Consider the following 56,015-nt stretch of genomic DNA (forward strand, 5'->3'; position numbering starts at 1 on the left):
ACGGGCGTGCCCGTGCTCGCCCGGATGTGCGCGAGGAACAGGCCGGACGACGTGGACCGGGCGAGCTCGCGCAGGTTCTGGTCGCCCCAGGCCGGCCCCACGCCGCGGAACAGGACGGGCGCGTCCGGCCGTCGGGCCTCGGGCAGGACGGTGGGGCCGCCCTCGGCCGGGTACCAGCCCACGCCGAAGCCGTCGCCGTTCGTCGTCTCGACGCCCATCCGTGCGTGCATGCTCTGGTCGATGAGCGAGTGAGCGGGCTTGTAGAGCAGCTCCTCCAGCAGGATCGGGCTGCCCGAGTACGCCAGCCATCGGCACATGGTGTCCTCCTCCAGGTCGCGGGCCCTCCTGCGGAGCGTGCCGCGTGCGCGGCGGTGCCCACCTCCCCCCGCGGGGATGAGGTGGACCGCGCGCCGGCCTGTCCACGCTGGGCGGCAGGGCCGCGCCTCCTCGCCGTGCGGCCGGTCGAGGAGGGCCATGCTGACCATCGGGGTGGAGGAGGAGCTCCTGGTGCTCGACCCGCAGGGTCGCGTCCTGCCGGTGGCGCCGCAGGTCGTGCGTCTGGCCGACGACCCCCGGGTCAAGACCGAGCTGATGACGTACCAGGTCGAGACCGTCTCCAGCGTGTGCACCGACCTGGACCAGCTCGGCCGCGAGCTCGCCGGCCTGCGTCGGACGGTCGCGGACGCCGCCGCCCGGGCCGACGCGATGGTGGTGGCGTCGGGCACCCCGCCGGTCGGCGAGCCCGGGCTGGAGATGGTCACGGACTCGCGCCGCTACCGGGGGCTCGCCGGGATGTTCCCCGACGCCGTGGCCACGGGCGGGACGTGCGCGTGCCAGGTGCACGTCGGCGTCGAGGACCGTGACCTGGCGGTCGACGTGCTGGCGCGGCTGCGCCCGTGGCTGCCCGCCCTGCTCGCGCTCGGCACGAACTCGCCGCTGGGCGCCGGGCGCGACACCGGCTGGAGCAGCTCGCGCTACGCGCGCCAGCTGCGCTGGCCGTCGTTCGTCCCGCCGAGCACGTGGCCGTCCGCCGCCGCCTACGACGCGGCCTTGGACGACATGATCCGGCGCGGGACGGCCTTCGACCTGCGCAGCGTCTACCTGCTCGCCCGGCTGTCGCCGCGGTACCCGACCATCGAGATCCGGGTGGCGGACACCGCGCTCGAGGTGGCGGACGCCGTCCTGCTGGCGGGGGTGTGCCGGGCCCTCGTCGCGACGCTGGTCGCCGACGCGCGTCAGGGTGTGCCCGTCGTCCCGGTCGGCGACCAGGCCCTCCGCGCCGACCTGCTGGACGTCGCGGTGCACGGGGACGCCCCGACGCTCGACGCCGGCTCGGACACGCTCCACGTCGGACGCCTGCGGCACCGGATCGGCACGGAGCTGACGCTCAGCGGCGACGCCGGCGTCGTCCTGGCCGGGCTCGACCGTCTCGCGGCCGAGGGCACCGGTGCCCAGCGCCAGCGACGCCTGCTGGACGCCACCGTCGGGTCCGAGGGCCTCGTGGCGGCGTTGGCAGCCGTGACCAGTCCCGAGGCGACCGGGCCGGGCACCGTCGCCGGCGCCACGGCCTGACCGGGACGTGCGCGACCCGGGCGTGCTCGACGGCACGCCCGGCCCGGGGCGGGGGAGCGGCGACGGCTACGCCTCGCGCAGCTCGTCCCCGTGCACGACGACGGCCCAGATCACCAGGATGTCGACGATGATCATCGTCAGGCTCCAGAACGGGTAGGCCGCGAGGAAGGCGAAGTTGACCACGGCGCTCAGCAGCGCCACGAGGACGGCGATCACCCGGGCGACCATGCGCCCGGTGAGCAGGCCGACGCCGGCGGCGGCGACGACGATGCCACCGATCAGGTGGATCCAGCCCCAGGCGGTGTAGTCCACGGTCACGACCAGGCCGTCGCTGTTGACCAGGAAGTAGTCGTCGCGGAACAGGGCGACCAGCCCGGAGATGGCGTGCCAGGTGCCGACGAGCACCATCATGAAGGTCGCGAAGGCGATCCACCCGGCCCAGCCGGAGACGGTGGTCGGCGTCGTGCTCCCGTAGTGCCCGCGGGCGGTGGTGTCGTCGGGACGTGCGTCGGTACGAGACATGATGGGCCCTTTCTGGTGAGTCCGCGGCCAGTCTCGGCCGGGCCGGCGCGGAGCCGCCTCACCCTGGCGGGACGATTGCCGACCCGCCGTGGCCGCCTCTCGTCCGCGCTGCGTGATCCGCTCGCGGTGCCGTGACGCTTGCATGGGGCGTGGGGGAGCCCGGCCGGGCTCCCCGGCCCGCGAGCGAGCGCCGGACGGGCGCGCGCAGTGCCCAGGAGCCGACCATGAGCCAGGACGGGACGTCGAGCACGACGGACTGGATCGCCTACGGGTTCATCAAGTTCGCCGCGACGATGATGGTGATGCTCGGGGTGTTCCACGGGTTCATGGGCACGGTCGCGCTGGTGCGCGGCACCCTGTACGTCGAGACGCCCGAGTACGTCCTCGACCTCGACACCACGGCGTGGGGCTGGATCCACCTGATCGCCGGGGTCGTCGTCCTGGCCGGCGCGTTCGCGGTGCTCTCCGGACGGATGTGGGGCCGCGTCGTCGGCGTGGTCGTCGCCTTCGCCAGCGCCCTGCTCAACTTCGCCTTCATCCCGTACTACCCGGTGTGGGCGGTGCTCGTCATCGTGCTGGACGTGGGCGTGATCTGGGCGCTGACCATGCACGGAGACCTGTTCCCGACCCGCGACCCGCGCGAGCCGTGAGCGGGCGGCGGGTCGAGCCCGGGTCGTCCGATGAGCCGGCCCGGTGACCCGAGTCCCGGTGACCCTCGTCCCGGGCGGGCCGCCGCGAGCCGGATCACGCCGCAGGACCTGCCCGGATGGCTGCGCGGCCCGGTCGAGTGGGTGCTCGCCCGGTGGGTCGGACGCATCGTGCTCCGGACCGTCGCAGGGTGCGTGCGGGTGGAGGTCTTCGACCGCGCGATGACCGTGGCCGCGCAGTTCTTCACCTCGATGCTGCCTCTGCTCATCGTCACCGCGACCGTCGTCGAGCGGGACGACGACGGGACGGTCTCCGACCTCGTCGGCGCGACGGGGCCGGCGAGCGACCTCATCGACCAGGCGGTCCACCCCTCGAACGAGGCCGCGTTCAGCGTGGTCGGCGTGCTGCTCGTCCTGGTCTCGGCCACGAGCCTGTCCCGGGCGCTGACCCGCGGGTTCGCCGTCGTGTGGGAGGTCAGCCGGCCCCAGGTCGGCCTGCGCTCCGCCTGGCGCTGGCTCGCCGTGGTCGTGGCGTTCGTCCTGGCGGTCGTCGTCGTGCAGAACCTCAGCCAGCACGCCCGGGTCCTGCCGCCCGCGAACGTCTGGCCGGCGGCGCTGTCGTTCGGCACCGACCTGGTCGTCGCCACGTTCGTGCCGTGGATCCTGCTGCTCGACCGGGTCGCCGTGCGTCTGCTCCTGCCCGGGGCGACGGTCTTCGCCCTGGTCATGGCGGTGCTCCGGCCGGCCGCCGACGTCTGGCTGCCGATGGCGCTCGAGCTCAGCTCGGACCGGTACGGACCCATCGGCGTGGCGTTCACGTACCTGGCCTGGCTGTACGTGGTCGCCTTCGTCTTCATCGCCGCGTCGGTGCTCGGCCAGGTCGTCGCGACCGACGAGGGGCGGGTCGGCGCGTGGGTGCGGGGCAGGGCGTCGATGCCCGGCTGAGCCGGCAGCGGCGACGGCGAGACTCACCCGGAAGGCATGATGCTCCGCCCGCCGGCCGTCAGCAGGATGGTGCTCTCCCGACAGGACGGAGCTCGACATGTCCGACGCGCCGCTCGACCACCCGACCCCCACGACGTCCGCACCTGCCACCGGGGGAGGTTCGACCGGCCGCTCGGTGGCGGTGGTGCTCTGCCTGGTGCTCGCCGCCGTCCTCACCACGCCCGCCGGGATCGCGTACTGGGGCAACCGGACGCTCGACGACGGTCAGCGGTACATCGAGACCGTCGGCCCGTTGTCGGACTCGCCCGAGGTGCAGGCGGCTCTCACGACCGCGGTCACCGACGCCATCACCCGGCAGGTCGACGTGGAGCAGGTCCTGCAGGACGCCTTCGCTCCGGTGACCGCCGAGCGTCCGCGGCTCGAGCTGCTGGTGGGACCGATCGCCGGCGCGATCAACGCCGCCATCGAGCGGCAGGTCCGGGTCTTCTTCGCCTCCGACGTCTTCGCCGACGTCTGGGTGCGGGTCAACACCCGGGCCCAGCAGACGCTGCACCGCGTCCTCGAGGGCGAGGGAGGCGGTGCGGTCTCGCTCGAGGGCGACGACGTGGTGCTCGACCTGTCCGAGGTGGTCGACGAGATCGTCCAGCGCCTGTCCGACCGGGGGATGACCTTCCTGGAGGACCTGCCCGTGCCGGAGGTCGACCGCCAGGTGGTGCTGATGGAGGCGCCGCGCGTGAAGCAGGCACGGACGATCTACGCGTTCGCCAGCCCGGTCGCGCGCTGGATGCTGCCGATCGTCGCGCTGCTGTACCTGGGGGCCTTCGTGCTCGCCCGCCGCAGGGGCCGGACGACCGTAGCCATCGGTGCGCTGGTCGTCGCGAACGCCCTCCTCCTGGCGCTGACCCTCGCAGTGGGCCGGCAGCTGTTCCAGGACGAGCTCGCCGGCACGACCTTCGGCCCGGCCAGCAAGGCGTTCTACGGGACGATGACCGCCTACCTCGACCGCGCGCAGGGCGTGATGCTGTGGCTGGGGCTGACGTTGGTCGTCGCCGGATGGTTCGCCGGCGCGAACCGGTACGGGTCGGCCACGCGGCGCGCCGCCGCGTCGGGGCTCGAGCGAGCCGGTGCGGCTCTGTCCCAGGGGCAGCTGACCGGGCCCGGGCGGTGGGTCGCCGCGAACGTCGGCTGGCTCCGCGTGGTCGCCGTCGGCCTGGCCGTGGTGGTCCTGCTGTGGGGCAACGACGTGTCGCCCGGCCGCTGGTGGTGGTCGCTCGCCCTGGCGGTCGTCCTGCTGGCCCTGCTCCAGGCGCTGGTCGGTGCCGGTCGCGCGACCGGACCCCACCCGCCGCGCGGGGACGGCCGGACGGCGCCCGTGGCGGCGTCGCCGGCGGGCTGACCGGCCTCATCCGGCGTGGACGAGACCGCCGTGCCGCCGAGCGGGCCGGGCCCGAAGTCATCTCTCGGTGACGACGAGGAGGCGCCACGGACGGGGCAGACTGCCTTGACCGCGGTCGCCGAGCAGGGAGGGGTACGGGCCGATGGACGAGAGCCCAGCAGGACCCTCCGGGCGCCCCGGCCCGGGAGACCGAGGGGCCGACCAGCTCTTCGAGGTACGCATCACCGGACTGGTCGCGGACGACGTCCTCGGCCGTCTCGACGACGTGGAGGTCACGACACGCGAGCTGCGCACGACGTTGCGGGCCCGGTTGCGCGACCAGGCCGAGCTGCACGGCCTGCTCGCCCGGCTGCGCACCTACGGGCTCGAGGTCGTCGAGGTCCGGCGACTGGCGTCCGGCCGCGACGACGGCCCCCGGGTGGAGGAGCCCTCATGACCGCGGACGGCGCCGCTGCCGACTACGAGCTCACCGTCCGCGGCCCCCTGGGGCCCGTGCTGCGACGGGCACTGAGTCCCGGCCGCGTCGTGGAGTCCCGCACGTGCACGACCCTGCTGGCGGTGTCCGCCCGGGGGCTGGAGTCGGTGGTCGCCATGGCGGACGCGTCCGGCCTGCGCATCGAGGAGGTGTGCGTCGCTGCGTCCGGTCCCGTGCTCGACCCGGGCCACGACGACACGGGGTAGCACCGCGGCGCCCTGGCCGCTCACACGAATCGGGTGAGGTCGCCTCCGAGCGCCCGCCGCTACGTTCGCGTCCAGGGAGGTGGGCCATGGCACCGCAGTCCGAAGGATCAGGGCCCAGCAGCCGGGAGCACCCGCAGCGCATCGCGTCCGACGTCGGCTGGCCCGGGGTGCCGGACCGGCCCGCGCACTTCCTGCCCCGGCCCCGGCTCCTCGCGCTGCTGGACGCCGGGCCGACGTGCCCGCTGGTGCTGCTCAGCGCCCCGGCCGGCACGGGGAAGACCACGCTGGCCGCCGACTGGGCCAGGTCGCGCGCACCCGGTCGTCTGGAGTGGATCACGCTCGACCCGGGCGACGCGTTCTGGCCGGCGTTCGGGTCCGCCCTGCGACGGCTCGGCGTCGACGTGGCGCCCGGTGCTCTCGTGGCCGCGGACCGTCCGCTCGACCCGGCCGCCCGTCGCGGCGTCGCCTGCGCGGTCGCCGCCGAGAGCGAGCGGCTGACGGTCGTCGTGGACGGGTACGACATGACCTCCCCGGAGGTGGCCGCCGACCTCGACTTCCTGCTGCGGCACACCGGCCACCGGCTGCGGGTCGTCCTGCTGACGCGCGCCGACCCCGTGCTTCCGCTGTACCGGTACCGGCTCGAGGAGACGATGGTGGAGGTGCGGATGGCCGACCTCGCCTTCACCGACGGCGAGGCCGACGCGCTGATGCGGCTGCTCGGCGTGCCGCTGCACCAGGAGTCGGTCCATGCGCTCGACGAGTACGTGGGGGGCTGGGTCACGGGCCTGCGGTTCGCGGCCAAGCGGCTCGCCGGCCGTCCCGACCCCGACCTCGAGGTCGAGCAGGTCGTGAGCCGCAGCGAGAACGTCGCCGAGTACCTCGTGGGGGAGGTGCTCGCCTCCCACTCGGCGGAGGTGCGCGAGCTGCTGCTGACGCTGAGCATCCCCGACACCATCCGCCCGGGCCTCGACGAGGCGCTCGCCGGCCGGTGCGCCGGCCGGCGTCTCGCCGCCCTCGCCACCGTCAACGTGCTCATCGAGCACGTCCCCGGCCAGGCCGGGTGCTACCGGCTCCATCCGTTGTTCCGCGACATGCTGCGCGCCGAGCTCGCGTACGAGTCGCCGGAACGGTTGCTTGCGCTGAGGTGCCGGGCCGCCGCGTGGTTCGCCGGGCAGGGCATGCTCGGGGCGGCGATCCACCACTACGCGGCGGCGGGGGCGTGGCAGGAGGCGGCGACGGCCGTCGTCGACCACGCCGCCCTGGCCCAGCTCGTCGCCGCGCCGGACGCAGCGGCCTGGGTGCGGACGATGCGGGAGATGCCGGCCGACCTCGACGACCCGGCGGCCTCGGTCGTCCGCGCCGCCCTGGCGCTCGTCGACCGTGACCACGCCGGGTTCGACGCCGCGCTGGCGCGAGCGGACGGCGGTGGGACCGGGACGGCGACCGCTCACGCCGTCGCGTCCGCCGTGAGCGTCCTGCGGGCCGTGCGAGCCCGCTCCGAGCGCGACCCCGAGCAGGCGCAGGCGTGCGCCGACGAGGCGGCGGAGGCGCTCGCTGCCGGCTCCGCGCCACCCCCGGACCTGGCGGCGCTGGTGCATGCGACGCGCGGCGTCGCCGCGGTGCGCCGCGGACGTCTGGACGAGGCCCGGCGCCACTTCGAGGACGGCGCGGCCGCCGGTCCCTGTGGCGGCGCGCCGGTCGCCGAGTGCGTCGGGTTCCTCGCGGTGCTCGCGTGCTGCGAAGGGGACCTGGTGCGGGCCGAGCGGCACGCCCGGCGTGCGGTCGAGCTCGCCACGGCGACGGGCCTGCCGCCGGGGGAGCGCCCCGCCCCGGCGGAGGTCGCCCTGGCCTGGGTCGCCCTCGAGCGGTTCGACTTGCGTGCGGCCGGCGACCACCTGCGGGTGGCGTCGCAGTCGCGTGCCGTGCTCGAGGAGCCCGTCACCGGCACCCTGCTGGTCCTGCTCAGGGCACGGCTGACGGTCGCGCAGGGAGACCGCACGGGTGCGCGCGCGCGTCTGACCGAGTCGTGCGTGCCGCAGGGGGGTCCGTCCGACTGGGCCACGGAACAGATCCGGGTCGAGGCGGCCCAGCTGGACGTAGCACGGAACGAGCCCGAGGCGGCACTGGCGGCGATCCAGGCGGCCGGCGGGCCGAGCGCGAGCGCGGCGGCGACGCTGGTCGCCGCCCAGGCCCGGCTCGCGATGCGGGACGACGCCGCCGCTCGGGACGTCCTCGCGGTGGCCCGCGACGACCACGCCCCGCTGCCGGTGCGCGTCACGGCCTGGCTCGTCGAGTGCGTCCGGCTGCAGCGCCGGGGCCGCGCGCAGGAGGCGCACGGCGCCCTGGTGGCCGCGCTGGAGCTCGCCCACGAGCCCCGGGTGCGGCGGCCCTTCCACGACGCGGCGTCGGTCGTCCGCCAGCTGCTGGTGCGCGACGAGCGTCTGGCGAACCGGCACGCGTGGCTCGTCGAGCGGACCCCCGGGGGGACGCCACCGGCGGCCCGACCGCACCGGACCGCGCCGGTCCCGGAGCAGCACCCCGCTCCGACCGAGCGGCTGACGGAGAAGGAGCTGGAGGTGCTCGGCCACCTCGCGGACCTGCTGAGCACCGAGGAGATCGCGGCGGCGATGTACATCTCGGTCAACACCGTGCGCACCCACGTGCGCAACATCCTGCGCAAGCTCGGGGTGACCCGCCGCAACGCCGCGGTGCGCGCGGCGCGCGAGCACCAGCTCCTGCCGACCTGAGCCGGACCGGACGCACGAGGGCCCCGGACCATGACGGTCCGGGGCCTCGGTGCGTGGTCGTCGATCAGGCGGTGTGGACGCCCTCCGCGTCGACGGTGACCGGGTCGACCGACGTCGCGTCCTGCTTGCGCGGGATGAACGCCGCGATGCCGACACCCACGAAGGCGGCCAGCGCACCGACCAGGAAGCACGCGGTGAACACGCCCTCCGTGGGGGCCTGGACCGGTCCGGCCGGGGTGTCGAACGTCTTCATCGAGCTGGTCAGGATGGTCGCCATGACCGCCGAGGCGATCGTGGTGCCGACCGAGCGCGACAGGCCGTTCAGGCCCACCGCGGCACCGGCCTCGGCGGCCGGGGCGTTGTCGAGCACCAGGGTCGGCATGGCGGCGTAGCCGATGCCGACGCCGGCCGAGGCGATGCACGAGGCGATGAGCAGCTGCCACGGGGCGTCCATGAGGAACAGCGCCACGACGTAGCCGAAGCCCAGCACGGTCGCACCGGTCATGAGCGTCTTCTTGGCGCCCAGGTTGGTGATCAGGCCGGCCGAGACCGGGGCGAACACCAGCATCATCAGGCCGCCCGGGGCCATCCAGAGGCCGGCCGCGAGGATCGACTGGCCCAGGCCGTAGCCGGTGAACTCGGGCATCTCGAGCAGCTGCGGCACGACGATGGACTGCGCCATCATGCCGAAGCCGATCGCGACCGCGGCGAGGTTGGTGAACAGGATCGGCAGGCTCGCCGTGGTGCGCAGGTCGACCAGCGGCTCGGCCTGGCGCAGCTCGAAGAGGCCGAACAGCACGAGCACGACGAGGCCGCCGACGATGCAGCCGATCGTGGCCGGGTCGCTCCAGCCCCAGGCATTGCCCTTGGAGATGCCGACCAGGAAGGTGACGAGGCCCAGGGCCAGCAGGACGACGCCGGGGACGTCGAGGCGTCCGCCGTGGGCGTCGTGGACGTGCGGGACGAAGACGAGCACGGCGACGACGATGACCGCTGCGGCACCGGTGCCGACCCAGAACAGGTTGTGCCAGTCGCTGCCGTCGGCGATCCAGGCCGAGAGCGGCAGGCCGATGGCGCCGCCGACGCCGAGCGTGGCGCTCATGGCGGCGACCGCGGTGTTGGTGACGTGCGGCGGGGTGATCTCGCGGATCAGCGAGATGCCGACCGGGATGAAGCCCATGGCCAGGCCCTGCAGGCCGCGGCCCACGAGCATCGGCACGAGCGTGTCGGAGAGTGCGGCGACGGCGGAGCCGACGAGCAGGATCGCGGCGCTGACCACGATGATGCGCTGCTTGCCGAACAGGTCGGCCAGGCGTCCGGCGACCGGCATGGCGACCGCGGCGCACACGAGCGTGATGGTGATGACCCACGACGCGTTGTCCGGAGACGTGGAGAGCAGCTGCGGGAGCTCGCTCTGGATGGGGATGACCATCGTCTGGGTGAGGGCGGCCATGAGGCCGCCCAGGCACAGCACGACGACCGAGACGATCGGGTTCGCCGCGACGGGGGCCTCGGCGGACGAGGACGGGGACGAGGTCAAAGTCGTTCCTTCGTGGTGGTCGGGGAGGGGACAAGACTTGTGTATCACGCAACTGTTGATGAACCGCAACCATGAGCGCCGTGATGCCCGGCACACCCCGCCCGCCGGCGCGCGATTGAACGGGGCGGCCTCGGGTACGAGCCGCTCGTGACGCGCGGGACGTCCGTGCGGATCGACCCACAGGAGGCGACATGACCATCGCACCCGAGGACCCGGAGAGCTTCCCCGACGCCGAGCCGTCGATCGAGCCCTCCTCGCCGGACATCGACCCGCCCGGCGCCGACCCGTCCTTCCCCCCGGGCGCCCTGCCCGAGACCGATCCCGACAGGAGCTGACCGTGACCGAGCCCATCCATCCCGACGACGGATCCGTCACCGACAACGACGAGCAGGACTCCGAGCCCAGCGGCACCGCGCCCGACGGCGGAGCACCGAACGACCCGTCCACCACGACGGCCTGACCGAGCACGACCCACGAGCGCGGGGCTCCGGCCCCGCGCTCGTCCACGATCCGGGGGAGACCACATGACCGAGCAGGACAAGGGCATCGTCGAGAAGGGCGCCGAGCTGGCGGCCGGGGTGGCGGCCCAGGTGAAGAACGCCGTGACGCCGGGAGCGAACACCGTCCCGGGCGTCCCGAACAGCATCACGCCGACCGTCGAGGAGCCGACCACGCCGCGCGAGCCGCTCGAGCAGCAGCCCGGCCACCACGGCCCCGACGCGTACTCGCCGACCGGCGTGCCGTCCGGCGAGACCGAGGACGCCGCCCAGCAGGGCGCCTACCTGACCACCGCGCAGGGCGTTCCGCTGCGCGACACCGACCACTCGCTCAAGGCCGGGGCGCGCGGGCCGGTGCTCCTGCAGGACCACCACCTGCGCGAGAAGATCATGCACTTCGACCACGAGCGGATCCCCGAGCGCGTGGTGCACGCCCGCGGTGCGGCCGCGCACGGCGTCTTCCGCTCCAACGGCAAGGCGTCGCGCATCACCAAGGCGGCGTTCCTGCAGGAGGGCGTCGAGACGCCCGTCTTCACGCGCTTCTCCACGGTGCTCGGGTCGCGCGGCTCGGCCGACACCGTCCGCGACACCCGGGGCTTCGCGACGAAGTTCTACACGTCCGAGGGCGTCTACGACTTGGTGGCCAACAACATCCCGGTCTTCTTCATCCAGGACGGCATCAAGTTCCCCGACGTCATCCACGCCGGCAAGCCGCACCCGGACGTCGAGATCCCCCAGGCCCAGAGCGCGCACGACACCTTCTGGGACTTCGTGTCGCTGCACACCGAGGCGCAGCACCACGCCATCTGGAACATGTCCGACCGCGGCATCCCGCGCTCGTACCGGATGATGGAGGGCTTCGGCGTCCACACCTTCCGCCTGGTCAACGCCGCGGGCGAGACGTCGCTGGTCAAGTTCCACTGGAAGCCGCGCCTCGGCGTGCACTCGCTGACGTGGGAGGAGGCCCAGATCGCCGCCGGCGTCGACCCCGACCTGCACCGCCGCGACCTCGCCGACGCCATCGCGTCGGTCGCCTACCCGGAGTGGGACTTCGGCGTGCAGGTCTTCCCCGACACGCCCGACCAGACGTTCGAGGGCATCGACCTGCTCGACCCGACCAAGATCGTGCCCGAGGAGCTCGCGCCGGTCGAGGTCATCGGCACGATGCAGCTCGACGCCAACCCGAGCAACTACTTCGCCGAGACCGAGCAGGTGGCCTACCACGCGGGCCACTTCGTGCCGGGCATCGAGCCGACGGACGACCCGCTGCTCGCGGCACGGCTGTTCTCCTACCTCGACACGCAGCTGACGCGCCTGGGCGGGCCGAACTTCTCGCAGATCCCGATCAACCGGCCGCACTCGCCGGTCAACGACATGTTCCGCGACGGGTTCCACCAGGACGCCGTGCACAAGGGCGTCGCGCCGTACAAGCCCAACTCGCTCGACGGCGGGTGCCCGTTCCTGGCCGGCGAGGACGTCTCGGCGTTCATCGACGTGCCGGTCGCGGTGGAGGGGCGCAAGGTCCGGGAGGCGCCGGCGTCCTTCGACGACCACTTCAGCCAGACCCGGATGTTCTACCGGAGCCTGACGAAGGTCGAGCAGGACCACGTGAAGGACGCCTACTCCTTCGAGCTCGGCAAGTGCTACGAGCAGGCGATCAAGGAGCGCCAGCTGCAGTGCCTGGCCAACATCGACGCCGACCTGTGCCAGGCCGTCGCCGACCGGCTCGGCCTGCCGGCGCCCGAGCCGACGATCCAGGTCGCCGACCTCCCGCCGAGCCCCGCGCTGTCGCAGGTCGGCGGCACGTGGCCGCCCGACGGCCGCCTGCTGGGCATCGTGGTGACCGACGTCGACCGCAGCCTCGACGGCGTGCGGGCGGTGCGCGACGCCGCGTTCGCCGCCGGCATGGTGCCCATCGTCGTGGCGCCCCGCGGCGGGATGCTCGAGGACGGCTCGGGTGCGCCGGTGCCCGTGCAGCGCACCTTCCAGACGGTGCGCTCGATCGAGCTGGACGCCGTCCTGGTCGCCGGCGGGGGAGACGCGTCGCGCCACCCCGAGATCGCGATCCTGCTGTCCGAGGCCTACCGCCACGGCAAGGCGATCGCCGGCTGGGACAGCCCGGAGGACACGCTCACCGCTGGTGGCGTGCCGGTCAACGGCCCGGGCGTCGCGCTCGAGCCGGACGGACCGGCCGCGCTGACCCGGATCAGCCAGCTCATGGCGACCCACCGCGTGTGGGAGCGGCACGCCTCCTGATCGTCGATCCCGGTCGGGACGGTTCGACTCGTCCCGACCGGGGTACGGCCCGGGCATGACTGACACGAACATCGATCTCGAGGCCATCCAGAACGTCGTCGACCGGGTCACGTCCTGGCAGGACGGCGCCACCGAGGGCACCGTCGAGGACGAGCTGCGCAAGGGCTTCACGGAGGCCGGCGTGCAGGTCTCCGACGACCACGTCACGAAGCTCGCCGACGCCATCCAGGACAAGCACGGCGCCGTCGACGCCGCCGAGGTCATCGGACGATGAGCGAGGCCGAGGGCCACGACGAGCAGCGGGCCAAGCTGGTCGAGCTGACGAAGGACGCGCGCATCGCGTTCCTCACCACGCGCGACGAGCACGGCCACCTGGTCGGACGTCCCATGGCCCGCCAGGACGTCGACCTCGACGCCGACCTGTGGTTCATCACCGAGCGCGACTCGCGCAAGGTCGCCCACATCGCGGCCGACCCCAAGGTTGGCGTCACCCTCGGCACGTCCGACTCGTGGGTGTCGCTCTCGGGCGTCGCCAGCGTGGTCGACGACAACGAGAAGCTGCACGAACTGTGGAACCAGTTCACCGACGCCTGGCTGCCCGAGGGCCCCGACAGCCCCAACGCCGTGCTCATCCACGTCCGCGCCGACCAGGCCGAGTACTGGTCGCCGCCGGTCGGCGGACGGGTCGCGACGCTGGTGAGCCTGATCAAGTCCAAGGTCACCGGCCAGCGCTACGACGGGGGCGACAACCAGGTCGTCACCGACCTGTGAGGAGGACCATGACCGAGAAGCGCAACAAGTCGAAGTCGGCCAAGCTGCTCTACCGACCGGTGGGCATCGTCGGGTCGATCGCCGCTGGCCTCGTTGCCAGCGCCATCTTCAAGCAGGTCTGGAAGAAGGCCGCGCACGGCGACGGCGCCGACCCCCCGACGCCGCTCGAGAGCGAGTACCCGCTCAAGGAGATCCTGACGGCCGCCGCCATCCAGGGCGTCATCTACGCCGTCGTGAAGGCGCTCGTCGATCGCGGTGGAGCCCGCGCGTTCGAGAAGGCCACCGGGGACTGGCCCGGCAGCTGACGGGTAGCGGGTGCGTAGACTCGGCGCGATGTCATCCTTCGTCGACGCCGAGTCTCGCACCGCGCCCTCCCTCGCCCAGGTGCTCGACCTCGGGGCGAAGGGCATGCTGGTCCTGCTGTCGGCGATGGCCGCGCTCGACCCGGCGGGTGCGAACCTCGAGGGCAAGGCGGCCGAACTGCGCGCGGTCGGCTACCCGGCGCTCGCGTTCACCATCCCGGCCCTCTGGTACGTGTTCTGGCGCGACCGGCCGTTCCCGTGGCTGGCCGACCTGCTGGTGACGATCACGTGCTTCAGCGACACGCTGGGCAACCGGATGGACCTGTACGACCAGATCGTCTGGTTCGACGACTGGATGCACTTCATGAACCCGGCGCTGCTCTGCGTCGCGGTGCTGCTGCTCAGCGTCCCCCGCGACGCGGGCTTCGGTGCCTGCCTCGAGCGCTCTCTGGCCTTCGGCGCGACGGCGGCCATCGCGTGGGAGATCGCCGAGTACTTCGCCTTCATCGCCACCTCCGACGAGCGTCGCGGCGCCTACACCGACACGCTCGGCGACCTCAGCGCCGGCATCCTCGGCTGCGTGCTGGCCGCGACCTTCGTGCACCTGGCCTGGCGCACCGGTCGCCTGCGCGAGCCCGGCCCGCTCGGCGGGCCCTCGCCGGTCGTGGCCGAGGCGCGCTAGCCGCTAGTAGGCGTCGGCGCGGCCGGTCGCCGGCAGCTCGACCCACTCGTCGCCGGACTGCTTCTGCAGCCGCACGCCGCGGCCCGGTTCCTCGTCCGGGCCCGACACCGGCGCGGACGCGCGCCACAGCACGGCCGCGCGGTCGTCGTCGTGCGTCGCGCTCGCCACGACGTGTCCGTCCTCGTTCACCAGTCGGTACTCAGGCATGGGCCCACCGTGCCAGCGCCTCGCGGCCCGCGCGAGCCGAGCGGTGCGAATCCCGGACACACACGGCTGCCGGCTGGGAGGATGCCGGTCGTGTCCATCCCGCCGTTCCAGCCGGTCCCGCCGCCGTGGCCGCACCGCCGCCGCGACCCCTTGGGCTCGTGGGGCTGGCTCGTGCTCGCGGTGACGGCCCTGGGTCTGTCGGTCGTCTCGTTGCTGCCTCCGGACGACGCCGACGTCGACGCCTGGCGCAGCCACGGGACGGCCACGATCACCGACGAGACCTGCGTCGGCAGGTCGTGCGAGCTGACGGCGGACTTCGTCCCGGACAGCGGCGCCCCGACGCAGCGGGACGTCGACGCGACGGACCTCGACGCGGAGGTCGGCGACCGCGTCCGGGCCTGGTACTCGTGGAGGAACGAGACGGTGCACCAGCACGAGAAGGACGAAGCCCTGCCCCTCGGCGTCGGCCTCGTGCTCGTGGCGGGGAGCGCCGTCGCGACGATCGGTTGCGGCGCGTGGGTGCTCGTCGAGCACCGCCGTCGCAAGGCCTGGCACGCCGCGCATGGCCGAGGCTGACGACGACACGGCTGCCGGCCGCCACGCCGCCGACCCCCAGCCGCACTCCTGGTGGACGCACCTCAAGGCGCTCGGGACCGTGGTGGTCGCTCTCGTCCTGGGCGCGTTCTTCCTGCTCGACCTGCCCACGGACCGCGCTGCCGCCCGGGACGAGGGGGTGCCCGGCATCGTCACCGTGACGGACGAGTCGTGCGGTGGACGCGGCGGGTGCTCGTACGACGGCACGTTCGTCAGCCTCGACGGACGACTGCGCCTGGAGGACGCCTATCTCGTCGACGTCGGAGGCGAGGTCGGCGACAGGTTCGATGCGCAGTACTTCGCCTCGAACGACTCGGTGTACTCGGTCGGGTCCGGCGAGTGGAGGCTGTCGCTGGCCGCCGTCGCCGCCGCTGCCGCCTGGATCGTGGGGTACGGCGTGTGGCTCCGCCGGGACGTCCGGCTCCGTCGCCGCCTGCGCCACGCCCGCGCCTCCGACGCCGGTCGCCCCGAGTAGAGTCGTCGCCGAGCCGCGTGGCCCAGCCGTAGGGGCCGCCATGAACCGAAAGGCACACCTGTGTCCGACATCCGCATCACCGTCCTGACCGCCGACCAGCGCGAGGAGCGGACGGTGGAGACGGGCACGAGGGCCTGGCAGCTGTTCGACGACGCCGACGTCGTGGTGGCCCGCGTGAACGGCACGCTCGTCGACCTGTCGCACGAGCTGGCCGACGGTGACGAGGTCGAGGGCGTGCTCATCGGCAGCCCCGACGGCCTCGCCGTGCTGCGCCACTCGACCGCGCACGTCATGGCCCAGGCCGTGCAGGAGCTCGTCCCCGAGGCCAAGCTCGGCATCGGCCCGCCGGTCACCGACGGCTTCTACTACGACTTCGACGTCGCCGAGCCGTTCAAGCCCGAGGACCTCGAGAAGATCGAGTCCCGGATGCGCAAGATCGTCAAGGAGAACCAGAAGTTCGACCGCCGGCCGGTCTCCGACGACGACGCGCGCACCGAGCTCGCGGACGAGCCGTACAAGCTCGAGCTGATCGGGCTCAAGTCGTCCGCCGGCGACGCCGCCGAGGGCGCGAGCGTCGAGGTCGGCGAGGGCGGCCTGACGATCTACGACAATCTCAACCGCAAGGGCGAGGTCGCGTGGAAGGACCTGTGCCGCGGTCCGCACCTGCCCACCACCAAGCGCATCCCCGCCTTCACGCTCATGCGCAGCGCCGCCGCGTACTGGCGCGGCGACGAGAAGAACAAGCAGCTCCAGCGCATCTACGGCACCGCGTGGCCGAGCAAGGACGCGCTGGACGCCTACCTGTTCCGGCTCGAGGAGGCCCAGCGCCGCGACCACCGCCGCCTGGGCCAGGAGCTGGACCTGTTCAGCTTCCCCGACGAGCTGGGCTCCGGCCTGCCGGTCTTCCACCCCAAGGGCGGTGTGATCAAGCGCGAGATGGAGGACTACGTCCGCCGCCGGCACATCGAGGAGGGCTTCTCGTACGTCGGCACGCCGCACATCAGCAAGGACGGGCTGTTCCACACGTCCGGCCACCTGCCGCACTACGCCGACACGATGTTCCCGCCGATGGAGTTCGAGGGCTCGAACTACCAGCTCAAGGCGATGAACTGCCCGATGCACAACCTGATCTTCCAGTCGCGCCAGCGCTCGTACCGCGAGCTACCGCTGCGCCTGTTCGAGTTCGGCAGCGTGTACCGCTACGAGAAGTCCGGCGTCATCCACGGCCTCACCCGCGTGCGCGGTTTCGCCCAGGACGACTCACACTCCTACGTCACGCCCGAGCAGGCCCCGGCCGAGGTCAAGCACCTGCTCGACTTCATGCTCGGCGTGCTGCGCGACTTCGGCCTCGAGGACTTCTACCTCGAGCTCTCGACCCGCGGCGAGGGCGACAAGTTCATCGGCTCGGACGAGGAGTGGGAGGTCGCCACCGACGTCCTGCGCCAGGTCTGCGAGGAGTCCGGGCTCGAGCTCGTGCCCGACCCGGGCGGAGCGGCGTTCTACGGCCCCAAGGTGTCGGTGCAGGCCAAGGACGCCATCGGCCGCACCTGGCAGATGGGCACCGTCCAGTACGACTTCAACCAGCCCGAGCGCTTCGGCCTGGAGTACGTCGCCGCCGACGGCACGCGCCAGCAGCCGGTGATGATCCACTCGGCCAAGTTCGGCTCGATCGAGCGGTTCCTGGGCGTGCTGGTCGAGCACTACGCCGGCGCCTTCCCCCCGTGGCTCGCACCCGTGCAGGTCGTCGGCATCCCGGTGGCCGAGCGCCACACCGACTACCTGTACGAGCTCGCCGACCGGCTCAAGCGTCACGGCGTGCGGGTCGAGGTCGACGAGTCCGACGAGCGGATGCAGAAGAAGATCCGCAACGCCCAGACGCAGAAGGTGCCGTTCATGGTGCTGGCCGGTGACAAGGACGTGGAGGCGGGCGCGGTGTCGTTCCGCTTCCGCGACGGCACGCAGGAGAACGGCGTCGGTCTCGACGACGCGGTAGAGCGCATCCTCGCGGCCGTCCGCGACCGCGCGCAGGTCTGACGTGGCCGACGACCTCGAGCGGCTCTGGGTGCCGTACCGGCTGGCGTACGTCCGCGGGGAGGCCGGTGACCCCGCGGACGACCGCTGCCCGTTCTGCGTCATGGTCGACGAGCCGGCCGAGGACGATCTGGTGGTGCACCGGGGGAGCGAGGCGTTCGTCGCGCTCAACCTGTACCCGTACAACCCCGGTCACCTCATGGTGCTGCCGAACCGGCACGTCGCCGACTACGCGGACCTGACGCCGAGCGAGACCGTCGAGGTCGCCGAGCTCACGCAGCAGGCGCTGCGGGTGATCCGCCGGGTGAGCCAGCCGCACGGGTTCAACCTCGGCATCAACCTGGGTGGCGTCGCGGGCGGCTCGCTCTCGGCCCACCTGCACCAGCACGTCGTGCCCCGCTGGGGCGGCGACGCCAACTTCATGACCGTGGTCGGCAAGGCCAAGACGATGAACCAGGTCCTCGAGGACACCTGCGCCATGCTGCGCGAGGCCTGGACCGAGGAGGACTAGTGCTCGAGCGATTCCGTGGCTTCTGGACGAAGATCATGTCGTACCCGGCCGACGCCATGCTCAAGGTCGGCATCACGCCCGACCAGGTGACGATCGTCGGCACGCTCGGCGTGTCGGCCGGCGCGCTGTGGTTCTACCCGCGCGGCGAGTTCTTCGTCGGCACGCTGGTCATCACGCTGTTCGTGTTCTCCGACCTCATGGACGGCTACATGGCACGCAAGACCGGCCAGGCCAGCAAGTGGGGGGCGTTCCTGGACTCCACGCTCGACCGCGTCGGCGACGCCGCCGTGTTCGGCGGGCTGGTCGTCTACTACGCGATCGGCGACCGCGAGACGCAGCTCGGTGATGCCGACCTGTACCTGTGGCTGAGCCTGGCCTGCCTGGTGCTGGGCAACCTCACGTCCTACGCCCGCGCCCGCGCCGAGTCGCTGGGCATGCAGGCGAAGGGCGGCATCGCGGAGCGCTCGGACCGCCTCGTCTCGATCCTGGTGATGACCGGCCTGTCGGGCCTGTTCGACACCCCGGCCCTGCGCGAGGTCACGCTGTGGGCGCTCGCCGTCGCCAGCCTGGTCACCGTCGTGCAGCGGATGCTCATCGTCCGCAAGCAGGCGGTGGCCGACCCCGGCCTGCCGTCCTAGGACGCACGTGACGGCGGGGCGGACCGATACGGTCCGCCCCGCCGTCGTCGTGTCAGGCCGCGCCCGACAGGACCTCCATCTCCACGACGCCCTCGGGGGCGTCCAGGCTCGCGGTGACCTCGCGGTCGCGCAGGTCGACGACGTGCACCTTGCCCGCGGCGGGCTCGCTCACGTAGGCGCGGTCGCCGGCGACCTTCACCAGCGGGCCGGGCAGCTGCCAGTCGTCCGCCTCGGTCCACTCCTGCACGACCGGCACCTGCGCGGTGACCTTGCCGGTCTCCTCGTCGATGACCGTGAGGTTGCCGTCGGTCGTCAACACCAGGCCCTCACCCTCCGGGCCGCGTGCCAAGGAGCGGAACCAGTAGCTCGCCTCGAGCGACACCTTCGTGAGCGTCGCGGTGCGGCTGTCGATGAGGGCGACCTGCTCGGGTCGCTCGTGCTCGGCGTCCGGGTCGGTCTTGTAGTCGGCCAGGACGATCGGGGACTCCTCGGTGCCGGCCAGGTTGCCGGTGCGGGCGTAGTCCTCCTCGACGTCCACCTTCGTGAAGCGTCCGTCGCGGTAGACCTCGGGGCCGTTCTCGCACCCCATGACCACGGTCTGGGCCCCACCGTGGGGCGCCGCCACGGCCTCGCCGTGCACGCCCTGGCAGGTGTCGGTGCGCGCGACCTCCTCGCCCTGGGCGTCGACGACGCGCACGGTGCGGCGCTCGTCGACGGTGCCCTCGGTCATGAGCAGCTGGCCGCCGGCGAGCGGGACGGCGACGCCGTGGTGCGGGGCCGGGGCCTCGACGGTCGTGCCCTCGGCCCCCTGCGCCAGCTCCTCGACCGGGACGACCTGCGCCGTGCCCGCGCCGTCGGAGAACAGCGCGGCGACGCCGTGGTGGGTCACGAGGTGGCCCGGCTCGGGCGCCTCGTAGGTGACGTCGGTGAGCGACGGCTCGGTCTCGTACAGGTGGCTGTGGTCGCCGTGGGCCTTCTCGACCAGGCCGGAGTCGAAGAGCGTGAAGCCGTCGCCCATGGCGACGCCGAGGTGGCGGCCGTCGCCGACGGGGGAGAGCCGCTTGAAGCCGCGCACCTCCTCCTCGCCGAGCACCTCGCCGGTGGCGGCGTCGAGGGTGGTCAGGCCGGTCTCGGTGGACACGACGATGCGGGGCAGGTGGCGGGTGACCTCGATGGTCTCGCTGGAGGAGGGCTTGGGCTCGGCGGCGTCGTCGGAGCCCTGGCCGCAGGCGGCCAGGGCGAGCGACGACGCGGTCAGGACCGCGATCGTGCGGAGGGGTGTCAGGTTCATGGACGACGACGCTACATGAGAATGAGAATCGTTCTCAACACGGTACCCGCGACCTGGGACGACGCCGGGTCCGTCGGCGCACGGCGGTAGAGTGGAGACGTTCCGTCCGAGCCTTGGGAGTAGCAGTGAGCAACGAAGAGACCGCCGTCGGGTCGGCGCGCGTCAAGCGCGGCATGGCCGAGATGCTCAAGGGCGGCGTCATCATGGACGTCGTCGACGCCGAGCAGGCGAAGATCGCCGAGGACGCCGGCGCGGTCGCCGTCATGGCCCTCGAGCGCGTCCCGGCCGACATCCGGGCCCAGGGCGGCGTCGCGCGCATGAGCGACCCCGACCTCATCGACGGCATCATCGAGGCCGTCTCGATCCCCGTCATGGCCAAGGCCCGCATCGGCCACTTCGTCGAGGCGCAGGTGCTGCAGAGCCTCGGTGTCGACTACATCGACGAGTCCGAGGTCCTGACCCCGGCCGACTACAGCAACCACATCGACAAGTGGGCCTTCACGGTGCCGTTCGTGTGCGGCGCGACCAACCTGGGCGAGGCGCTGCGCCGCATCACCGAGGGTGCGGCCATGATCCGCTCCAAGGGCGAGGCCGGCACCGGCGACGTCTCGAACGCCACCACGCACATGCGCCAGATCCGCCAGCAGATCCGCCGCCTGCAGAACCTGCCCGAGGACGAGCTGTTCGTCGCGGCCAAGGAGCTCCAGGCGCCGTACGAGCTGGTCAAGGAGGTCGCCGAGAACGGCAAGCTCCCCGTGGTGCTGTTCACCGCCGGCGGCATCGCCACCCCCGCCGACGCGGCCATGATGATGCAGCTGGGCGCCGAGGGCGTCTTCGTCGGCTCCGGCATCTTCAAGTCCGGCAACCCGGCCCAGCGCGCCGAGGCGATCGTGAAGGCCACGACCTTCCACGACGACCCCGACGTCATCGCCAAGGTCTCGCGCGGCCTGGGCGAGGCCATGGTCGGCATCAACGTCGAGGACGTCCCCGAGCCGCACCGGCTCGCCGAGCGCGGCTGGTGACCGGCACGACCACCATCGGCGTCCTGGCGCTCCAGGGTGACGTCCGCGAGCACGTGGACGCCCTGGAGCGCCTCGGCGTCCGCTCGATCCGCGTCCGCCGCCCGGCTGAGCTGGCCGAGTGCGACGCGCTCGTCCTGCCCGGCGGCGAGTCCACCACGATGTTCAAGCTGGCCCGCACGTTCGAGCTGTTCGACCCCATCGTCGAGCGGCTGCGCGACGGCATGCCGGCCTTCGGCACGTGCGCGGGCATGATCATGCTGGCCGACCGCGTGGTCGACGGCATCGAGGGCCAGGAGACGTTCGGCGGGCTCGACGTCACGGTGCGGCGCAACGCGTTCGGCCGCCAGGTCGACTCGTTCGAGGGGCCGGTCGACGTCAAGGGCTTCGACACCGCCCTGCACGGCGTCTTCATCCGGGCGCCCTGGGTGGAGTCGGCCGGCGACGGCGTGGACGTCCTGGCCACCGTGGCCGTGGGCGATCCTGCACCGGGGGAGTCGGACACTAGAATCGTGGCGGTTCGACAGGGGTCGCTCGTGGCCACGTCGTTCCACCCCGAGGTCGGGCACGACGACCGGATGCACCGGTACTTCGTCGACCTCGTCACCACGTCGTAGGGAAGGACAGCGCATGTCAGGCCACTCCAAGTGGGCGACGACCAAGCACAAGAAGGCCGCGATCGACGCCAAGCGCGGCAAGATGTTCGCGAAGCTGATCAAGAACATCGAGGTCGCGGCGCGCACGGGCGGACCCGATCCCACGGGCAACCCGACCCTCTACGACGCCATCCAGAAGGCCAAGAAGTCGTCGGTGCCCAACGACAACATCGACCGTGCCGTCAAGCGCGGCGGCGGCCTCGACGGCGCCGGCGTCGACTACACCACGATCATGTACGAGGGCTACGGTCCGGCCGGTGTCGCGCTGCTCGTCGAGTGCCTCACCGACAACAAGAACCGCGCCGCCATGGAGGTCCGCACCGCCATGACGCGCAACGGCGGCACCATGGCCGACCCGGGCTCGGTCTCGTACCTGTTCACCCGCAAGGGCGTCATCATCGTCGACGCCGAGCAGGAGTCGGGCCGCACCAACGAGGACGACATCCTCATGGCCGTGCTCGACGCCGGCGCCGAGGAGGTCAACGACCTGGGTGACTCCTTCGAGGTGATCTGCGAGGCGACCGACCTGGTGGCCGTGCGCACCGCGCTGCAGGACGCCGGGCTCGACTACGACTCGGCCGACGCGTCGTTCGTCCCGTCGGTGCAGGTCGAGGTCGACGTCGACGGCGCCACCAAGGTGCTCAAGCTGGTCGACGCGCTCGAGGACTGCGACGACGTGCAGAACGTCTACGCCAACTTCGACGCCTCCGACGAGGTCATGGCCCAGGTCTGACCCTCCGGTGGACCTGACCGCACCCGACGGCAGCCAGTGGCGCGTGGAGCGCCGCTGGCTGCCGTGGCGTCTGCGGCGGCGCGACCCCGCCGTCGCCGCCGACGCGGCCATGGATGCGACGAGCGCGGCCGACGGCGTGCTGCTCGCGCTCGGCCTGTTCCTGCTCCTGCTGGTCGTCACGGTCGCGCTGCCCTGGCTGCTCGTGGGTGCCGTCCTCGCGGTCGAGCTGGTGCTGCTGCTCGCGCTGCTCCCGGTGGCGGTCGTCCTGCGGGCGGTCCGGGTGTCGGGCTGGCCGCTCGACGTCCGGCGCGAGGGACGGCTCGTGCACGCCGAGCGCGTCCGCGGCTGGCGTGCCTCGGCCGAACGACGCCGGAAGCTCCGGGAGGCCGTGGCCCGTGGCGACGCCCTCGGTCCCGCCTGAGCCCTCCCGTCCTCGCTGAGCGTGACGTTGTGCACGTCCGGCCCGGCGTGTCGCGTACACAACGTCACGCTCAGCGCGAGCCGCGGCCGGGGTGCTGGCGCTGCCCGTCCCGCGGACGCTTCGGCGAGTCTGCGCGGACGCGTCCGACGGCTCGGCTAGGGTGTCGAACATGCGTTCGCAGAGGTGGTCGTCGTGAGGGTGCTCGGTGTCGATCCCGGTCTCACCCGGTGCGGCGTCGGCGTCGTCGACGGCTCCGTCGGACGGCCGCTGACCATGGTCCACGTCGGCGTCGTCCGCACGCCGGCGGAGCTGGACGTCGCGCGCCGGCTGGTTCAGCTCGAGCAGGGGCTCGACGCCGCGATCGCCGAGCACCGGCCCGACGTCGTCGCGGTCGAGCGCGTGTTCAGCCAGAACAACGTCAGCACCGTCATGGGCACGGCCCAGGCCAGCGCGATTGCCATGGTCTGCGCGGCCCGGCGCGGCATCCCCGTGCACCTGCACACCCCGAGCGAGGTCAAGGCCGCGGTCACCGGCAGCGGCCGGGCCGACAAGGCGCAGGTCACCGCGATGGTGACCCGCCTGCTGCGCCTCGACACCGCGCCCAAGCCCGCCGACGCGGCCGACGCGCTCGCCCTGGCCATCTGCCACGTGTGGCGCGGTGGGGCCGGCGACCGCCTGGCCGCCGCGGTCGCCAAGTCGCGGGCCACGGGCGGCGCGGTGCGGGTGGTCCGGTGATCTCGCACCTGCGCGGCACCGTCGCCGCCCTCACGCTCGACTCCGCCGTCCTCGACGTGTCCGGTGTCGGCTACCTCGTGCGCTGCACGCCGGCCACCGTGTCCTCGCTGCGGCTGAACCAGGAGACCCAGCTGGCCACGTCGATGGTCGTGCGCGAGGACTCCATGACGCTGTACGGCTTCGGCGAGCGCGAGGAGCGCGACATGTTCGAGCTGCTGCAGACCGCCAGCGGCGTCGGACCCAAGGTCGCCCAGGCCATGCTCGCCGTCCTCGAGCCCGAGCGGCTCCGCGCGGCCATCTCCGGGGGCGATCTCGCCACGCTGACCACCGTGCCCGGCATCGGTCGCAAGGGGGCCGAGCGCATCGTCGTCGAGCTGCGCGACCGCGTCGGCAAGCCGGGCAGCGCGCCCGTGGCCGCCGGCAGCGGCGGCGCGTCGTGGCGCGACCAGGTCCAGGAGGCCCTGCTCGGTCTCGGCTGGTCGGCCAAGGACGCCGACAAGGCGGTCGAGAAGGTCGCCGCCGACCTCGAGCCCGGCGCCGACGAGTCCGTGTCCACCCTGCTGCGGCTGGCCCTGCGCAGCCTGTCGAAGGCCTGAGCGTGCACGACGACCACGACGCCATGACCGCCGAGGCGACCTCCGAGGAGCGCGCCTTCGAAGCGGCCCTGCGCCCGCGCAGCCTCGAGGAGCTGGTCGGCCAGGACCGCGTGCGCGAGCAGCTCTCGCTCGTGCTGGACGCCGCCGTCGCCCGCGGCCGCACGCCCGACCACGTCCTGCTCTCCGGCCCGCCCGGCCTGGGCAAGACGACGCTGTCGATGATCATCGCCCAGCGTCTCGGCGCACCCCTGCGCATCACGAGCGGCCCCGCCATCCAGCACGCCGGCGACCTCGCGGCGATCCTCTCGGGGGTCAACGAGGGCGACGTCGTGTTCATCGACGAGATCCACCGCATGTCGCGGCCCGCCGAGGAGCTGCTCTACATGGCGATGGAGGACTTCCGGGTCGACGTCGTCGTCGGCAAGGGCCCGGGCGCCACGGCCATCCCGCTCGAGATCCCGCCGTTCACCGTCGTCGGCGCGACGACGCGTGCCGGCCTGCTGCCCGGCCCCCTGCGCGACCGCTTCGGCTTCACCGCCAACCTCGACTACTACGGCGTCGACGAGCTGCACCAGATCGTCGACCGCTCCGCCCGGCTGCTCGACCTGCAGGTCACGCCCGAGGGCGGGCGCGAGATCGCCTCGCGCTCGCGGGGCACCCCGCGCATCGCGAACCGGCTGCTGCGCCGCGTGCGCGACTACGCCGAGGTGCGCGGCAAGGGCGTCGTCGACGTCAAGGCGGCCCGCGACGCGCTCGAGCTGTACGAGGTCGATGCGCTCGGCCTCGACCGGCTCGACCGCGGTGTGCTCACGGCGCTGTGCGCCAGCTTCGGCGGTGGCCCGGTCGGCGTCTCGACGCTGGCCGTCGCCGTGGGTGAGGAGCGCGAGACGGTCGAGGAGATCGCCGAGCCGTTCCTGGTGCGGCTCGGCTTCCTCGCGCGCACCCCGCGCGGGCGCGTGGCGACGCCGGCGGCCTGGCAGCACCTCGGGCTGCAGCCGCCGCGCGGCAGCGAGCAGCTGACGCTCGGCGACGTCGCCGACGACTGACGGGCCCGCGCGGGCGGCCGGTATCGTGGACCCCAGCCGGCCGCACGGTCCGGCGTCCCCACGTCCTGGAGTTGCTGTGGAGTTCCTGCCCCTCGTCCTGCTCGTCGTCGTCTTCTGGCTGCTCGTCCTGCGCCCCTCGCGCAAGCGTCAGCAGGAGGCGCAGCGCACCCAGGCCGCGCTCCAGCCCGGCGCGCGCGTCATGCTGACGAGCGGCCTGTTCGGGACGGTCGTCTCCATCGACGACGCCAGCCTGCACCTCGAGCTCGCACCCGGTACGGTCGTCGAGGTCCACCGCCAGGCGATCGCGCGCGTCGTCACCGACGAGCCGGCGCCGACGGAGACCAGCACGGACCTCCCCACCACCGACGACGAGCGCTGAGCGTCGACCGACCGAAGGATCCCCCGATGAAGACCCTCAAGACTGCCGCCGCCGTCGTGCTCGCCTCCGTCGTGCTGACCGCCTGCGGCGGCAACGACACCGGCGCCTACTGCGACCGGCTCGAGAAGGCCGAGGACGACTTCAGCTCGGTGGGCCAGGACGGCAACATGTCCGACGCCTTCGACACCTTCCGCGAGCTGCGCGACGAGGCCCCCGACGCCGTCAAGGACGACTGGGAGACGCTGACCGGCGCCATCGAGGAGATGGAGAAGGCCTACGAGGACGCGGGCATCGACCTGGACAAGGTCGACGAGCTCGACGCCAGCAAGCTCTCGCAGGAGCAGGTCGCCAAGCTGTCCGAGGCCACGAAGAAGCTCGGCAACAAGGACTACACCGACGCGAGCAACAACATCTCCGAGCACGCCAAGTCCGAGTGCGACATCGACCTGGGCGCGTCGAGCTGACGTGACCGACCTGCAGGCGCTGCTGGACCGTCACGTCCGGCTCCTGGCCGACTGGCCCGAGCCGGGCGTGACGTTCCGCGACATCACCCCGCTCCTCGCCGACGCCGAGGCGTTCGGCCACACGATCTCCGCGCTCGCCGCCCGCGCGCTCGAGCTGGCCGGCGGCCAGGTCGACGTCGTGGTGGGCATGGAGGCCCGGGGGTTCATCCTCGGTGGCGCGCTCGCCCGTGAGCTCGACGCCGGGTTCGTGCCCGTGCGCAAGGCCGGCAAGCTGCCCGGCCCGACGTACGGCGTCGACTACGCGCTGGAGTACGGCACCGCGACCCTGGAGATGCACCAGGACGCCGTCGCGCCCGGCCAGCGGGCCGTCCTCGTGGACGACGTCCTGGCCACCGGCGGCACCATGGCCGCGGCCGACGACCTCGTCCGTCGCGGCGGTGGCGTCGTCGCCGGCCACCTCGTCCTGATCGAGCTCGTCGCCCTCGGCGGGCGTGCGGCGCTCGGCGCGTCCGTGCCGTACGCGGCCCTGGCCACCTACTGAGGAGTTCCCGTGCTGAGTCCCCGACACGTCCGGATCGTCGCGCTCGTGCTCGTCGCGGCGCTCGTGCTGTCCGTCGCGGCGACGCTGATCGGGACGTGGTGACCACGCCGTCGCGCGTCCGCCCCTAGACTGGGTCCAGGAGGCAGAGCCCGTGGCAGAACGCGTGGAACCGAACGTCAAGGCGACCGAGCAGTCGGCGCCCACGTCGGCGCGCGTCCGCTCGCGCCTCGCGCGCATCGGCTCGCGCTCGAGCTCGGCCAACCCGGTGCTCGATCCGTTGCTGCGCATCTACCGCGGTACGCACCCCAAGGGCGACGTCACCGCCATCCAGAAGGCCTACGAGGTCGCCGAGCGGATGCACGAGGGGCAGACCCGCAAGAGCGGCGACCCCTACATCACGCACCCGCTGGCCGTCACGACCATCCTGGCCGAGCTGGGCATGACCGGGCCGACGCTGTGCGCCGCGCTGCTGCACGACACCGTCGAGGACACGCCCTACTCGCTCGACGACGTCCGCAAGGACTTCGGCGACGAGGTCGCCCACCTGGTCGACGGCGTCACCAAGCTCGACAAGGTCAAGTTCGGCGACACCGCGCAGGCCGAGACCATCCGCAAGATGGTCGTCGCGATGAGCAAGGACATCCGCGTCCTGGTCATCAAGCTGGCCGACCGGCTGCACAACATGCGCACGCTGCGCTACCTGCGCCAGGACAAGCAGGAGCGCATCGCCCGCGAGACGATCGACATCTTCGCCCCGCTGGCCCACCGCCTGGGCATGAACACGATCAAGTGGGAGCTGGAGGACCTCTCGTTCTCCACGCTGCACCCGAAGGTCTACGACGAGATCGTCCGCCTGGTCGCCGACCGGGCCCCATCGCGCGAGAAGTTCCTCGAGAAGGTCATCGCCGACGTCGAGAACGACCTGCGGCACGCCAAGATCAAGGCGAAGGTCACCGGCCGGCCGAAGCACTACTACTCGATCTACCAGAAGATGCTCGTGCGCGGCCGCGAGTTCTCCGACATCTTCGACCTGGTCGGCGTGCGCATCCTGGTCGACGACGTGGCCGACTGCTACGGCGTCCTGGGCGTGCTGCACGCGCGCTGGAACCCGATCCCCGGACGCTTCAAGGACTACATCAGCGTCCCGAAGTTCAACATGTACCAGTCGCTGCACACCACGGTCATCGGCCCGCAGGGCAAGTCCGTGGAGCTGCAGATCCGCACCTACTCCATGCACCGCCGCGCCGAGTACGGCGTCGCGGCGCACTGGAAGTACAAGGAGGACGCCGTCGCGGCGGCCAACGGCGGCAAGGTGACGCCGCCGTCGACCGACGACATGGTCTGGCTGCGCGAGCTGCTCGACTGGCAGTCCGAGACCGAGGACCCGGGCGACTTCCTGGACTCGCTGCGCTTCGAGATGCAGAAGGCCGGCGTGTACGTCTACACGCCGCGCGGCGACCTCATCCAGCTGCCGGCCGGCGCCACCCCGGTCGACTTCGCCTACGCGGTGCACACCGAGGTCGGTCACGCCACGGTCGGCGCGCGGGTCAACGGCCGGCTGGTCTCGCTGGAGTCGCAGCTCGAGAGCGGCGACGTCGTGGAGATCTTCACGTCGAAGTCGCCCAACGCCGGCCCGTCGCGCGACTGGCTGGACTTCGCGGTCAGCCCGCGGGCCAAGAACAAGATCCGTCAGTGGTTCACCAAGGAGCGCCGCGAGGAGTCGATCGACGCCGGCAAGGCCTCCATCATCAAGCTCATGCGCAAGGAGGGCCTGCCCCTCCAGCGCCTGCTCAAGCACGAGACCCTCGACTCCGTCGCCCGTGAGCTGAACCTGGCGGACGTCTCAGCCCTCTACGCCGCCGTCGGCGAGGGCAACGTCGGGGCGCAGAACGTCGTCGACCACGTGCTCGGCCTGCTCGGCGGGCGTGAGGCGGCCGAGGAGGACCTCGCCGAGGCCACACCGATGCCGGGCCCGAGCGACCGTCGCCACCGGGCCGACCGGCACGGCGACGCGGGTGTCGTGGTCTCCGACGTCGCCGGCGACCTCATGGTCAAGCTCGCCCGCTGTTGCACGCCGGTGCCGGGCGACCCGATCGTCGGCTTCGTCACGCGCGGCTCCGGCGTCTCGGTGCACCGCGACGACTGCGTGAACCTCAAGAGCCTGGAGTCCCAGCCCGAGCGCATCGTCGGCGTCAGCTGGGCGCCGACGGCCACGAGCACGTTCCTGGTGTCGGTGCAGGTGGAGGCGCTCGACCGTCCGCGCCTGCTCAGCGACATCACCCGCATCCTGTCCGACCAGCACGTCGACATCATGTCGGCGTCGATCTCGACCGGACGCGACCGCGTCGCGCGCGCGAAGTTCACCTTCGAGATGGGCGACCCCAAGCACCTGGGCCACGTGCTCAACGCGGTGCGCAACGTCGAGGGCGTCTTCGACGTCTACCGCCTCACCCAGTAGCCCTCATCCGCGCCGGCCTCCGGCCCGATGTGTGAAGAAAAGGACCACGATCATCGCGATCGCGGTCCTTTTCCTCACCCATCGCGGCGGACGCCGCGACGGGGTGAGCGCCTAGGAGAAGTCGGCGGCGGCGCGGCGGGCCATGTCCAGGAAGGACTGACGCGACGCGAGGTTCTGCTCCAGCTCGGCGACCTTGCGGTCGTCGCCGGACGCCTTGGCCTGCTCGAGCTGGGCGGAGATCTCGGCGATCGCCCGCTCCAGCTTGCCGACCATGTCGTCCGCGCGGGCGGACTTCTCGGGGTCGGTGCGCTTCCACTGCTCGTCGCCGGCGGCGCGGACGGCCTGCTCCACCTTGCGGATGCGGCCCTCGAGCTCCTTGATGCGGGCCCGCGGGACCTTGCCGGCGGCCTCCCAGCGGTCGGCGATGTCGTGCCAGGCGCGGCGGGCGGCGTCAGGGTCGGTGATGGGCAGCAGCGCCTCGGCCTCGACCAGGATCTGCTCCTTGGCCTCGGCATTGACGGCGAACTCGGCGTCGAGCGCGGCGTTCGCCTCGTCGCGCGCCTGGAAGAACGCGTCCTGCGCACCGCGGAACTTGCGCCACAGCTTCTCGTCGACGTTGCGCGGCGCCGGGCCGGCGGCCTTCCACTGCTGCATGAGGTCGCGGTACTGGCCGGCGGTGCGGCCCCAGTCGGTGGACGAGGACAGCGCCTCGGCCTCGGTGACCAGGCGCTCCTTGATCTTCTGCGCGGCGTCGCGCTGCTGGGCCTGCTCACCGAAGTGGGCCTTGCGCCGGCGCGTGTAGGTGGTGCGCGCCGAGGAGAAGCGGTGCCACAGCTCGTCGTCGGTCTTCTTGTCGACGCGGGGGAGCGCCTTCCACTCCTCGAGCAGCTCACGCATGCGGTCGGCGCCGCGGCGCCACTCGTCGGAGCCGGCGATGCGCTCGGCCTCCTCGCTGATGCGGGTCTTCTCGGTGACCGCGAGCTGCGCCTTGGCCGCCTTCTGGGCGCGACGCTCCTCACGGTGCTTCTCCAGCAGCGGGGCCAACGCGTCGAGCCGGGTCCGCAGGCTCTCGACGTCGCCGATGACCTGGGCCTCGGCGACCTGCGCGCGGACCTTCTCGATCGCCTTGCCGGCGTCGTCGGGGGAGAGGGCGCCGCCGGCGAGCCGCTTCTCGAGCAGCTCCACCTCGATCTCCAGGCCGGCGAAGCGTCGCTCGTACATCGCCAGCCCCTCGGCGGCGTCGCCACCGAGCCACTGCCCGATGACCCGCTCGCCGTCGGCGGTCCTGAGGTAGACGGTGCCGTCCGCGTCGATGCGTCCCCAGGGCTCGGGGGCTGCCGTGGTGCCGGGCTCGTCGTTGGCCGCTGCATTCATGGGCGACAGTCTAGGGTGCGAGGCATTCGCGGCGCGCCAGCCCGCTCGCGTACGCTGTCCCGCGTGCTCGTCGCCTCCTTCCCTGCCGGTCCGCTGCAGGCGAACTGCTACCTCGTCGCCCGTGACCGCGGGGCCGGGTGCGTCGTCGTCGACCCCGGCCAGGACGCCTTCGAGGGCGTCCGCGCCGCCGCCGCGGAGCACGACCTGACGCCGGCCGCCGTCCTGGTGACGCACGGCCACTTCGACCACATGTGGGACGCCCACGCCGTCGCCGCCGAGCACGGCTGCCCGGTGTGGATCCACCCGGCCGACCGGCACCTGCTGACCGACCCGATGGCGGCCATCTCGAACGAGTCCGCCGGGATGCTGCGCGCGCAGCTGGGCATCGACGGCGACGTCGCGCTGCCCGAGCCGGCCGACGTCCGCGACGCCGTCGACGGCGCCCGCATCGAGGTCGACGGGTTGACGCTCACCGTCACCCACGTGCCCGGCCACACGCCCGGCACCGTCGTCTACACGACCGACTACCCCGACCGCGACGACGTCTCCGCGCTGATGTTCAGCGGCGACTTCCTGTTCGCCGGCTCGATCGGCCGCACCGACCTGACCGGGGGAGACCACGCCCAGATGATCCAGAGCCTGACCGACGCCGTCGTGCCGCAGCGCGACGACGTCGTGGTGCTGCCCGGCCACGGACCGCAGACGTCCGTTGGCCAGGAGCGCGCGACCAACCCCTTCCTGGCGGAGCTCCTCTGATGGCCAAGCCCACGCCGCTGAGCGGCTTCCCCGAGTACCTGCCCGCCGACCGCTTCCTGGAGCTGTCGGTCGTCGACCACCTGCGCCGCACGTTCGAGCTGCACGGCTTCGCCAGCCTCGAGACGCGCGCGGTCGAGCCGATGGACCAGCTGCTGCGCAAGGGCGAGATCGACAAGGAGGTCTACGTCCTGCGCCGGCTGCACGCCGAGGAGGGCGAGGACGCCGGTCTCGGCCTGCACTTCGACCTGACCGTGCCGTTCGCCCGGTACGTCCTGGAGAACCAGGGCAAGCTCGAGTTCCCGTTCCGCCGCTACCAGATCCAGAAGGTCTGGCGGGGCGAGCGGCCGCAGCAGGGGCGCTACCGCGAGTTCACCCAGGCCGACATCGACATCGTCGGGCGCGACGTTCTGCCGTTCCACTTCGACGTCGAGGTCGCGCGGGTCATGGCCGAGGCGCTGTCCGGCCTCCCCGTCCCGCCGATGACGCTGCAGGTCAGCAACCGCCGCCTGCTCGAGGGCTTCTACCGGGGTCTCGCCATCGACGACCCCGCCGCAGTCATGCGCGTCGTCGACAAGCTCGACAAGCTGCCCCGCGACGCCATCGTCGACCTGCTGCTGAAGGAGGGGCTGGACGACGGACAGGCCGCGAAGTGCCTGGACCTGGCCGAGATCCGCACCACCGACACGTCGTTCGTCGACCAGGTGCGCGCGCTGGGCGTCGAGCACGAGATGCTCGAGCAGGGCCTGACCGAGCTGGCCCAGGTGATCGAGGGCGCCGCGGACGTGCCGGGCACGGTCACCGTCACCGCCGACCTGCGCATCGCCCGTGGCCTGGACTACTACACCGGCACCGTGTTCGAGACCCGCATGAGCGGCTACGAGCACCTCGGCTCGATCTGCTCGGGCGGCCGCTACGACCAGCTGGCCAGCGACGGCCGCAGCACGTACCCGGGCGTCGGCATCTCGCTGGGCGTCTCGCGCCTGCTCGGCCCGCTCGTCGCCGACGGCTACACCGCTGACCGCTCGGTGCCGTCGGCCGTCCTCGTCGCGCTGTTCGACGAGGACCGCCGGGCCGAGAGCACCGCCGTGGCCACCGCGCTGCGGGCCCGCGGCATCGCCTGCGAGGTCGCCCCCACCGCCGCCAAGCTCGGCAAGCAGATCCGCCACGCCGAGCGGCGCGGCATCCCCTACGTCTGGTTCCCGCCGGCGGACGACCGCGGCCACTCGGTCAAGGACATCCGCAGCGGCGACCAGGTCGACGCCGACCCGCAGTCCTGGACGCCCCCCGCCGCCGACCTGGCGCCCCGCATCGTCACCCCCGCAACGAAGGAGACCACCTCGTGATCCGCACCCACTCCGCCGGAAGCCTGACCGCCGCGAACGTCGGCGAGCAGGTCACGCTCGCCGGATGGGTCGCGCGTCGGCGAGACCACGGCGGCGTCGCCTTCATCGACCTGCGTGACGCCAGTGGCGTCTCCCAGGTCGTCGTCCGCGAGGACGTCGCCCACCAGCTGCGGGCCGAGTTCTGCCTGAAGATCACCGGCACCGTCGAGCGCCGCCCCGAGGGCAACGAGAACAGCGCCATCGCGACCGGCGAGATCGAGGTCATCGCCGACGACGTCGAGATCCTGTCGACGTCCGCGCCGCTGCCGTTCCCGATCGACGACGCCACCAACGCCGGCGCCGTCGGCGAGGAGGCTCGGCTCAAGTACCGCTACCTCGACCTGCGCCGCAGCGGCCCGGCCGCGGCCCTGCGCCTGCGCAGCAAGGTGAGCGCCGCCGCCCGCGAGGTGCTCGGCCGCCACGACTTCGTCGAGGTCGAGACCCCGACGCTCACCCGCTCGACGCCCGAGGGCGCCCGCGACTTCGTCGTGCCGGCCCGTCTCCACCCGGGCAGCTGGTACGCCCTGCCGCAGAGCCCGCAGCTGTTCAAGCAGCTGCTCATGGTCGGCGGCCTGGAGCGCTACTACCAGATCGCGCGCTGCTACCGCGACGAGGACTTCCGTGCCGACCGGCAGCCCGAGTTCACCCAGCTCGACATCGAGATGAGCTTCGTCGACCAGGACGACGTCATGGCCCTGGCCGAGGAGGTCTACGCCGAGATCTGGCGCCTGATCGACGTCGAGCTGCCCCGTCCGTTCCCGCGGATCACGTACGCGGACGCCATGAACAAGTACGGCTCGGACAAGCCTGACCTGCGCTTCGGCAACGAGCTCACCGACTGCACCGAGTACTTCAAGGACACCACGTTCCGCGTCTTCCAGGCGCCGTACGTGGGCGCGGTCGTCATGCCCGGCGGTGCCTCGCAGGCCCGCCGCCAGCTCGACGGCTGGCAGGAGTGGGCCAAGCAGCGCGGTGCCAAGGGCCTGGCCTACGTGCTCGTCCAGGAGGACGGCACGCTCGGCGGCCCGGTCGCCAAGAACCTCACCGACGCCGAGCGCGAGGGCCTGGCCGCCCACGTCGGCGCGAAGCCCGGCGACTGCGTCTTCTTCGGTGCCGGTGCCCCCAAGAGCACCCGCATGCTGCTCGGTGCGGCGCGGCTGGAGATCGGCCGCCGCTGCGAGCTGATCGACGAGTCCGCGTGGTCGTTCGCGTGGGTCGTCGACTGGCCGATGTTCGAGCCCGTCAACGAGCTCGAGTCCGGCGACGTCGCGGTCGGCGGCGGCGAGTGGACGGCCGTCCACCACGCCTTCACCGCGCCGCAGGACCCGGCCACCCTCGCCGAGCCCGGCACGTCGCTGGCCCAGGCGTACGACCTGGTGTGCAACGGCAACGAGGTCGGTGGCGGCTCGATCCGTATCCACCGCCAGGACGTGCAGAAGCAGGTCTTCGCGATCATGGGCATCGACGAGGCCGAGGCCGAGGACAAGTTCGGCTTCCTGCTGGACGCCTTCCAGTTCGGCGCCCCGCCGCACGGCGGCATCGCCTTCGGCTGGGACCGCACCGTCGCGCTGCTCACCGGCGCCGACTCGATCCGCGAGGTCATCGCCTTCCCCAAGAGCGGCGGCGGCTACGACCCGCTCACTGCGGCTCCGGCGCCGATCACCGCCGAGCAGCGCAAGGAGGCCGGCGTCGACGCGAAGCCGAAGTCCGAGGAGGCGGCGGCGGCGAAGGACGAGCAGGCCTGACCCGTCTCGGTAGGCTCGTCCGGTGACGTCCGACGGCCTGTTCGACCTGCCCGATCCCGCCCCCGAGCTGCCCCGGCAGCCGGGCGGCGGCAGCCTGGCGGGCAACGAGCACGCGTCCGCGCCGCTCGCGGTGCGCATGCGGCCGCGGACGCTGGACGAGCTGGTCGGCCAGCAGCACCTGCTGGAGCCGGGCTCGCCGCTGCGCCAGGTGATCGACGGCGACAAGCCGCTGACGATCCTGCTGTGGGGCCCGCCCGGCACCGGCAAGACGACGCTGGCGTCGCTGATCAGCCGGCACACGAACCGGCGCTTCGTCGAGGTCTCGGCGGTGTCGGCCGGTGTCAAGGAGGTCCGCGACGTCATCGCCGGGGCTCGGCGCGCCCTGGCCGGCAGCGGCGTCGAGACGGTGCTGTTCGTCGACGAGGTCCACCGGTTCAGCAAGGCCCAGCAGGACGCGCTGCTGCCCGGCGTCGAGAACCGTTGGGTCTCGCTTGTCGCGGCGACCACCGAGAACCCGCACTTCAGCGTCATCTCGCCGCTGCTGAGCCGCTCGCTGCTGCTGACCCTGCAGAGCCTGACCGACGACGACATCGGCACCCTGGTCGACCGGGCCGTCGTCGACGAGCGCGGCCTGGCCGGTGCCGTGACGCTCAGCGAGGAGGCGCGCGACCACCTCGTGCGGCTCGCCGGGGGCGACGGACGCCGGGCGCTGACCTACCTCGAGGCGGCCGCCGGCGCCGCGCAGGCGCGCGACCACGCCGAGGTGACCGTCGAGGACGCCGCACTCGCGGTCGACAAGGCCGCCGTCCGCTACGACCGCCAGGGCGACCAGCACTACGACGTCACCAGCGCGTTCATCAAGTCCATCCGCGGCTCGGACGTGGACGCGGCGCTGCACTACCTGGCGCGCATGATCGAGGCGGGGGAGGACCCCCGGTTCATCGCCCGTCGGCTGATGATCCACGCGAGCGAGGACATCGGCATGGCCGACCCGACCGCGCTGCCGCTGGCCACGGCCACGGCCCAGGCCGTGGCGATGATCGGCTTCCCCGAGGCGCGCATCCCGCTGGCCCAGGCGGTCATCCACCTCGCCGCCGCGCCGAAGTCGAACTCGGTCATCACCGCCATCGACGCCGCGCTGTCGGACGTCCGCGCGGGCAAGGTCGGCCCGGTGCCGCCCGCGCTGCGCGACGCGCACTACGCGGGGGCCAAGAAGCTCGGTCACGGGCACGACTACCGCTACCCGCACTCCGACCCCCGGGGCGTCGTCGAGCAGCAGTACGCGCCCGACGACGTCGACGGCACGGAGTACTACACGCCGAGCGCCCACGGGTTCGAGGCGCGCGTCGCCGAGCGGCTGCAGGCCGTCCGGGCGGTCCTGCGCGACCGTCGCCCGCGCTGATTCTGCGATCCGGGTCACCCCCGGTTACGGTTTCAACCGTGTCCTGCTCAAGGGGGAATCCAGTGCACCGACGAATCCTGTCGTTCCTTGCGTCCTCGGCGCTCGTCGCCGGCGTCTTCGTGGCCGTCGCCGACGCGCCGGCCACGGCCGCGTCCGCGTCCGTCGCGATGAACTCCGGCACCGAGACCCGGTTCGTGCGCGGCGAGAACGTGTGGCTGCGGGGCAAGGGCTCCGCCCGCAAGACGGTCAAGGTCTACCGCTACAACTCCAAGAACCGCCCGGTGCAGATCGGCACGACGCGCACCTCCAGCAGCGGCCGCTACAGCTTCATGATGCGCCCGACCGGCACCGCGAAGTACCGGGTGAAGGTGGGCGGCACCCGCACGCGCACCATCCGGCTCACCGCCGTGGGCTCGCACTCGATCGGCCAGCGGCAGGCGTCGCTGCGCTTCATCCTGGGCTCGGCGACGTCCGGCACGCAGGCCAGCGGCAGCGTGCGCTGGCGCACGTACCGCAAGGGCATGCTCGTGCAGAACGGCAGCCGCACCTGGGTGATCCGCGGTCGCGCGGCCACCGAGTACCGCCGCTACGGCGGGCCGGCCGGACGCCTGGGCACCCCCGTGGGCGACGCGCGCTGCGGCCTGGCCGAGGGCGCGTGCCTGCAGAAGTTCCGCAAGGGCGCGATCTACACGAACTCCAAGGCCAAGGACAAGACGGTCGCCGTCTCCACGGGCAGCGCGAACCGGTCGGCGATCGCCGCCGTCGCGCTTTCGCAGGTCGGCTACAAGGAGCCGGGCTACCGCAAGAGCAAGTACAACCGCTGGATGGGCCGCACCGATGCCGGTGCCGCCTGGTGCGCGTACTTCACCGCCTGGGTCAGCTACGCGGCCGGCGAGGGCGACGCCATCGTGCGCAAGAACTCGATCGCCAAGACGGTCGCCGCCGAGCGCAAGCGTGGCCGCACGACGTCCAGGCCGGCGGTCGGCCGGGTCGCGTACATCGCCCCCGGTGGCGGCAACCCGCACCACGCAGGCATCGTCGTCGACTACGACTCGCGCTACGTCTGGGTGGCCGAGGGCAACGTCGACACCCGGGGCGGCATCGGCAAGCCCCGTGGCGTGCACAAGATCAAGCGTCCGCGCAGCCACGTGAAGTTCTACGCGAACCCGAAGTTCTGAGCCGACCCGTCCGCTCGTCGGCCGCGGACGCCGACCGGTAACCTCGTGACCATGCCCGACGACGTCCTGCTGGTGTGCGCGGCCGCGCTCGCGGTCGTCGCGCTGGTGGCGTCCGCCGCGGCGCTCGTGGCCGCCCGGCGCCTGCGCCGGGCCACCGAGGAGCTCCGTGCCGTCACCGAGCAGGCTCGGCAGGCGCCGGCCCCCGCGCCGGTCGCCCCGGCGCCCGTGTCGCCCGCCCCCGAGCGGCTCGACGCCGCCGTGGTCGCGATCCGGGCCGACGACGACGTGGTCGACGCCGAGATCGTCGAGCTCGACCTCGAGCCCGACGTGCACGTCGTCGACGGCCGGGTCGTCGTGCGGCCCAGCGACCAGCAGGTCGTCGCCGCGACCCTCGGCCGTCCGCTCGTGCGGCTCTCGGTCGTCGGCGCGGGCCTGGCCCACGCGCTGCGCCCCGAGAGCCGCGACCGCATCTCCGGCCTGGTGCGGCGCGACTTCCGCCGCCGGCGCCGCGCCCGCGCCCGGGCCGCGCGCCGGGCCGCGCGCACCACCCACGTCCCGCCGCCCGAGCCGCCCACGTGGATCGGCGGCAACCCCGGAGGAGGAGCCTCGTGAACGCGCGCCTGCTGACCTTCGTGGCCGGTGGCCTGGCCGGCGTCTACGCCTCGGCCAAGGCCCGGCGCGCGGCCTACCGGCTGAGCGTCCCCGGGCTGGCCGACCAGGCCGGCGCCCTGGCCACCGGGCTGCAGGCCTTCGCCGCCGAGGTGCGCGAGGGCATGGACGCCCGCGAGGCGCAGATCGCCCGCGACCTCGACATCCCCCTGGAGCTGCTGCCCGGACGGCAGGCTCCGCCCCCAGCGATCGAGAAGGACACACACTGATGGAGACCGCGGAGATCCGCCGGCGATTCCTGGCCCACTTCGAGAAGGCGGGGCACACGGTCGTCCCGTCGGCGCCGCTGCTCCTCGACGACCCCACGCTGTTGTTCGTCAACGCCGGCATGGTGCCGTTCAAGCCGTACTTCCTGGGCCAGGAGACGCCGCCGTACGCGACCGCCACGAGCGTCCAGAAGTGCGTGCGCACCCTCGACATCGAGGAGGTCGGCAAGACCACCCGGCACGGCACGTTCTTCCAGATGTGCGGCAACTTCTCGTTCGGCGACTACTTCAAGGAAGGCGCCATCCGGTTCGCCTGGAGCCTCATCACCGGCTCGGTCGACGACGGCGGGCTCGGCTTCGACCCGGAGAAGATCTGGGTCACCGTGCTGCCCACGGACGACGAGGCGCGCCAGATCTGGAAGGACGTCGCCGGCCTGCCCGACGAGCGCATCCAGGAGCGCGGGCTCAAGGACAACTACTGGAACATGGGCGTGCCCGGTCCCGGTGGCCCGTGCAGCGAGATCTACGTCGACCGCGGCCCCGAGTACGGCCCCGACGGCGGCCCGAACGCCGACGAGGACCGCTTCCTGGAGATCTGGAACCTGGTCTTCATGCAGGAGTCGCTCAGCGCCGTCCGCGCGAAGGACGACTTCGACGTCGAGGGCCCGCTGCCGGCCAAGAACATCGACACCGGCATGGGCCTGGAGCGCGTCGCGTACCTGCTGCAGGGCAAGGAGAACCTCTACGAGATCGACGAGGTCTTCCCGGTCATCGAGCGCGCCGCCGAGCTGACCGGCAAGGCGTACGGCGCCGACGCCGAGGACGACGTCCGGTTCCGCGTCGTGGCCGACCACGTCCGCTCGGGCCTCATGCTCATGGGCGACGGCGTCACGCCGGGCAACGAGGCGCGCGGCTACGTGCTGCGCCGCCTGCTGCGTCGCGCGGTCCGCTCGATGCGCCTGCTCGGCTACGACGGCCCGGCACTGCCCGAGCTGCTGCCGGTCAGCATGGAGCGCATGAAGGCCTCCTACCCCGAGCTGGAGACCGACTTCGCGCGTATCAGCCAGGTCGCGTACGCCGAGGAGGACGCCTTCCGCCGCACGCTGGCCAAGGGCACGCAGATCTTCGACCAGGCCGCTGACGAGACCAAGCGCTCCGGTGCTGCGGTGCTGGCCAGCGAGCAGGCGTTCGCGCTGCACGACACCTACGGGTTCCCGATCGACCTGACGCTCGAGATGGCCGCCGAGCAGGGTCTGAGCGTCGACGAGCAGGGCTTCCGCGCCCTGATGGCCGAGCAGAAGGCGCGGGCCAAGGCCGACGCGAAGGCCAAGAAGGGCCAGCACGCCGACACGACGGTCTACCGCGAGACGCTCGACGCGTCCGGCCCGACCGACTGGCTGGCCTACACCGCGCTGACCACCGAGTCGCTCGTCGTCGCCGTGCTGTCCGAGGGCCGCACCGGCTCGGTGCTGTCGGCCGGCCAGGTCGGCGAGGTCGTGCTCGACCGCACGCCGTTCTACGCCGAGTCCGGCGGCCAGAACGCCGACGCCGGCCACCTGGTCTGGGACGGCGGCCGCGCCGAGGTGCTCGACGTCCAGCGTCCGATCAAGGGCCTGGTCGTGCACCAGGTGCGCGTGCTGGAGGGCGAGCTCGTCCAGGACACCGGCGTCGAGGCATCGGTCGACCCCGACTGGCGCCTGGGCGCCTGCCAGGCGCACTCGGGCACGCACGTCGTGCACGCCGCCCTGCGCGAGGTGCTCGGCCCGACCGCGCTCCAGTCCGGCTCGTACAACCGTCCCGGCTACCTGCGCCTCGACTTCGGCTGGAACGGCGCGCTCGCGGCCGACCAGGTGCACGAGGTCGAGCACGTCGCCAACCGGGCGCTGCGCCAGGACCTCGCCGTCTCCGCGCAGGTGATGAGCCTGCCCGAGGCCCGCGAGTGGGGTGCGCTGGCCCTGTTCGGCGAGACCTACGGCGAGGACGTCCGCGTCGTCGAGATCGGCGGCCCCTGGTCGCGCGAGCTCTGCGGCGGCACGCACGTCGCCCGCTCCTCGCAGATCGGCACCGTCGTGCTGACCGGCGAGTCGTCGGTCGGCTCGGGCAACCGGCGCGTGGAGGCGCTCGTCGGCCTGGAGGGCTTCGAGTACCTGGCTCGCGAGCGCGACATCGTCCGCCAGCTGACCGACCTGCTCAAGGTGCGCCCCGACGACGTCACCGGCCGCGTCGGCGACCTCGTCGAGCGCCTGCGCACCGTCGAGAAGGAGGCCGAGAAGGTCAAGGCCGCCCAGGTGCTGGGTGCTGCGGGCGACCTCGCTGCCGGGGCCAAGGACGTCGGTGGGGTCGCGTACGTCGGCCACCACGCCGAGGGCCTGTCCGGCGGTGACGTGCGCAGCCTCGCGCTCGACGTGCGCGGCCGCATCCAGGACCGTCCGGCCGTCGTGGTCGTCATCGGCACGGATGCCGGCAAGGCGTCCGCCGTCGTGGCGCTCAACGACGCCGCCCAGCAGCGCGGCCTGAACGCCGGCGAGCTGATCAAGGTCGTCGGCCAGCACGTCGACGGGCGCGGTGGCGGCAAGGCCGACGTCGCGCAGGGCGGCGGCACCAACGTCGCCGGCGTGCCGGACGCGCTGGCCGCGGTCGAGGCGGCCCTCTGAGCATGCGTCGCGGTCGCCGGCTCGGCATCGACGTGGGCGACGCCCGCATCGGTGTCGCCACGTGCGACCCGGACGGGCTGATCGCCACCCCGGTCGAGACCGTGCCGGCGGGCCGCGACGCCATCGCGCGCCTGGCCGCACTGGCCGCCGAGCACGACGTCGTGGAGTGCGTGGTGGGCCTGCCGCTGAGCCTGTCGGGCGCCGAGGGCCCCGCCGCGGCGAAGGTGCGGGCGTTCGCCGCCGACCTCCGCGACGCGGTCGCGCCCGTGGGCATCCGGCTGTTCGACGAGCGGATGACTACGATGACCGCTGACGCGATGCTGCGTCAGGCCGGACGGACCGGACGCGGCAAGGCGAGCCGTGGCAAGCGCCAGGTGATCGACCAGGCGGCCGCTACCGTGATCCTCCAGACGGCACTCGACACCGAGCGGAGCCGGGGCAGTGCGCCCGGCGAGACCTTGTGAGGACGTATGACTGACAGCGGGCTCGGCCTCTTCGGCGACCAGGCGCAGGATCCGGCACCCCCGCCCGCGGGACCGGGTCGGCGGCGGGCGCCCAAGAAGCAGCGCAACGTCAAGCCGCTGCGCTGGGTGATCGTGCTCGCCGTCGTCGGCGCGCTCGTCTTCGGCAGCGTGTGGGCCTGGAAGAAGGCCGACAGCTTCCTCAACGGTCCGGAGGACTACGCCGGCGAGGGCAGCGGCGAGGTCGTCGTCGAGGTCAAGCAGGGCGACACCGGCTCCGACGTGGCCACCACGTTGTTCGAGGCCGGGGTCGTCAAGAGCCGCGAGGCGTTCTACCAGCTGTCGATCAGCGACGACCGCGGCTCGCAGCTGCAGCCGGGCTTCTACCAGCTGCGCAAGCAGATGTCGGCCGAGTGGGCGCTCAAGGAGCTCGTCGACCCCAAGAACCGGGTCGAGGGCAAGGTCGGCATCCCCGAGGGGGCGCGCGTCGGCCAGATCGTCGAGGCCATCGCCAAGAACACCGAGATCAAGCAGGAGGACCTCGAGGCCGCGCTCGAGGACCCCAGCTCGATCGGCCTGCCCGAGGAGGCGAACGGCAACCCGGAGGGCTGGCTGTTCCCGGCCACCTACACCGTCCCGCCCGGCACGTCCGCGACCGACCTGCTGAGCCAGATGGTCAAGAAGACGATCGCCGTCGAGGAGGACCTCGACATCGACACCCGTGCGAAGGAGCTGGGCTTCTCCAAGGAGGAGATCGTCATCATCGCGAGCATCCTGGAGTACGAGGTCAACCGCGACGAGGACTTCGGCAAGGCCGCCCGGGTCATCTACAACCGGCTCGAGAAGGACATGCCGCTGCAGATGGACTCGACCGTCGCGTACGTCAGCGGCCGCGAGGGCGACGTGTTCACCACCGCCGAGGAGCGCGACGCCGACTCCGAGTACAACACCTACAAGTACCCGGGCCTGCCGCCCGGACCGATCGGCTCGCCGGGCGAGGCGACCCTCGAGGCGGCGCTCAACCCCACGCCGGGCGACTGGGAGTACTTCGTCGCCGACCCCGAGAACGGCGGCACGGTGTTCACCGAGACCTACGCCGAGCACCTGCGCGAGGTCGACCGGCTCCAGCAGTTCTGCCGCGAGAGCGACAAGTGCTGATGCCGGGACGCTGCGCGGTCCTCGGCTCCCCGGTCGACCACTCGCTCTCGCCGGCCATGCACCGGCAGGCGTACGCCGAGCTCGGCCTGGACTGGACGTACGAGGCGCACGACGTCGACGTCGACGCGCTGCCCGGCTTCCTGGCCGGGCTGGACGACACGTGGCGCGGCTTGTCGGTGACGATGCCGCTCAAGCAGCGCGCGCTCGAGCTGGCCGACGAGGTCGACCCGTTCGCCCGCGTCGTCGGCGTGGCCAACACCCTGGTCCGCACCGAGCGGGGCACCTGGCGGGCGCACAACACCGACACCTCCGGTGCGGTCGCGGCGCTCGACGAGCAGGGTGTCGGCCAGGTGGGCAGCGCCCGGGTGCTGGGGGGTGGCGCGACGGCGCGCTCGCTCCTGCACGGCCTGCTGGTCCGCGGGCTGGAGCACGTCGAGCTCGTGGTGCGTGACAAGGCGCGCGTCGCCGAGCTGGCCGAGCGCGTGCGCGGCGAGCGCATCGAGGTCGTCGTGCGCGAGTTCGACGCGCCCTTCCTGGACAAGGTCGACCTGCTGGTCTCCACCGTCCCCTCGGAGGTCGTGCGGCACGACGCGCACGACCTGGTCGACGCCTCACGCGCCGTCTTCGACGTCCTGTACGACCCGTGGCCGACCGCGCTCGCCGCCACCGCCACGGTGCACGGGGTCCCGCTCGTGACCGGGCTGGACCTGTTGGCGCACCAGGCCGCTGGCCAGGTGGAGCTGATGACCGGCTCGGCGGTCCCCGCCGCACGCCTCCGCGAGGCGGCGCTCGCCGAGCTCGCGAGCCGCTGAGCCTGGGGACGCCGCGCCCGGCACCCGCCGCTCGCGGCTAGGGTGCCAGCGTGCTCGTCGTCCTCGCCTGCCTCGTCGCCGCCGCCCTCGGATGGCTCGCCCCGCGGGTGCTCGCTCGCGTGCCGGAGCCGGACGACGCGGCGGACGGCAAGCCCACCTATGCGTCCCTCGCCGCGGTGCCCCGGCTCGGGGTCGTGCTGGCTGTCGCCTCGGCGCTGCTGACCGGCGTCGTCGGGCTCGTCGTCGAGCCGGAGGTCGTGCTCGTGGTCTGGACGCTGCTCGTCCCCGCCGGGCTGCTGCTCGGCTACGTCGACGCCCGAACGCGGCTGCTGCCCAAGCGGATCGTGCTGCCCCTCAACGTCGCCGTGCTGGTGCTCGTGGGCGTCGCCGCGGCGCTCGAGCGCGACCTGGACCTGCTGTGGCGCGCCCTGGCCGGGGGAGCGGGCTTGTTCGTGCTGTTCGCCGCGTTCTGGTTCGTCGCCCCGCGCGGCCTGGGCTACGGCGACGTGCGGCTGTCGCCCGCGTTGGGCATGACGCTCGCCGCGTCGGGCTGGATGGAGCTGTTCGTCGGCGTCTACGCCGGGTTCGTCCTCGCGGCCGTGCTCGGTCTGGTCCTGGGCCGGCTGGGTCGCATCGACCCCAAGCAGTTCGCGTTCGGCCCGTACCTCGTCGCGGGGGCCGTCGTCGGCGTCCTGTGGCAGCCGCTCGTGCTGGGCGGCTGACCGGTCCTCGGGCGGGGGCTCGGGCCCCACGGGTCGGCGTGGGAGAATCTGGGCCATGCTTCGATGGTTGACCGCCGGTGAGTCCCACGGCCCCGCGCTCATGGCCGTGCTGGAGGGCCTCCCGGCCGGGGTCCAGATGACCAGCAAGGACGTCCAGGACGCGCTCGCGCGCCGCCGGCTCGGCTACGGCCGCGGCGCCCGCATGAAGTTCGAGGCCGACGAGCTCGAGGTCGTCGGCGGCCTGCGCCACGGCTCGACGCTCGGCAGCCCTGTCGCCCTGCGCATCGGCAACAGCGAGTGGCCGAAGTGGGAGAAGGTCATGTCGGCCGACCCGGTCGACCCCGAGGAGCTCGCCGGCTCGGCCCGCAACGCCCCGCTGACCCGCCCGCGTCCGGGCCACGCCGACCTGGCCGGCATGCAGAAGTACGACTTCGACGAGGCCCGCCCGATCCTCGAGCGCGCCAGCGCCCGCGAGACCGCGGCCCGGGTCGCGCTCGGCGAGGTCGCCGCGCAGTTCCTGGAGCAGGCGCTCGGCGTCACGCTCGTCTCGCACGTCGTGTCGATCGGCGGCGCGGTCAGCCCCGGCACCGCGCTGCCGACGCGTGCCGACCGCGACCGCCTGGACGCCGACCCGGTGCGCTGCTTCGACCCCGCCGGCAGCGCCGCGATGGTCGCCGAGATCGACCAGGCCCACAAGGACGGCGACACCCTCGGCGGCGTCGTCGAGGTCGTCGTGCACGGACTCCCGCCGGGACTCGGCTCGCACACGATGTGGGACAAGCGGCTCGACGCACGGCTCGCGGCGGCGCTCATGGGCATCCAGGCCATCAAGGGCGTCGAGCTCGGGGACGGCTTCGAGCTCGCGCGCACGCCCGGCTCGCTGGCGCACGACGAGATCGTGCCGACCGACGACGGCATCCGCCGCGTCTCGGGCCGCTCCGGCGGCGTCGAGGGCGGCATGACCACCGGCGAGGTGCTCCGCGTCCGGGCCGCCATGAAGCCCATCGCCACGGTGCCGCGCGCGCTGCGCACGGTCGACGTGAGCACCGGCGAGGAGGCGGCCGCGCACCACCAGCGCTCGGACGTCTGCGCCGTGCCGGCCGCCGGCATCGTCGCCGAGGCCATGGTGGCGCTCGTGCTCGCCGACTCCGCGCTGGAGAAGTTCGGCGGCGACTCGGTCGGCGAGACCCGGCGCAACGCCGAGTCCTACCTGGCCCACCTGCGGTACCGCTGACGTGGCGGCTCCGCTCCTCGTCCTGGTCGGCCCGCCCGGCGCCGGCAAGACCACCGTCGCGCACCTGCTCGGCGAGCGGCTCGGCGTGGCGGTGCGCGACACCGACGCCGATGTCGTGGCCGCCGAGGGCGTCCCGATCGCCGACCTGTTCGTCGATCGCGGCGAGGCGTACTTCCGCGAGCGCGAGGCGCGTGCCGTCGCCGCGGCCCTGGGCGAGCACGACGGCGTCCTGTCGCTCGGCGGGGGAGCGGTGCTCGACCCCGCCACCCGCGCGCTGCTCGCCGAGCACCCGGCCGTGGTGTTCCTCGACCTCGGGCTGGCCGAGGCCGTCCGCCGGGTCGGCCTGGCCTCGTCGCGCCCGCTGCTCGTCGGCGGTGTGCGCGGCCGGCTCAAGACGCTGCTGGACCACCGGCGTCCGCTGTACCTGGAGGTCGCCGACCACGTCGTGCGCACCGACGACCTGACCGCCGAGCAGGTGGTCGACCACGTCCTGCCGATCCTGGAGGCCCGATGACCACGCGCATCCCCGTCGCGTCCGCGCAGCCCTACGAGGTGGTCGTCGGTCACGGCGCCGTCACCGAGGTGCGCGGCCTGGTGGCCGGCGCCGCGCGGGTCGCCGTCGTCCACCCGCCGGTGCTGGCCGGGCGCGCCCGGGCGCTGCGCGACTTCGTGACCCGTGACGGGCTGGACGTCCACCTCGTCGAGGTGCCGGACGGCGAGGCGGCCAAGACGTCCGACGTCGCGGCGTTCTGCTGGGGCGTGCTGGCCGACGCCGGGTTCACCCGCAGCGACGTCGTCGTCGGCCTCGGCGGCGGCGCCACGACGGACCTGGCAGGCTTCGTCGCGGCGACCTGGCTGCGCGGCGTCGGGTTCGTGACCGTGCCGACGACGGTGCTGGGCATGGTCGATGCCGCCGTCGGCGGCAAGACCGGCATCAACCTGCCCGCCGGCAAGAACCTCGTCGGCAGCTTCCACGAGCCGCTGGGCGTGCTGTGCGACCTGGACTCGCTGCACGACCTGCCCGCCGCCGAGGTGCGCAGCGGGCTCGCCGAGGTCGTGAAGTGCGGCTTCATCGCCGACCCGGTCATCCTCGAGCTGGTCGAGCGCGACCCGGCCGCCGCCTCGTCGGTGGACGGGCCGGTGCTGGCCGAGCTCGTCGCCCGCGGCATCGCGGTCAAGGCCCGCACGGTCGCCGGCGACCTGCGCGAGACCGGCGCCGGCGGTGGCATCGGCCGCGAGGCGCTCAACTACGGCCACACCCTGGGCCACGCGATCGAGCGCGCCGAGCACTTCGGCGTCCGCCACGGCGAGGGCGTCGCCGTCGGCATGGTCTTCGCCGCCGAGCTCGCCCATCGGGCCGGGCGCATCGACGCCGACCTGCTGCAGCGCCACCGCACGGTGCTCGACGCCGTCGGTCTGCCGACGTCCTATCGCGGCCACGCGACCTACGACGCCCTGCTCGCCGGCATGCGGCTGGACAAGAAGACCCGCGGCACCGAGCTGCGCTTCGTGGTGCTCGACGGGGTGGCACGCACGTCGATCCTCGCCGGACCGTCCGACGCCGACCTGCGCGCGGCCCACGCCGCGGTGACCCGATGAGCGCCGACGCCCGCCGCGACCGCCTGCGCGAGTTGCTGGTCGGGCGCAGCCTCGACGGCGCGTTCGTGACCGAGCTCGTCAACGTCCGCTACCTGACCGGGTTCACCGGCTCGAACGGCGCCGTGCTCGTGCCGGTCGAGGGGGACGCGGTGCTGCTCACCGACGGCCGCTACCAGGACCAGGCCGCCGCCGAGGCGCCCGACGTCGAGCTGGCCGTGACCCGCGAGCTGCTCGCCGTCGGTGCCGGGCGCACGTCCGGACGCTGGGCGGTCGAGACCCACGCGCTCAGCGTCGACGACCACGCCGTGCTCACCGGTGCCGCCGACGGCACCGAGCTCGTCTCGCTCGAGCGTGCGGTCGAGGCGCTGCGCGTCGTGAAGGACGACCCCGAGCTCGACGCGCTCCGCCGGGCGTGCGCGGTCTCGGTGCAGGCGTGGGAGGAGCTCGTCGCCGGGCCGGTCGTCGGCCGCACCGAGCGCCAGCTCGCCCGTCAGCTCGAGTCCCGGATGCTCGACCTCGGCGCCGAGGCGATCGCGTTCGAGACGATCCTGGCGGCGGGGGAGAACAGCGCCATCCCGCACCACCACCCGACCGACCGGGTCGTGCAGCGCGGCGACCTGCTCAAGACCGACTTCGGGGCCCGGGTCGACGGCTACCACGCCGACTGCACCCGCACCGCCGTCGTCGGCCCGCCCGCGGACTGGCAGCGCGAGATCCACGCCGCCGTGCAGGCGTCGCAGGCGGCCGGCGTCGACGCCCTCGTCGCCGGCACGCCCGTGGCCGACACCTGGCACGCCGCAGTCGACGTGCTGGACGCCTCGGGCTGGCGCGAGTCGTTCACGACGGGGCTCGGCCACGGCGTCGGCCTGGTCATCCACGAGGACCCGTTCCTGGGCCCGAGCCACCCGGGTACACTGGACCGCCGCACCGCCGTGACGATGGAGCCGGGCATCTACCTGCCCGGACGCGGGGGCGTGCGGATCGAAGACACCGTCATCGTCACCGAGGGACGTCCCGAGGTGCTGACCACGATGACCAGAGACCTCCTGGAGATCGGCTGATGGCCACCACGAACGACCTGAAGAACGGCATGGTGCTCAACCTCGACGGACAGCTGTGGGCTGTCGTGGAGTTCCAGCACGTCAAGCCGGGCAAGGGCCCCGCCTTCGTCCGCACCAAGATCAAGAACGTCGAGTCGGGCAAGGTCGTCGACAAGACCTTCAACGCCGGCACCAAGGTCGAGACCGCCAGTGTCGACAAGCGCGACATGCAGTACCTCTACAACGACGGCACGAACTACGTGTTCATGGACGTCCAGACCTACGACCAGCTCGAGGTCAGCCCCGAGGTCATGGGCTCGGCGGTGGACTACCTGCTCGAGAACCAGAACGCCGTCGTCGCCACCAACGAGGGCCGCGTCCTCTACGTCGAGCTGCCGGCGTCGGTCGAGCTCGTCGTCGAGCACACCGATCCGGGCCTGCAGGGCGACCGCTCCAGCGGCGGCACCAAGCCCGCGCGCCTGGAGACCGGCAAGGAGATCCAGGTCCCGCTGTTCCTCACGAGCGGCGAGAAGATCAAGGTCGACACCCGCGACGGCAGCTACCTCGGTCGCGTGAAGGCCTGATGGCTGCTCGTACCAAGGCTCGCAAGCGCGCCCTCGACATCCTGTTCGAGAGCGAGCTCCAGGGACGTTCGACGGGGGCGTCGCTGGTCGACCGCCAGGCCGACAACGACCCGCCGATCAACCCGTACACCGTCGAGCTCGTCGACGGCGTCGTGGCGAACCGTGAGCGGCTCGACGAGGTGCTCGCCGAGCACGCCATGGGCTGGACCCTGACGCGCATGCCCGGCGTCGACCGCAACCTGCTGCGCATCGCCACCTACGAGATCCTGTTCGTCGACGACGTCCCGGACTCCGTCGCGGTCAGCGAGGCGGTGGGCCTGGCCCGCGAGCTGTCGACCGACGACTCGCCCGGCTTCGTCAACGGCCTGCTCGCCACGATCGTGGAGAAGAAGGCCCAGCTGCTCGACTGAGCGGCTCCGGCACCCGACCGACGGCGGTCACCCCACGGGGGTGGCCGCCGTCGGCGTTCGCGGCGGACGCAGGCTCACCGCCAGGGCGTCGCGCTGGAGGGTCCCTCACCGCGCGGGGCGGGCACGGACGGAGCGGGCCGCTCGGACGTCACGTCTCGGCGCCGGCCGAGGGTGGTCCGCACCGCGGGGCGCAGCGGGCCGCGGGCCGGTCCGAGGTGCACGATCGTGTCACCGCCCAGCAGCTGCACGACGCACATGCTCGCGGTGTCCCGCAGCCCCCACACCGCGGCCGGGACGGTGCCCTGCGGCTGCGTGCGCTCCCACCACCAGCCGTGCGGCCCCCGGGCGACGACGACGGGGAACGGCAGCGCGACCAGCGGACGGGCGCCGGCAGGCGCCCCGACGGCGTGCACCGCGGTGGTGGCACCGAGCCCGACGTCCGCCGCGAGCGGCGCGGTCGGCTCGAGCAGCAGCGTCCGCAGCCGGCGCCAGCGAAGGCTCGGGACCAGGCCGACCAGGACGGCGACGCCCAGCAACCCGCCGGCGGCATCGGCCAGCAGGCTTGCCGCGTCGGAGTCCGCGTCGACGGACGTGATCGGCCGGTGCTCCCCGAGCGGGTCCACCAGCACGGGGAAGGCCTCGCCCACGGGGTGCTCGGAGGCGTCCTCGACGTAGAACCAGTAGGACTCGCCATCGACCTCCGCGAGCAGCGAGTCGTCCCAGGTGTCCTGCTCCAGGACCGCCGCGACCCGCGGGACGGCGCGCTCCTGCATCTCGGCCACGCCCGCCCGGGCGCCCCACCACCACGTGGCGACCAGGACGCACGCCAGGAGCGCGAGCGTGGCGCCCGCCGCCGCGCCCCACCGGACGAGCGCCGGCGGGCGGAACATCGGCGGCGCCGGCGGGCCCAAGGAGTCCTGGGGCCACGCGGCCACCGCCTGCCGCTGACGGGTCCGGGTCCACACGTCCACGGCCAGGACCGCGACCCACAGCACGCTCACCACCCACGCGCTCGCGAAGATCCCGACCGCGGCGGACACGGCGGCCAGGCGCGGTGCCCACCAGCCGGCCAGCACGCCGACGAACGTCGCGCCCGTGACGAGTGCCATCGGGACGTACCACCAGGCGGTGAGCTCGTCCGCCGGGATGAGCATCGAGTCGTCCCAGGTGAGGACGAGGTCGAGGACGAGGGTCAGCGGCGGACCCAGGACGAGCACGAGCGGTGGCACGCCGCGGGGCCAGGCGCGGAACCGGTCGGCCGTGAGGACGGTTGCTGAGGACACCGACGCACCCTAGACGAGCCAGGCCTGCCCGCGTGGCCGATCCGGTGCTCCCCGGGTCCCTCGAGCACGGCGTCCCACGCGCCGAGTCCGGGCCCGGGTGACGCAGCCCACGCTGGTAGGTTGGCCGATGACAAAGACGTCCTTTAACCACCGTCCTGTGAGGCGGAGAAGGAGGTCAGCGTGACTCCTGAGAGTCCAGCTGCCGGCGTACCTGCACGCACCGTGCTCGACGAGCGAGACATCGCCCGAGCACTCACCCGCATCACCCACGAGATCCTCGAGCGCAACCGTGACTCCGAGGGCGTGGTGATCCTGGGCATCCCCACCCGCGGCGTCCACCTCGCCCGGCGCATCGCCGCCCGGATGAGCGAGGTCGAGGGCCGCACCATCACCGCCGGGTCGCTCGACGTGACGATGTTCCGTGACGACCTGCGGCTCAAGCCCGCTCGCGCGATCGGCCGCACCGAGGTGCCCGAGGACGTCGACGGCAAGGTCGTCGTCCTGGTCGACGACGTGCTGTTCTCGGGCCGCACCATCCGTGCGGCGCTCGACGCGGTCAGCGAGCTCGGCCGACCGAAGGCGGTCCAGCTGGCCGTGCTGGTCGACCGCGGCCACCGCGAGCTGCCGATCCGGGCCGACTTCGTGGGCAAGAACCTGCCGACGTCGCTGGCCGAGAAGGTCAAGGTCCGCGTCGCCGAGCACGACGACGCCGACCACGTGACGATCGAGGGAGGCGCCGCGTGATCAAGCATCTGCTGAGCGCCGGCGACCTCACCCGCGACGACGCCACCCAGATCCTCGACACCGCCGAGGAGATGCTCTCGATCGCCAAGCGGCCGATCAAGAAGCTCCCGACGCTGCGCGGCCTGACCGTGGTCAACCTGTTCTTCGAGGACTCCACCCGCACGCGCATCTCGTTCGAGGCGGCCGCCAAGCGGCTGTCCGCGGACGTCATCAACTTCTCGGCGAAGGGCTCGAGCGCCTCGAAGGGCGAGGGGCTCAAGGACACCGCCCTGACGCTGGAGGCGATGGGTGCCGACGCGGTCGTCGTCCGCCACCACGCCTCGGGCGCCCCGCACCGCCTGGCCGAGGCCGGCTGGACGCAGGGCGTCGTGGTCAACGCCGGCGACGGCACCCACGAGCACCCCACGCAGGCCCTGCTGGACGCGTTCACGATGCGTCGCCACCTGGGCGACCTCGAGGGACGCCGCGTCACGATCGTCGGCGACGTGCTGCACAGCCGCGTGGCCCGGTCGAACGCGCTGCTGCTGCACACGCTGGGCGCGAAGGTCACGCTCGTCGCACCGCCGACGCTGCTGCCGGTCGGCGTCGAGCAGTGGCCGGTCGACACGTCCTACGACCTCGACACGGCGCTCGAGGGCGCTGACGCGGTGATGATGCTGCGCGTGCAGCGCGAGCGGATGAACGCCTCGTTCTTCCCCAGCGCCCGCGAGTACAGCCGCCGCTACGGCCTGGACGCCGCCCGCATGGGCCGTCTGGCCGACCACGCCGTGGTGATGCACCCCGGCCCCATGAACCGCGGCATGGAGATCAGCGCCGACGTGGCCGACAGCGACCGCTCGGTCATCGTCGAGCAGGTCACCAACGGCGTCGCCGTCCGCATGGCCGTCCTGTACCTGCTGCTCAGCGGCCGCCAGGACCACACCGAGGAGACCCACTCGTGAGCACCTACATCATCCGCCGCGCCAGCGTGCTGGGGGAGCAGGTCGCCGACCTGCTGCTCGAGGACGGGCGCATCACCGCCGTCGGCACCGACCTGGACGCCCCCGAGGGCGCGACCGAGGTCGACGCCGAGGGCCTCGTCGCGCTGCCCGGCCTGGTCGACCTGCACACCCACCTGCGCGAGCCCGGCCGCGAGGACGCCGAGACCGTGCGCACCGGCACTCGTGCGGCCGCCCGCGGCGGGTTCACGTGCGTGCACGCGATGGCCAACACCGAGCCGGTCGCCGACACGGCCGGCGTCGTGGAGCAGGTCTGGCGCCTGGGCCGCGAGCACGGCTACTGCGACGTGCAGCCGGTCGGCGCCGTCACCATCGGGCTGGCCGGCGAGCGGCTGGCCGAGCTCGGCGCCATGGCCGACTCGGCCGCCCGCGTGCGGGTCTTCTCCGACGACGGCAAGTGCGTCTGGGACCCGGTGCTCATGCGCCGCGCGCTGGAGTACGTGAAGGCGTTCGACGGCGTCGTCGCCCAGCACGCCCAGGAGCCGCGACTCACGGTGGACGCGCAGATGAACGAGGGACCGCTGTCCGGCGAGCTCGGGCTGGCCGGCTGGCCGGCCGTCGCCGAGGAGGCGATCGTCGCCCGCGACGTCCTGCTCGCCGAGCACGTCGGCTCGCGCCTGCACGTGTGCCACCTGTCGACGCGCGGCTCGGTCGAGCTCGTCCGCTGGGCCAAGAGCCGCGGCATCGACGTCACCGCCGAGGTCACCCCGCACCACCTGCTGCTGACCGACGACCTGGTCCGCTCCTACGACCCGATCTACAAGGTCAACCCGCCGCTGCGCTCGGCCGACGACGTCGCCGCCGTCCGCGAGGGCCTGGCCGACGGGACGATCGACATCGTCGCCACCGACCACGCCCCGCACCCCATGGAGGACAAGGACTGCGAGTGGGGCGCGGCCGCGTTCGGCATGATCGGGCTGGAGACCGCGCTGTCCATCGTCCAGCAGACGATGGTCGACACCGGCGCCCTCACCTGGGCGCGGGTCGCCGAGGTCATGTCGGCCAACCCCGCGCGCATCGGCCGCGTGAGCGAGCACGGACGTCCGCTGGCCGCGGGCGAGCCGGCCCACGTCGTGCTCTACGACCCGGCGGCACGCCGCGTCGTCGAGCCGCGCGACACCGCATCCCTGTCGCGCAACACCCCCTACGCGGGACGCGAGCTTCCGGGCCGCGTCGTCGCCACGTTCCTGCACGGCCGTCCCACCGTCCTGGGCGGCACCCTCGTCGAGGAGGCACACGCATGAGCACCACCCCCACCGAGGCGATCCTGGTGCTGGAGGACGGCCGCACGTTCCGCGGCGAGTCCTTCGGCGCGATCGGCGAGACGATCGGCGAGGTCGTCTTCTCCACCGGCATGACCGGCTACCAGGAGACGCTCACCGACCCGTCCTACAAGGGCCAGATCGTCGTCATGACCGCCCCGCACGTCGGCAACACCGGCGTCAACGACGAGGACTTCGAGTCCAAGCGCGTCTGGGTCGACGGCTACGTCGTGCGCGATCCCGCGCGCGTGTCGAGCAGCTGGCGCTCGCAGCGGACGCTGGACGACCAGCTGGCCAACGACGGCGTCGTCGGCATCAGCGGCCTCGACACCCGCGCGCTGACCCGCCACCTGCGCGAGCAGGGCTCGATGCGCGGCGGCATCTCCAGCGCGTCCACCGATGTCGACGCGCTGCTGGCCAAGGTGCAGGACGCCCCGTCGATGAAGGGCGCCAGCTTCCTGGCCGACGTCACCACCGACGAGCCGTACGTCGTCCCCGCGCAGGGCGAGAAGAAGCACGTCGTCGTCGCCATCGACCTCGGGCTCAAGGGCATGACGCCGCGGCGCATGGCCGAGCGCGGCGTCGAGGTGCACGTGCTGCCCGCGACCGCCACGTTCGAGCAGGTCGCCGAGCTCGCGCCCGACGGCGTGTTCATGTCCAACGGACCGGGCGACCCGGCGACCGCCGACCACCAGGTCGAGGTGCTGCAGCGGGTGCTCGCCGAGGGCATCCCGTTCTTCGGCATCTGCCTGGGCAACCAGCTGTTCGGACGCGCCCTGGGCCGCGGCACCTACAAGCTGACCTACGGCCACCGTGGCATCAACCAGCCGGTGCAGGACCTCACCACCGGCAAGGTCGAGATCACCGCGCACAACCACGGCTTCGCCGTCGAGGCGCCGGTCGAGGGCACCTTCGATACGCCCTACGGCCCCGCCCGCGTCACCCACGTCGGGCTCAACGACCAGGTGGTCGAGGGCCTGGCGCTGCTGGAGCGGCCCGGCTTCAGCGTCCAGTACCACCCCGAGGCGGCGGCCGGCCCGCACGACGCGGCCTACCTCTTCGACCGCTTCGTCGACCTCATGAGCGACCACAAGGACAAGGTGAACGCCTGATGCCCAAGCGCACCGACATCGAGTCGGTCCTCGTCATCGGCTCCGGCCCGATCGTCATCGGCCAGGCCGCGGAGTTCGACTACTCCGGCACCCAGGCGTGCCGCGTGCTGCGCGAGGAGGGCCTGCGGGTCGTCCTGGTGAACTCCAACCCGGCGACGATCATGACCGACCCGGAGTTCGCCGACGCCACGTACGTCGAGCCGATCACGACCGAGTTCCTCGAGAAGGTCATCGCCCACGAGCGTCCCGACGCGCTGCTGCCGACGCTGGGTGGCCAGACGGCGCTCAACGCCGCGATCAAGCTCGACGAGGCCGGCATCCTGGAGAAGTACGGCGTCGAGCTGATCGGCGCCTCGATCGAGGCGATCGACCGCGGCGAGAACCGCGAGTCGTTCAAGGCGATCGTCGAGGGCCTGCCGCCGGAGTGGGGCGCCGAGGTCGCGGCCTCGGTCATCTGCCACACGATGGACGACTGCCTGGCCGGCGTCGAGACGCTCGGCGGCTACCCGGTCGTCGTGCGCCCCTCGTTCACGATGGGCGGCGCCGGCTCGGGCCTGGCCTACGACGAGGCCGACCTGCACCGCATCGCCGGCACCGGCCTGGCGCTCAGCCCGACCACCGAGGTGCTCCTGGAGGAGTCGATCCTCGGCTGGAAGGAGTACGAGCTCGAGGTCATGCGCGACAAGGCCGACAACGTCGTCATCGTCTGCTCGATCGAGAACTTCGACCCGATGGGCGTCCACACCGGCGACTCGATCACCGTCGCCCCGGCCATGACGCTCACCGACGTGGAGTACCAGCGGCTGCGCGACATCGCGATCGGCGTCATCCGCGAGGTCGGCGTCGACACCGGCGGCTGCAACATCCAGTTCGCGGTCAACCCCGAGGACGGCCGCATCGTCGTCATCGAGATGAACCCGCGCGTCTCGCGCTCCTCGGCGCTGGCGTCGAAGGCCACCGGCTTCCCGATCGCCAAGATCGCCGCCAAGGTCGCGATCGGCTACACGCTCGACGAGATCCCCAACGACATCACCGCCGAGACGCCGGCCAGCTTCGAGCCGACGCTCGACTACGTCGTCGTGAAGGTGCCGCGGTTCGCGTTCGAGAAGTTCCCGCTCGCCGACGACACGCTCACCACGACGATGAAGTCGGTCGGCGAGGCCATGGCCATCGGCCGCAACTTCAGCGAGGCGCTGGGCAAGGCGCTGCGGTCGCTGGAGCGCAAGGGCGCCTCGTTCACCTGGGCGGGGGAGCCGCGCGACAAGGCCGAGCTGCTCGAGATCGTCCGGCGCCCGCACGACGGCCGCATCGGCGAGGTCATGGAGGCCATCCGGGCCGGCGCCACGCCCGAGGAGCTGTTCGAGTCGACCAGCATCGACCCGTGGTTCCTGGACCAGCTGTTCCTGGTGCAGGAGGTCGCGACGCAGGTGCGCGAAGCCGTCGAGCTCACCCCCGCGCTGCTGCGCCGGGCCAAGCGCCACGGCCTCTCGGACGCCCAGATCGGCGAGCTGCGCGGCCTGCGCGAGGACGTCGTCCGCGGCGTCCGCAACGCGCTCGGCGTCCGGCCGGTCTACAAGACGGTCGACACCTGCGCGGCCGAGTTCGCCGCCCGCACGCCGTACCACTACTCGTCCTACGACGAGGAGACCGAGGTGCATCCGCGCGAGAAGCCGGCCGTGCTGATCCTGGGCAGCGGACCGAACCGCATCGGCCAGGGCATCGAGTTCGACTACTCGTGCGTGCACGCGGCGCTGGCGCTGACCGAGGCCGGCTACGAGACGGTCATGGTCAACTGCAACCCCGAGACCGTCTCCACCGACTACGACACGGCCGACCGGCTGTACTTCGAGCCGCTGACGCTCGAGGACGTCCTGGAG

Annotated in this window: 60 protein-coding genes (2 of these 60 running past the window's edge); 53 read left to right on the forward strand and 7 right to left on the reverse strand. The window is 72.7% G+C overall.

Features of this window, described 5'->3' with window-relative positions:
• On the reverse strand, positions 1–317 hold the 5' portion of the coding sequence (locus HGAM_RS15855) for a class II glutamine amidotransferase (RefSeq protein ID WP_019146482.1). Its footprint begins 550 nt before the window's first position; only the first 317 of its 867 coding nucleotides appear in the window; it begins with the start codon at positions 315–317; the stop codon falls past the left edge of the window.
• Between the two features lie 157 nt (positions 318–474).
• Between HGAM_RS15855 and HGAM_RS19780 the strand changes: the two genes are divergently transcribed.
• Positions 475–1,572: a carboxylate-amine ligase gene (locus HGAM_RS19780; RefSeq protein ID WP_019146483.1), complete on the forward strand. Its 1,098-nt coding sequence runs from the start codon at positions 475–477 to the stop codon at positions 1,570–1,572.
• Between the two features lie 66 nt (positions 1,573–1,638).
• Here the strand turns inward: HGAM_RS19780 and HGAM_RS15865 are convergent, their stop codons facing one another.
• Positions 1,639–2,094 (reverse strand): DUF7144 family membrane protein, encoded by a 456-nt coding sequence (locus tag HGAM_RS15865; RefSeq protein WP_019146484.1) that lies wholly within the window; start codon positions 2,092–2,094, stop codon positions 1,639–1,641.
• Between the two features lie 224 nt (positions 2,095–2,318).
• Between HGAM_RS15865 and HGAM_RS19785 the strand changes: the two genes are divergently transcribed.
• The 6 genes from HGAM_RS19785 (at position 2,319) to HGAM_RS20950 (ending at position 8,510) form a co-directional block, all read left to right on the forward strand.
• The gene (locus tag HGAM_RS19785; protein ID WP_019146485.1) at positions 2,319–2,744 is read left to right on the forward strand and encodes a DUF7144 family membrane protein; all 426 of its coding nucleotides are present in this window, start codon (positions 2,319–2,321) and stop codon (positions 2,742–2,744) included.
• 30 nt (positions 2,745–2,774) lie between these two features.
• The gene (locus HGAM_RS19790) at positions 2,775–3,686 is read left to right on the forward strand and encodes a YhjD/YihY/BrkB family envelope integrity protein (RefSeq protein WP_019146486.1); all 912 of its coding nucleotides are present in this window, start codon (positions 2,775–2,777) and stop codon (positions 3,684–3,686) included.
• A 97-nt stretch (positions 3,687–3,783) separates the two neighbouring features.
• A complete protein-coding gene (locus tag HGAM_RS15880) occupies positions 3,784–5,082 on the forward strand; it encodes a hypothetical protein (protein WP_019146487.1) in 1,299 nt (432 codons plus the stop codon).
• 142 nt (positions 5,083–5,224) lie between these two features.
• Entirely contained in the window at positions 5,225–5,518 is a 294-nt protein-coding gene (locus tag HGAM_RS15885; protein WP_019146488.1) for a hypothetical protein, read from the forward strand.
• Positions 5,515–5,763, forward strand: a complete 249-nt coding sequence (locus HGAM_RS15890; protein ID WP_019146489.1) for a hypothetical protein — start codon at positions 5,515–5,517, stop codon at positions 5,761–5,763. The genes HGAM_RS15885 and HGAM_RS15890 overlap by 4 nt, the downstream gene beginning before the upstream one ends.
• Before the next feature lie 86 nt (positions 5,764–5,849).
• Positions 5,850–8,510 (forward strand): winged helix-turn-helix domain-containing protein, encoded by a 2,661-nt coding sequence (locus HGAM_RS20950; RefSeq protein WP_019146490.1) that lies wholly within the window; start codon positions 5,850–5,852, stop codon positions 8,508–8,510.
• Positions 8,511–8,574: 64 nt separating this feature from the next.
• Here the strand turns inward: HGAM_RS20950 and HGAM_RS15900 are convergent, their stop codons facing one another.
• Complete coding sequence (locus tag HGAM_RS15900) at positions 8,575–10,050, reverse strand: MFS transporter (RefSeq protein WP_019146491.1); 1,476 nt, start codon at positions 10,048–10,050, stop codon at positions 8,575–8,577.
• A 191-nt stretch (positions 10,051–10,241) separates the two neighbouring features.
• Between HGAM_RS15900 and HGAM_RS20805 the strand changes: the two genes are divergently transcribed.
• From HGAM_RS20805 to HGAM_RS19795, 7 genes are all read left to right on the forward strand, one after another.
• The gene (locus HGAM_RS20805; RefSeq protein WP_019146492.1) at positions 10,242–10,385 is read left to right on the forward strand and encodes a hypothetical protein; all 144 of its coding nucleotides are present in this window, start codon (positions 10,242–10,244) and stop codon (positions 10,383–10,385) included.
• Between the two features lie 2 nt (positions 10,386–10,387).
• Positions 10,388–10,510 carry a hypothetical protein gene (locus tag HGAM_RS21025; protein WP_019146493.1) on the forward strand — a complete coding sequence of 41 codons (123 nt, stop codon included), beginning with the start codon at positions 10,388–10,390 and terminating at the stop codon, positions 10,508–10,510.
• Positions 10,511–10,574: 64 nt separating this feature from the next.
• Positions 10,575–12,803, forward strand: coding sequence for a catalase (locus HGAM_RS15915; RefSeq protein ID WP_019146494.1), 2,229 nt, complete (start codon positions 10,575–10,577; stop codon positions 12,801–12,803).
• A 55-nt stretch (positions 12,804–12,858) separates the two neighbouring features.
• A complete protein-coding gene (locus HGAM_RS15920) occupies positions 12,859–13,077 on the forward strand; it encodes a hypothetical protein (RefSeq protein ID WP_019146495.1) in 219 nt (72 codons plus the stop codon).
• Positions 13,074–13,574: a pyridoxamine 5'-phosphate oxidase family protein gene (locus HGAM_RS15925; protein WP_019146496.1), complete on the forward strand. Its 501-nt coding sequence runs from the start codon at positions 13,074–13,076 to the stop codon at positions 13,572–13,574. Before HGAM_RS15920 ends, HGAM_RS15925 begins: the two co-directional genes overlap by 4 nt.
• Before the next feature lie 8 nt (positions 13,575–13,582).
• Positions 13,583–13,879 carry a DUF4235 domain-containing protein gene (locus HGAM_RS15930; protein WP_019146497.1) on the forward strand — a complete coding sequence of 99 codons (297 nt, stop codon included), beginning with the start codon at positions 13,583–13,585 and terminating at the stop codon, positions 13,877–13,879.
• A gap of 28 nt (positions 13,880–13,907) precedes the next feature.
• The gene (locus HGAM_RS19795; protein ID WP_019146498.1) at positions 13,908–14,558 is read left to right on the forward strand and encodes a DUF2238 domain-containing protein; all 651 of its coding nucleotides are present in this window, start codon (positions 13,908–13,910) and stop codon (positions 14,556–14,558) included.
• 3 nt (positions 14,559–14,561) lie between these two features.
• Here the strand turns inward: HGAM_RS19795 and HGAM_RS15940 are convergent, their stop codons facing one another.
• Positions 14,562–14,765, reverse strand: coding sequence for a hypothetical protein (locus HGAM_RS15940; protein WP_019146499.1), 204 nt, complete (start codon positions 14,763–14,765; stop codon positions 14,562–14,564).
• Positions 14,766–14,855: 90 nt separating this feature from the next.
• On the opposite strand from HGAM_RS15940, the gene HGAM_RS15945 reads away from it, so the two are divergent.
• From HGAM_RS15945 to pgsA, 5 genes are read left to right on the forward strand one after another with little or no spacing between them, the layout of a single operon-like run.
• Positions 14,856–15,341 carry a hypothetical protein gene (locus tag HGAM_RS15945; RefSeq protein WP_019146500.1) on the forward strand — a complete coding sequence of 162 codons (486 nt, stop codon included), beginning with the start codon at positions 14,856–14,858 and terminating at the stop codon, positions 15,339–15,341.
• Entirely contained in the window at positions 15,328–15,834 is a 507-nt protein-coding gene (locus HGAM_RS15950) for a hypothetical protein (RefSeq protein WP_019146501.1), read from the forward strand. The genes HGAM_RS15945 and HGAM_RS15950 overlap by 14 nt, the downstream gene beginning before the upstream one ends.
• Positions 15,835–15,894: 60 nt before the next feature.
• Complete coding sequence (gene thrS / locus HGAM_RS15955) at positions 15,895–17,868, forward strand: threonine--tRNA ligase (protein WP_019146502.1); 1,974 nt, start codon at positions 15,895–15,897, stop codon at positions 17,866–17,868.
• Between the two features lies 1 nt (position 17,869).
• Positions 17,870–18,376, forward strand: a complete 507-nt coding sequence (locus HGAM_RS19800; RefSeq protein ID WP_019146503.1) for an HIT family protein — start codon at positions 17,870–17,872, stop codon at positions 18,374–18,376.
• Positions 18,376–19,014, forward strand: coding sequence for a phosphatidylinositol phosphate synthase (gene pgsA / locus HGAM_RS15965; RefSeq protein ID WP_019146504.1), 639 nt, complete (start codon positions 18,376–18,378; stop codon positions 19,012–19,014). The genes HGAM_RS19800 and pgsA overlap by 1 nt, the downstream gene beginning before the upstream one ends.
• Before the next feature lie 52 nt (positions 19,015–19,066).
• Here pgsA and HGAM_RS15970 read toward each other — a convergent pair whose 3' ends face one another.
• Positions 19,067–20,305, reverse strand: a complete 1,239-nt coding sequence (locus HGAM_RS15970) for a hypothetical protein (protein WP_019146505.1) — start codon at positions 20,303–20,305, stop codon at positions 19,067–19,069.
• 125 nt (positions 20,306–20,430) lie between these two features.
• Here HGAM_RS15970 and pdxS point away from each other — a divergent pair, with 125 nt between their 5' ends.
• The 11 genes from pdxS (at position 20,431) to HGAM_RS19810 (ending at position 29,353) form a co-directional block, all read left to right on the forward strand.
• On the forward strand, positions 20,431–21,327 hold the full coding sequence (gene pdxS / locus HGAM_RS15975; RefSeq protein ID WP_019146506.1) for a pyridoxal 5'-phosphate synthase lyase subunit PdxS: 897 nt from the start codon (positions 20,431–20,433) through the stop codon (positions 21,325–21,327).
• Positions 21,324–21,941, forward strand: a complete 618-nt coding sequence (gene pdxT / locus HGAM_RS15980; protein ID WP_019146507.1) for a pyridoxal 5'-phosphate synthase glutaminase subunit PdxT — start codon at positions 21,324–21,326, stop codon at positions 21,939–21,941. Before pdxS ends, pdxT begins: the two co-directional genes overlap by 4 nt.
• A 13-nt stretch (positions 21,942–21,954) precedes the next feature.
• Positions 21,955–22,713, forward strand: a complete 759-nt coding sequence (locus HGAM_RS15985) for a YebC/PmpR family DNA-binding transcriptional regulator (protein WP_019146508.1) — start codon at positions 21,955–21,957, stop codon at positions 22,711–22,713.
• Positions 22,714–22,720: 7 nt separating this feature from the next.
• Positions 22,721–23,134, forward strand: coding sequence for a hypothetical protein (locus HGAM_RS15990; protein ID WP_019146509.1), 414 nt, complete (start codon positions 22,721–22,723; stop codon positions 23,132–23,134).
• A 192-nt stretch (positions 23,135–23,326) separates the two neighbouring features.
• The gene (gene ruvC, locus HGAM_RS15995) at positions 23,327–23,869 is read left to right on the forward strand and encodes a crossover junction endodeoxyribonuclease RuvC (RefSeq protein ID WP_038951913.1); all 543 of its coding nucleotides are present in this window, start codon (positions 23,327–23,329) and stop codon (positions 23,867–23,869) included.
• Positions 23,866–24,465, forward strand: coding sequence for a Holliday junction branch migration protein RuvA (gene ruvA, locus HGAM_RS16000; protein ID WP_019146511.1), 600 nt, complete (start codon positions 23,866–23,868; stop codon positions 24,463–24,465). Before ruvC ends, ruvA begins: the two co-directional genes overlap by 4 nt.
• Before the next feature lie 23 nt (positions 24,466–24,488).
• Complete coding sequence (gene ruvB, locus HGAM_RS16005; RefSeq protein WP_049798417.1) at positions 24,489–25,511, forward strand: Holliday junction branch migration DNA helicase RuvB; 1,023 nt, start codon at positions 24,489–24,491, stop codon at positions 25,509–25,511.
• A gap of 76 nt (positions 25,512–25,587) precedes the next feature.
• Positions 25,588–25,890, forward strand: coding sequence for a preprotein translocase subunit YajC (gene yajC, locus HGAM_RS19805; RefSeq protein WP_019146513.1), 303 nt, complete (start codon positions 25,588–25,590; stop codon positions 25,888–25,890).
• 26 nt (positions 25,891–25,916) lie between these two features.
• Entirely contained in the window at positions 25,917–26,354 is a 438-nt protein-coding gene (locus tag HGAM_RS16015; protein WP_019146514.1) for a hypothetical protein, read from the forward strand.
• A gap of 1 nt (position 26,355) precedes the next feature.
• The gene (locus tag HGAM_RS16020) at positions 26,356–26,895 is read left to right on the forward strand and encodes an adenine phosphoribosyltransferase (protein WP_019146515.1); all 540 of its coding nucleotides are present in this window, start codon (positions 26,356–26,358) and stop codon (positions 26,893–26,895) included.
• A gap of 151 nt (positions 26,896–27,046) precedes the next feature.
• Positions 27,047–29,353 carry a RelA/SpoT family protein gene (locus tag HGAM_RS19810; RefSeq protein ID WP_081591991.1) on the forward strand — a complete coding sequence of 769 codons (2,307 nt, stop codon included), beginning with the start codon at positions 27,047–27,049 and terminating at the stop codon, positions 29,351–29,353.
• A 111-nt stretch (positions 29,354–29,464) separates the two neighbouring features.
• On the opposite strand, the gene HGAM_RS16035 is transcribed toward HGAM_RS19810, so the two are convergent.
• On the reverse strand, positions 29,465–30,727 hold the full coding sequence (locus HGAM_RS16035; protein ID WP_019146518.1) for a DUF349 domain-containing protein: 1,263 nt from the start codon (positions 30,725–30,727) through the stop codon (positions 29,465–29,467).
• 63 nt (positions 30,728–30,790) lie between these two features.
• Here HGAM_RS16035 and HGAM_RS16040 point away from each other — a divergent pair, with 63 nt between their 5' ends.
• The 18 genes from HGAM_RS16040 to nusB all read left to right on the forward strand — a co-directional run bounded on the left by HGAM_RS16040 (position 30,791) and on the right by nusB (position 48,739).
• The gene (locus HGAM_RS16040) at positions 30,791–31,483 is read left to right on the forward strand and encodes an MBL fold metallo-hydrolase (RefSeq protein WP_019146519.1); all 693 of its coding nucleotides are present in this window, start codon (positions 30,791–30,793) and stop codon (positions 31,481–31,483) included.
• Entirely contained in the window at positions 31,483–32,826 is a 1,344-nt protein-coding gene (hisS, locus tag HGAM_RS16045) for a histidine--tRNA ligase (RefSeq protein WP_019146520.1), read from the forward strand. The genes HGAM_RS16040 and hisS overlap by 1 nt, the downstream gene beginning before the upstream one ends.
• Positions 32,823–34,610 carry an aspartate--tRNA ligase gene (gene aspS, locus HGAM_RS16050; RefSeq protein ID WP_019146521.1) on the forward strand — a complete coding sequence of 596 codons (1,788 nt, stop codon included), beginning with the start codon at positions 32,823–32,825 and terminating at the stop codon, positions 34,608–34,610. The genes hisS and aspS overlap by 4 nt, the downstream gene beginning before the upstream one ends.
• Positions 34,611–34,632: 22 nt before the next feature.
• Positions 34,633–36,012 (forward strand): replication-associated recombination protein A, encoded by a 1,380-nt coding sequence (locus tag HGAM_RS16055; RefSeq protein ID WP_019146522.1) that lies wholly within the window; start codon positions 34,633–34,635, stop codon positions 36,010–36,012.
• Positions 36,013–36,074: 62 nt separating this feature from the next.
• The gene (locus HGAM_RS16060; protein WP_019146523.1) at positions 36,075–37,190 is read left to right on the forward strand and encodes a CHAP domain-containing protein; all 1,116 of its coding nucleotides are present in this window, start codon (positions 36,075–36,077) and stop codon (positions 37,188–37,190) included.
• A 51-nt stretch (positions 37,191–37,241) separates the two neighbouring features.
• Positions 37,242–37,802, forward strand: coding sequence for a hypothetical protein (locus HGAM_RS16065; protein ID WP_147543800.1), 561 nt, complete (start codon positions 37,242–37,244; stop codon positions 37,800–37,802).
• Complete coding sequence (locus HGAM_RS19815; RefSeq protein WP_019146525.1) at positions 37,799–38,068, forward strand: DUF6167 family protein; 270 nt, start codon at positions 37,799–37,801, stop codon at positions 38,066–38,068. Before HGAM_RS16065 ends, HGAM_RS19815 begins: the two co-directional genes overlap by 4 nt.
• Entirely contained in the window at positions 38,068–40,719 is a 2,652-nt protein-coding gene (alaS, locus tag HGAM_RS16075) for an alanine--tRNA ligase (protein ID WP_019146526.1), read from the forward strand. Before HGAM_RS19815 ends, alaS begins: the two co-directional genes overlap by 1 nt.
• 2 nt (positions 40,720–40,721) lie before the next feature.
• A complete protein-coding gene (ruvX, locus tag HGAM_RS16080; protein WP_019146527.1) occupies positions 40,722–41,183 on the forward strand; it encodes a Holliday junction resolvase RuvX in 462 nt (153 codons plus the stop codon).
• A 6-nt stretch (positions 41,184–41,189) separates the two neighbouring features.
• Positions 41,190–42,338: an endolytic transglycosylase MltG gene (gene mltG, locus HGAM_RS19820; protein ID WP_019146528.1), complete on the forward strand. Its 1,149-nt coding sequence runs from the start codon at positions 41,190–41,192 to the stop codon at positions 42,336–42,338.
• Entirely contained in the window at positions 42,338–43,150 is an 813-nt protein-coding gene (locus HGAM_RS16090) for a shikimate dehydrogenase (RefSeq protein WP_019146529.1), read from the forward strand. Before mltG ends, HGAM_RS16090 begins: the two co-directional genes overlap by 1 nt.
• A 50-nt stretch (positions 43,151–43,200) precedes the next feature.
• Positions 43,201–43,872, forward strand: coding sequence for a prepilin peptidase (locus HGAM_RS19825; RefSeq protein WP_019146530.1), 672 nt, complete (start codon positions 43,201–43,203; stop codon positions 43,870–43,872).
• Between the two features lie 55 nt (positions 43,873–43,927).
• Positions 43,928–45,106 (forward strand): chorismate synthase, encoded by a 1,179-nt coding sequence (gene aroC, locus HGAM_RS16100; RefSeq protein WP_019146531.1) that lies wholly within the window; start codon positions 43,928–43,930, stop codon positions 45,104–45,106.
• 1 nt (position 45,107) lies between these two features.
• Positions 45,108–45,620: a shikimate kinase gene (locus HGAM_RS16105; RefSeq protein WP_019146532.1), complete on the forward strand. Its 513-nt coding sequence runs from the start codon at positions 45,108–45,110 to the stop codon at positions 45,618–45,620.
• Positions 45,617–46,705: a 3-dehydroquinate synthase gene (gene aroB / locus HGAM_RS16110; RefSeq protein WP_019146533.1), complete on the forward strand. Its 1,089-nt coding sequence runs from the start codon at positions 45,617–45,619 to the stop codon at positions 46,703–46,705. The genes HGAM_RS16105 and aroB overlap by 4 nt, the downstream gene beginning before the upstream one ends.
• Positions 46,702–47,766 (forward strand): M24 family metallopeptidase, encoded by a 1,065-nt coding sequence (locus HGAM_RS16115; protein WP_019146534.1) that lies wholly within the window; start codon positions 46,702–46,704, stop codon positions 47,764–47,766. Before aroB ends, HGAM_RS16115 begins: the two co-directional genes overlap by 4 nt.
• Positions 47,766–48,329 carry an elongation factor P gene (gene efp / locus HGAM_RS16120; protein WP_019146535.1) on the forward strand — a complete coding sequence of 188 codons (564 nt, stop codon included), beginning with the start codon at positions 47,766–47,768 and terminating at the stop codon, positions 48,327–48,329. The genes HGAM_RS16115 and efp overlap by 1 nt, the downstream gene beginning before the upstream one ends.
• A complete protein-coding gene (nusB, locus tag HGAM_RS16125) occupies positions 48,329–48,739 on the forward strand; it encodes a transcription antitermination factor NusB (RefSeq protein WP_019146536.1) in 411 nt (136 codons plus the stop codon). Before efp ends, nusB begins: the two co-directional genes overlap by 1 nt.
• A 74-nt stretch (positions 48,740–48,813) precedes the next feature.
• Here nusB and HGAM_RS16130 read toward each other — a convergent pair whose 3' ends face one another.
• Positions 48,814–50,022, reverse strand: a complete 1,209-nt coding sequence (locus tag HGAM_RS16130) for a hypothetical protein (RefSeq protein WP_019146537.1) — start codon at positions 50,020–50,022, stop codon at positions 48,814–48,816.
• Positions 50,023–50,202: 180 nt separating this feature from the next.
• Between HGAM_RS16130 and pyrR the strand changes: the two genes are divergently transcribed.
• The 5 genes in view from pyrR to carB are tightly spaced (each overlapping or abutting the next) and all read left to right on the forward strand, a layout consistent with a single transcriptional unit that may run on beyond the window.
• Positions 50,203–50,766 carry a bifunctional pyr operon transcriptional regulator/uracil phosphoribosyltransferase PyrR gene (gene pyrR, locus HGAM_RS16135; RefSeq protein WP_038951916.1) on the forward strand — a complete coding sequence of 188 codons (564 nt, stop codon included), beginning with the start codon at positions 50,203–50,205 and terminating at the stop codon, positions 50,764–50,766.
• Positions 50,766–51,707, forward strand: coding sequence for an aspartate carbamoyltransferase catalytic subunit (locus tag HGAM_RS16140; RefSeq protein WP_315968835.1), 942 nt, complete (start codon positions 50,766–50,768; stop codon positions 51,705–51,707). The genes pyrR and HGAM_RS16140 overlap by 1 nt, the downstream gene beginning before the upstream one ends.
• A complete protein-coding gene (locus HGAM_RS16145; RefSeq protein WP_019146540.1) occupies positions 51,704–53,008 on the forward strand; it encodes a dihydroorotase in 1,305 nt (434 codons plus the stop codon). Before HGAM_RS16140 ends, HGAM_RS16145 begins: the two co-directional genes overlap by 4 nt.
• The gene (gene carA / locus HGAM_RS16150; protein WP_019146541.1) at positions 53,005–54,138 is read left to right on the forward strand and encodes a glutamine-hydrolyzing carbamoyl-phosphate synthase small subunit; all 1,134 of its coding nucleotides are present in this window, start codon (positions 53,005–53,007) and stop codon (positions 54,136–54,138) included. Before HGAM_RS16145 ends, carA begins: the two co-directional genes overlap by 4 nt.
• On the forward strand, positions 54,138–56,015 hold the 5' portion of the coding sequence (gene carB, locus HGAM_RS16155; protein ID WP_019146542.1) for a carbamoyl-phosphate synthase large subunit. Its footprint extends 1,428 nt past the window's final position; only the first 1,878 of its 3,306 coding nucleotides appear in the window; the start codon lies at positions 54,138–54,140; the stop codon falls past the right edge of the window. The genes carA and carB overlap by 1 nt, the downstream gene beginning before the upstream one ends.

This window comes from Aeromicrobium massiliense JC14 (assembly GCF_000312105.1).
Taxonomy (GTDB): Bacteria; Actinomycetota; Actinomycetes; order Propionibacteriales; family Nocardioidaceae; genus Aeromicrobium; species Aeromicrobium massiliense.

What these genes read in the sequence shown, in the direction of transcription:
- HGAM_RS15970 (WP_019146505.1), bottom strand. Translation starts at nt 20,305, where the DNA reads ATGAACCTGACACCCCTCCGCACGATCGCGGTCCTGACCGCGTCGTCG.
- HGAM_RS15890 (WP_019146489.1), top strand. Translation starts at nt 5,515, where the DNA reads ATGACCGCGGACGGCGCCGCTGCCGACTACGAGCTCACCGTCCGCGGC.
- HGAM_RS19790 (WP_019146486.1), top strand. Translation starts at nt 2,775, where the DNA reads ATGAGCCGGCCCGGTGACCCGAGTCCCGGTGACCCTCGTCCCGGGCGG.
- HGAM_RS15865 (WP_019146484.1), bottom strand. Translation starts at nt 2,094, where the DNA reads ATGTCTCGTACCGACGCACGTCCCGACGACACCACCGCCCGCGGGCAC.
- efp (WP_019146535.1), top strand. Translation starts at nt 47,766, where the DNA reads ATGGCCACCACGAACGACCTGAAGAACGGCATGGTGCTCAACCTCGAC.
- HGAM_RS20805 (WP_019146492.1), top strand. Translation starts at nt 10,242, where the DNA reads ATGACCATCGCACCCGAGGACCCGGAGAGCTTCCCCGACGCCGAGCCG.
- HGAM_RS16015 (WP_019146514.1), top strand. Translation starts at nt 25,917, where the DNA reads ATGAAGACCCTCAAGACTGCCGCCGCCGTCGTGCTCGCCTCCGTCGTG.
- ruvX (WP_019146527.1), top strand. Translation starts at nt 40,722, where the DNA reads ATGCGTCGCGGTCGCCGGCTCGGCATCGACGTGGGCGACGCCCGCATC.
- HGAM_RS15950 (WP_019146501.1), top strand. Translation starts at nt 15,328, where the DNA reads ATGGCCGAGGCTGACGACGACACGGCTGCCGGCCGCCACGCCGCCGAC.
- HGAM_RS16090 (WP_019146529.1), top strand. Translation starts at nt 42,338, where the DNA reads ATGCCGGGACGCTGCGCGGTCCTCGGCTCCCCGGTCGACCACTCGCTC.
- HGAM_RS16065 (WP_147543800.1), top strand. Translation starts at nt 37,242, where the DNA reads ATGCCCGACGACGTCCTGCTGGTGTGCGCGGCCGCGCTCGCGGTCGTC.
- HGAM_RS15925 (WP_019146496.1), top strand. Translation starts at nt 13,074, where the DNA reads ATGAGCGAGGCCGAGGGCCACGACGAGCAGCGGGCCAAGCTGGTCGAG.
- mltG (WP_019146528.1), top strand. Translation starts at nt 41,190, where the DNA reads ATGACTGACAGCGGGCTCGGCCTCTTCGGCGACCAGGCGCAGGATCCG.
- HGAM_RS15940 (WP_019146499.1), bottom strand. Translation starts at nt 14,765, where the DNA reads ATGCCTGAGTACCGACTGGTGAACGAGGACGGACACGTCGTGGCGAGC.
- HGAM_RS15920 (WP_019146495.1), top strand. Translation starts at nt 12,859, where the DNA reads ATGACTGACACGAACATCGATCTCGAGGCCATCCAGAACGTCGTCGAC.
- HGAM_RS15915 (WP_019146494.1), top strand. Translation starts at nt 10,575, where the DNA reads ATGACCGAGCAGGACAAGGGCATCGTCGAGAAGGGCGCCGAGCTGGCG.
- ruvB (WP_049798417.1), top strand. Translation starts at nt 24,489, where the DNA reads ATGACCGCCGAGGCGACCTCCGAGGAGCGCGCCTTCGAAGCGGCCCTG.
- nusB (WP_019146536.1), top strand. Translation starts at nt 48,329, where the DNA reads ATGGCTGCTCGTACCAAGGCTCGCAAGCGCGCCCTCGACATCCTGTTC.
- HGAM_RS16035 (WP_019146518.1), bottom strand. Translation starts at nt 30,727, where the DNA reads ATGAATGCAGCGGCCAACGACGAGCCCGGCACCACGGCAGCCCCCGAG.
- hisS (WP_019146520.1), top strand. Translation starts at nt 31,483, where the DNA reads ATGGCCAAGCCCACGCCGCTGAGCGGCTTCCCCGAGTACCTGCCCGCC.
- HGAM_RS19795 (WP_019146498.1), top strand. Translation starts at nt 13,908, where the DNA reads ATGTCATCCTTCGTCGACGCCGAGTCTCGCACCGCGCCCTCCCTCGCC.
- alaS (WP_019146526.1), top strand. Translation starts at nt 38,068, where the DNA reads ATGGAGACCGCGGAGATCCGCCGGCGATTCCTGGCCCACTTCGAGAAG.
- HGAM_RS15885 (WP_019146488.1), top strand. Translation starts at nt 5,225, where the DNA reads ATGGACGAGAGCCCAGCAGGACCCTCCGGGCGCCCCGGCCCGGGAGAC.
- HGAM_RS19785 (WP_019146485.1), top strand. Translation starts at nt 2,319, where the DNA reads ATGAGCCAGGACGGGACGTCGAGCACGACGGACTGGATCGCCTACGGG.
- HGAM_RS19780 (WP_019146483.1), top strand. Translation starts at nt 475, where the DNA reads ATGCTGACCATCGGGGTGGAGGAGGAGCTCCTGGTGCTCGACCCGCAG.
- aroC (WP_019146531.1), top strand. Translation starts at nt 43,928, where the DNA reads ATGCTTCGATGGTTGACCGCCGGTGAGTCCCACGGCCCCGCGCTCATG.
- HGAM_RS15880 (WP_019146487.1), top strand. Translation starts at nt 3,784, where the DNA reads ATGTCCGACGCGCCGCTCGACCACCCGACCCCCACGACGTCCGCACCT.
- HGAM_RS15930 (WP_019146497.1), top strand. Translation starts at nt 13,583, where the DNA reads ATGACCGAGAAGCGCAACAAGTCGAAGTCGGCCAAGCTGCTCTACCGA.
- carA (WP_019146541.1), top strand. Translation starts at nt 53,005, where the DNA reads ATGAGCACCACCCCCACCGAGGCGATCCTGGTGCTGGAGGACGGCCGC.
- aroB (WP_019146533.1), top strand. Translation starts at nt 45,617, where the DNA reads ATGACCACGCGCATCCCCGTCGCGTCCGCGCAGCCCTACGAGGTGGTC.
- HGAM_RS20950 (WP_019146490.1), top strand. Translation starts at nt 5,850, where the DNA reads ATGGCACCGCAGTCCGAAGGATCAGGGCCCAGCAGCCGGGAGCACCCG.
- HGAM_RS16115 (WP_019146534.1), top strand. Translation starts at nt 46,702, where the DNA reads ATGAGCGCCGACGCCCGCCGCGACCGCCTGCGCGAGTTGCTGGTCGGG.
- HGAM_RS15985 (WP_019146508.1), top strand. Translation starts at nt 21,955, where the DNA reads ATGTCAGGCCACTCCAAGTGGGCGACGACCAAGCACAAGAAGGCCGCG.